Here is a 57671-nt window from a genome sequence, read left to right as displayed (position 1 = left end):
AGCCCGAGGCCGACGAAGAACCTCAGGACCAGCAGCGCGGCGATCCCGCCGACCAGCGCACTGGCACCGGTCGCGATGCCGTACACGAGGAGAGTGAGCGCGAACACCTGACGGCGTCCGAGACGGTCGGCGAGGAGGCCTCCGAGCGTCGCCCCGACCGCCATGCCGAGGAACCCGATGGACGCGATCCAGCCGGCATCCGTCTTGGTCAGACCCCACTGCTGAGTGAGGGCCGCGAGGATGAAGGAGACGAGGCCGACATCCATCGCGTCGAGCGCCCAGCCGACGCCCGAACCGGTCAGGACACGGAGATGGCGTCGCGTGAACGGAAGGTCGTCGAGGCGCTCGGCGAGCGAGGCACGGCTCGGCAGGGCGGTGTTGGCCATGCCCTCATCGTAGGGGCGCGCGCACAGTCACGGCCCCTACGACGACATCAGTCGCGCTCGGCGAGGATCTTGCGCACGCGCGGGATGACCTCGGTGCCGTAGAGCTCGATGCTGCGCATCATGGACTCGTGCGAGAGGGTTCCCGTGGCGTACTTGAGGTCGAAGCGACCGAGCCCGAGGGTCGTGACGGTGTCGGCGATCTTGGCTGCGACACGATCCGGCGAGCCCGCGTAGATGGCGCCCTCGGGGCCGACGTCGTTCTGGAATCGTGCGCGGCTGTACGCGGGCCAGCCGCGTTCGCGCCCGATGGTGTTGTTCATCGCCTCGAAGCCGGAGTATGCCTCGTCCCAGGCCGCGGCATCCGTCTCGGCGATGTGTCCGGGTGAGTGCACGGACACCGGGTGCGACGTGGTGCCGAAGGAGGCGACCGAGCGGTGGTAGAGCTCGACGAACGGCTTGAATCGCACGGCGGGACCGCCGATGATCGCGAGCATCAGTCCGAGACCATGCCGTGCGACGCGCACGACGGACTCGGGGCTGCCGCCCACGCCGACCCAGGTGCGAAGCCCGTTCTCGGTCTTGGGGAACACGTTCGCGTTCTCCAGGGAGGCGCGCATCGTGCCGGACCAGGTGACGGGCTCCTCCTTGAGCAGCTCCGTGAACAGCTCCAGCTTCTGCTCGAACAGCGCCTCATAGTCGCGGAGGTCGTATCCGAAGAGCGGGAAGGACTCGATGAAGGATCCACGGCCGAGAACGACTTCTGCGCGACCGCCGGACAACGCGTCGAGCGTCGAGAAGCGCTCGAAGACGCGCACCGGGTCGTCGGATGACAGCACGGTGACGGCCGTGCCCAGGCGGATGCGTTCGGTCCGGGCGGCGATCGCCGCCAACACCATCTCGGGCGCGGACACCGCGAATTCCGGGCGATGGTGCTCCCCCACCCCGAAGAAGTCCACGCCAACGCTGTCTGCCAGCTCGGCCTGGGCCACCACGTTGCGGATCGTCTGCGCCCCGGTGAGGAGCTCGCCGTTCGCATCGCGCGTGATGTCGCCGAAGGTGTCCAGTCCGAATTCGATGCTCATGTCATCCCTTTCCATTCAGATGAATGAACACACCGCGGACGCGCCGCATTCCCGTCAGCGCGGAAGGAGCGAGCTGCGCAGGGTGTCGAGACCGACGCCGCCCATGTCGAGCGCCCGCTTGTGGAACTCCTTGAACGAGAAGGACTCCCCCTCGGCGGCGCGGACGGCATCGCGGACCTGTTCCCAGATGCGCTGTCCGACCTTGTACGACGGCGCCTGTCCCGGCCAGCCGAGGTAGCGGTTCACCTCGAACTGCACGAACTGGTCCGACATGTTCACGTTCCCGCGCAGGAACTCGAGGGCATAGGCCGCGTCCCAGGTCCCCGTTCCGTCGAGGCGGGGCTTGCCCAGGTGCACGCCGATGTCGAGCACGACGCGTGCGGCGCGCAGGCGCTGACCATCGAGCATGCCCAGCCGGTCGGCCGGGTCGTCGAGGTAGCCCAGCTGCTCCATCAGGCGCTCGGCGTACAGCGCCCAGCCCTCGGCGTGCCCGGACGTGCCGGCGAGGAGCCGCCGCCAGGAGTTCAGTTCTGCGCGGTTGTACACGGCCTGCGCGATCTGCAGGTGGTGTCCGGGCACGCCCTCGTGGAAGACCGTCGTCAATTCGCGCCAGGTGTCGAACTCCGTGACGCCCTCGGGAACCGACCACCACATGCGTCCGGGGCGGGAGAAGTCGTCGGTCGGGCCGGTGTAGTAGATGCCGCCCTCCTGAGTGGGGGCGATCATGCACTCGAGCGTCCGGATCGCCTCGGGGATGTCGAAGTGCGAGGCGCCGAGCTCCGCGACCGCGCGGTCGCTCGTCTCCTGCATCCATTTCTGGAGCGCGTCGGTGCCGATGAGCTTGCGAGCGGGATCGGCCTCCAGATGGGCGACGGCCTCCTCGACGGAGGCGCCGGGAAGGATCTCGTTCGCGATGGCGGTCTGCTCGGCCACCATGCGGGCGAGTTCTTCGCGTCCCCACTCGTAGGTCTCGTCCAGATCGATCGTCGCACCGAGGAAACGGCGCGAGTTGAGAGCGTAGAGCTCACGGCCGACCGCATCGACGTCGCCGGCCGCCGGCGCGAGTTCCTCGGCGAGGAACCGGCGGAGCTCGTGGTAAGCGACCCGTGCTGCCGCCGAGTTGTCGGCAAGAGTGCGGGCGAGAGACGCGGGAAGCTGCCCCTCCTCCGGGCCGCCTTCGGCCACGAGCGTGGCGAAGAAGCCGTCGTCCGCGGTGTAACGATCGATCTGCGTTGCGACCTCGACGACCTGCCGCCGTGCCGGGGTGACGCCCTCGGCGATCCCCTGACGAAGCGTCTCGGTGTAGCCGCGCAGCGCATCGGGCACCGCGGCCAGTCGTGTCGCGATCACACCCCAGTCGTCGGCTGTGGCGGTGGGCATCAGGTCGAACGCCGACCGCACGTCCTGCGCCGCCGAGGCGATCACATTGAGGTCGCGCAGGTGCCACTTGGCGTCATGCAGTTCGAGGTCGAGACGAAGCTCGGCGCTCAGATCGGTCTTGGTGACCTCGTCGATCGCATCGACGGGCTCGAGCGCCGACAGCTTGTCGAGCGTGGAGCGGGTCGCCGCGGCGATCGCCTCGTGTCCCGCGGGGCTCAGATCGCCGAAGCGGTCGTTCACCTCGTCGCGGCCGATGTAGGTTCCGAGAGTCGGCGCGAGCACAACGATCGTGTCGACCCACTCATCGGCGACCTTGTCGATGGAAGACGGAGTGCGGGGAGCTGAAGTCATCCCTTCAGCCTAATCCCCGGCATCCGCTCGATATATCGGTTCTGTCGGTCGATCTCAGTGCGCGGCTTCGTTCCAGTCCGCACCACGGCCGACCTGTACGTCGAGCGGCACTGTCAGGTCGGCGGCATCGCCCATGCGCGCACGCACGATGCGCTCGACCGCATCCCATTCCCCAGGAGCCACCTCGACCACGAGTTCGTCGTGGATCTGCAGCAGGGCGCGGGATGACAGTTCCTCGGACCGCAGGTCGTCGTGGATGTTCAGGAGCGCGATCTTCATGATGTCGGCGGCGCTGCCCTGGATCGGGGCGTTGAGCGCCGCGCGCTCCGCGTTCTCCCGCAGCACCCGGTTGGGGCTCGCGAGGTCGGGGAACGGGCGACGGCGCCCGAAGATCGTCTCGGTGTAGCCGACCTCCTTCGCCTTCATCACGGACGCACGCAGGTAGTCGCGGACCGCGCCGAATCGCGCGAAGTACTCGACCATCAACTGCTTCGCCTCGGACTGCTCGATGCGCAGCTGCTTGGACAGGCCGAAGGCGGAGAGACCGTAGACGAGGCCGTACGACATCGCCTTCACCTTGGTGCGCATCGCCGCGGTCACCTCGCTCGGCTCGACACCGAACACACGCGCACCGACGAACCGGTGCAGGTCCTCGCCGCTGTTGAAAGCCTCGATCAGCCCTTCATCTCCGGAGAGGTGCGCCATGATGCGCATCTCGATCTGGGAGTAGTCCGCCGTCAGCAGCGCCTCATAGCCCTCGCCGACCTGGAAGGCGCTGCGGATGCGACGCGACTCCTCGGTGCGCACCGGGATGTTCTGCAGGTTGGGGTCGGTGCTGGAGAGACGCCCCGTCTGGCTGCCGGTCTGCACATACGTGGTGTGGACGCGGTGGTCCTCGCCGATGGCAGTGTCGAGCGATTCGATGATCTGACGGAGCTTCGTCGCCTCCCGGTGCTGCAGCAGCAGACTCAGGAACGGGTGCGGGTGCGTCTCCTGCAGGTCGGCGAGAGCGGCGGCATCCGTCGAGTACCCGGACTTCGTCTTGCGGGTCTTCGGGAGCTGGAGATCTTCGAACAGGACCTCCTGCAGCTGCTTGGGCGAACCGAGATTGAACTCGCGCCCGATGCTCGAGAAGGCCTCTTGGGCGACGCCCTCGGCGCGGGTGGCCAGCTCGCCCGAGAACGTCGAGAGTACGTCGTGCGAGACCGCGACTCCGGCGACCTCCATGTCAGCGAGCGTCATCAGGGTCGGGAGCTCGATGTCGACGAGCACCTTCGCGACCGATTCCGGGATGTCCTCGCGCAGCGCGTCGGCGACCCGGAGCGCGAACCATGCCTCCTGGGAGGGCGTGGCCCCCTCGGTCTCGGGGACCAACTGCGAGGGATCGGCCTCGGGCAGCTTCTCGCCGAGGTAGCGCTCGACGAGGTCGGCGAGCGTCTTGTCGGGGAAACTCGGGCGCAGCAGCCAGCCGGCGAGGCTCGTGTCGTAGGCGAGGCCGCCGAGACGGATGCCCTGGCGCAGGAGCGCCTTGATCTGCGGCTTCGCGTCGTGCAGGACCTTCGGGCTCGACGACTCGATCCAGCCGCGAAGGGCGTCGGCCGCAGCATCCGTCCAGTCGGCCTCACGGAGCTCGCTGGTGGTCGCCGCGCCGATGCGGACGGGCTTGCCGCCCTGAGTGGTGATGCGGAGAGCGACATCGCCGTCCTGTGCCGCGGCCCAGGTCGCGAGTTCGGCAGGGGCGACCTCGCCGGGCACGGGCAGCACGACAGCGGAAGCCGGATCGTCGGCGACCTCGCCGGCGCCGACCGCTTCGAAGACGCGCGGGAGGAGCGTGCGGAACTCGAGCCTCGCGAAGATGTCGCGGACGGCCTGGGCATCGATCGGCGTCACCGCGAGATCGCCTGGTGCGACCGGAAGCTCGACGTCGGTGAGCAGGCGGTTCAGCTTGCGGTTGCGCCGCACATCGTCGATGTGGTCGCGCAGGTTGCCGCCGACGACGCCTTTGATCTCGTCCGCGCGATCGAGCAGCTCGTCGAGCGTGCCGAACTGCGTGAGCCACTTCACGGCGGTCTTCTCCCCCACCTTGGGCACGCCCGGCAGGTTGTCGCTGGTCTCTCCGACCAGGGCCGCGATGTCGGGATACTGCTCCGGCCGCACGCCGTAGCGCTCCTGGACCGTGGTCGGGTCGTAGCGCTTGAGCTGCGAGACGCCCTGAACATTCGGGTACAGCAGCGTGACCTCGTCATTGACGAGCTGGATGCTGTCACGGTCCCCCGAGACGATCAGCACGTCGTAGCCCTGCTCGACACCCTGCGTCGACAGCGTGGCGAGGATGTCGTCGGCCTCGATCCCTTCCTTCGTGAGGACGGGAATGGACATCGCGGCCAGGCAGTCCTGGAGCAGTGGGATCTGGCCGCGGAACTCCTGCGGAGTCTCGGACCTCGTCGCCTTGTACTCGGGATACTCGTCGGTGCGGAACGAGTGCCGCGAGGTGTCGAAGGCGATCGCCAGGTGGGTCGGCTGCTCGGCCTTGATCAGATTCACCAGCATCGACAGGAAGCCGTAGATGGCGTTCGTGTGCTGGTTGTCCTTGGTCGTGAAGTTCTCGACCGGAAGGGCGAAGAAGGCACGGTAGGCGAGCGAATGGCCGTCGATGACCATGAGGGTAGGCTTTGCGGAGTCCGTCACCCTGTCAGCCTAACGAGGACGACAGACACCCGCTGAGGAGGATTCATGAGCGACGTCGCGACGAGCGAGGGACTCGACTGGGCGACAGCCCGCGGTATGGGGGCACTGGCTCAGAAGATGGGCATGGAGTTCCTCGAGTTCACCCTCGAGCGGTGCGTCGCCACCATGCCCGTCGAGGGCAACACGCAACCCGTCGGCCTCATGCACGGCGGTGCGTACGTCGTCCTCGGCGAGTCGCTCGGGTCGATGGCGGCGAACCTGCACGCCGGACCGGGACGCCTCGCGGTCGGCGTGGACATCAACGCCACCCACACGCGCTCGGCCACCTCCGGCGTCGTCACGGGCGTCTGCACGCCGGTGCACCTCGGCCGCAGCATCACCGTCCACGAGATCGTGGTGACCGACGATCAGGGCCGACGATGCTCGACGATCCGGATCACCAACATGATCAAGGCTGTTCCTGCCGCGGACTGACCGGCTTCAATACCGGCCGCAGAGGAGTTCAAGCAGCCGCGCGAGTTTCGCGTCGATCTCTTCCACCTGCTGTTCGATCCTATCGAGCCGCCGACTCACTCCCCCGAATCGCGAATCGATGGCGCTGATGCTGTCGATCTGCCGGTTCGTCATCTGCTCAAAGCGTGAGCGTTGCTGAAGAAGCGTGCCGTGGATGGATCGGATCTCCGAATATGCCTCGGCAGGGCTGTAACCGAGAACGGGCAGGATGAGGTCGATCTCTTCGTCGGTGTTCATCAGCGGTGCTTGAGGATGCCGAGAATCTCGCCCGACTGAGCTTTGAGCTCGCCCTGCTGAGCCTTGAGCTCGCCCACCTGCTCGGCAAGACCGTCGAGACGGCGAGTGTGCTCGGTGAGCGTGCCATTCATCGTCTTGAGCAGGTCATAGATCTCCACCGTGTCGTTCGCATTCTGCTCGACCCGGCGCTGTAATTCCACTTGGCTCATCCCCATGAGCACGAGATTACGCCCCACGAGGGGCGAGCAGAACGGTGTCAACAGGAACTGTGTGTAACTTCGACTCACTACAAAATGTGTAGAAAACATCGAACGATCTGAACCAGAGGGAGCCCTGGTCCCGGTCCACCGCCGACACGATCAAGGCCGTTCCTGCCGCGGACTGAGCGGCTCCTCCAGCAGCAGCTGGAACAGCAGGTGGTCCTGCCACTCCCCCGCGATCCGCAGATACCGCGGTGCGAGGCCGATCCTCTCGAACCCGCTCTCGGCGAGCACGCGCTGCGAACCGACGTTGTGCAGCAACGTCGCGGCCTGCAGGCGGTGGAGCCGCAGTTCTTCCCCGGCGTAGGCGGCCACGCGTTCGACCGCACGGGACGCGAGGCCTCGACGCAGACGCGAGACGTCGATCCAATAGCCGAGGTCGGCGCTCCAGAACGCACCGCGAACGATGTTGTTGAGGTTCATCCGGCCGCGGATCTCGCCGTCGTCGGACTCGATGACGAATCGGATGCTGCGGCCCGAGGCGGCATCCGCCTCGCACTCTTGCGCGTGCCGCTCCTGGAACTCCGCCGTGAAGAACGACGCAGCGCGCGTGGGCTCCCAGGGCGCGAGATGCTCGCGGTTCGCGAGGTACGCGCGAGCCAGTGCTGCGCCGTCACCGCGACCAACCGGACGCAGAATGTGCTCGGCGTCGAGCCGAAGCTGAGATTCCGACAGGCTCAATCCGAGCCCTCCGGGCTCACTTCTTCGGCGCGAGCTGCTCGATGATCGCCTTCGCGACGTCCTGCATCGTCAGACGGCGGTCCATCGACGCCTTCTGGATCCAGCGGAACGCCTCGGGCTCGCTCAGGCCCATCTTCTCGTTGAGCAGGCCCTTGGCCCGGTCGACGAGCTTGCGGGTCTCGAAGCGCTCGACCATGTCGGCGACCTCGGCCTCGAGGGTGATGATCTGCTCGTGACGGGCCAGCGCGATCTCGATCGCGGGAAGCAGGTCGTTCGGGGTGAACGGCTTGACGACGTACGCCAGAGCACCGGCCTCGCTCGCCCGCTCGACGAGCTCCTTCTGGCTGAACGCCGTGAGGAGCACGACCGGGGCGATGTTCCCCTTGTGCAGCTTCTCGGCGGCACTGATGCCGTCGAGCTGAGGCATCTTGACGTCCATGATGACGAGGTCGGGGCGCAACTCGGTCGCGAGAGCGACGGCGGTCTCGCCGTCGCCGGCCTCGCCGACGACATCGAAGCCGTTGTCGCGGAGGATCTCGACGATGTCGAGACGGATCAGCGATTCGTCTTCGGCGACGACGACGCGTCGGGGTGCGGATGCCGTGGGCTCAACAGCCTGCTCTTCTTGCTCGGTCACAGATACATCCTAGTGGAGAGGCCCTGTGCACCGGCGGTGGCCCGGCGCTCCGCCCCGTGCGCCTGCGCTAAAGTCGAAGGCGCGACACACGAGCCGGCGTGGCGGAATGGCAGACGCGGAGCACTCAAAATGCTTTGTCCGAAAGGGCGTGTGGGTTCGAGTCCCACCGCCGGCACCCTGATTGCGCTATACAGTCCCTATGGACAGTGGCGCGCCCGCGGCGCACGCACGTCGACCGAGACGACGACGGGTCCTCCTCCTCATCGGGGCCGTCCTCATCGTCGTGCTCGGGCTCGCCGCCGCGGAGTTCGCCCGCCGCTACATCGAGGGTGAAGCCGACCTCAAGACCGACCCGGCGTTCTACTCGTTGCCCTCCCCTGCTCCGACGGGCGAACCCGGGGAGATCATCCGCATCGAGCCGATCGCGAGTGCGCCCGCGGGGTCGTCGGCCTGGCGGGTGATCTATCACTCCCGAGATCTCGCCGGCGATGACGTCCCGGTCTCGGGCGTCGTGATCGTCCCGGATGGTCCGGCACCAGACGGCGGTCGGACCGTGATCTCCTGGGCCCATCCGACCACGGGCGCCGCAGCGCAATGCGCGCCGTCACTCGGCCTCGATCCCTTCCAGTACATCGAGGGGCTGCACGAGCTGCTCGCCGAGGGGTACGCGATCGCCGCGACCGACTATCCCGGACTCGGCGTCGACGGACAGTCGTCGTATCTTCTCGGGGTGCCAGAGTCGAACAGCGTGCTGGACATCGTGCGCGCGGCGCGCAGGATCGACGGTGCCGGCATAGGTGATCGCCTCGTCCTGTGGGGGCATTCGCAGGGCGGGCAGGCGGTGCTCTTCGCGGCGGAGCGTGCATCGTCGTACGCCCCGGAGCTGAAGCTGGAGGGTGTCGCGGTGGCAGCGCCGGCGGCGAATCTGAACGCGCTGATGACCGATGACATCATCGACCTCTCCGGAGTGACGATCGCCTCGCTCGCCATCCCCGCATACACGGTCGCCTACGCGGACCGGTACACCGCGGATGAGATCACCGCGATACTCACTCCTGCCGGTGCGAAAGCCACCCCCGCGATGGCCGAGCTCTGCCTCCTCACCCAGACGAAGGAACTCCATGCGATCGCCGACCCGCTCGTCGGCGGCTATGTGACGAGCGACCCGGCCACCACCGAGCCGTGGAAGACGCTGCTCGAGGAGAACAGCGCCGGTGGCCAGCCGGTGACCGTGCCCGTCTTCGTCGGACAGGGCGAGGCGGACCAGCTGGTGCGCCCGAGTGCGACCGAGGGCTATGTGAAGCTGCTCTGCTCTCAGCAGGCGGATGTCACGTTCCACACGTATCCGGACATCGATCACGGACTGGCCGCCTACGCCGCGCTCCCGGATCTGCTGCTCTGGCTGCCCACTCTGGGAGATGGACGCACACCTGCGGGGAGCTGCGGTTGACATCTCCCCGCGGCAGTTGGGCACAATGAGATGCATGCTCCGTCCTCGACCACGCTCGACCTTCTTCTCCGCTGTTGCACTGTCCTCGATCTCGGTGCTGTTCTTGAGCGGATGCACCGGCCCGTCGGACCCGTCTGAGACGACTGCCATGACGCCGGTCGAGTCCTCTCCCGCGCACTACGATGCCGCTCAGGATGCATACTCCCCGGTGGTTGTGACCGTCACGAATCCGCCGATCGCCGCTCCCGCCACCGACGGACGCATACATCTGGCTTATGAGCTCCTGCTCGTCAATGCCTCGGCATCGCCGGTAACGATCGAATCGGTCGAATCCAGCGCCGACGGCGGCACACTGCAGTCGCTCACCGGCGAGGAGTTGACCGCCGTCTACCGCGGTGTCGGCACGGGGGACGCCAGCGGTACCCTCCCGGGCGGCGGAAGCGCCATGATCTGGATGGACGCGATCGTCGTATCTGCCGCCGAGGTGCCGACCACGATCGAGCACACCGTGACCGTGCGGATGCCCGAAGCCAACCCGCCCATCTACGACTCTGTCATCGTCGAACACGTTCCCGCCGTCATGGTGAGCGTTTCGATTCCCGTCACCATCGGTCCACCGCTGCAGGGCGCGGGCTGGCTGAACGGCAACGGATGCTGCACTCTCACACCGCACCGCGGAGCGGTCAGCCCCATCAACGCCGGCTTCAAGGTGCCGGAACGCTGGGCCATCGATTACGTGCAGCTCACCGAGGACGACCGGCTGTTCACCGGAGACAAGACCGTGGCCCAGAACTACCCGGCCTTCGGCAACGCCATCATCGCAGTCGCCGACGGCCCGGTGGTCGCGATGACCACCGACCGGCCTGAGCAGACACCAGGGGCGAACCCCACTGGCCTCACCCTCGACGAATACGGCGGCAACTACATCGTGCAAGACATCGGCGACGGCCGCTTCGCCTTCTACGCGCATCTGCAGCCCGGCAACCCGGAGCACGTCGAGGTGGGCCAGCAGCTGAAGAAGGGCGAACCGATCGCGCTGCTCGGCAACTCGGGCAATTCCGACGCCCCACACCTGCACTTCCACATCATGGACTCACCGAGCCCGCTCGCCTCGAACGGCTTGCCGTTCCTGATCGACTCGTTCACCCTCGACGGAGTGGTGCCGAGTGCTGAGGCGATCGAGGCAGGCTTCGCCGGCACGCCCTACAACCTCGATACTGCGCTCTCGGGCAATCGCACCTCCGAGGCGCCTCTCGTCGGGGATGTCATGACCTACGCCCCCTGACCGCTGGCCGAAAAGCATCGACGGCGACGTGAACCGGGTAGGAGACACGACCTGGGCCGGAGGAATGCCTACTCGGCCAGGACCGCGAGCTCGGCGAGCACGCGCGGATGGGCGAGGATGCGGAAGTGCCCTCCGGTGTCGAGCCGGACGTTCTTCGCTCCCGCCAGCTCGCTCCCCTCGGGGATGTGCGGGTCGAATTCGGCGTAGATCGAGACGATCCTCGCGTTGACCTCGAGCTGCCGGGTGAGACCCACGATCGACGGGTCATCCGGAGAGAAGGCGCGCAGCGTGCGCATCGGGATCCTCCGTGCGTACCGGGAACCACCGAAGGGCGTCGCGATCGCGAGCATCGCGCGCACCCGGCTCGCCGCACGACCCGTCATGACGAGCTTGCCGGCGAGGCCGCCCTTGCTGTGCGCGACGAGGATGACATCCGTCAGGTCGTTCACCTCGAGGAAGTCGGCGACCTGCTCAGCCATCTCGGCCACCGGCCGCTGGTTCCGCCGAAGCACATCGACCACGTGCACGGGATGGCCGCGCGCATGCAGCGCCGTGATGAGCGGCTGCATGAACCGCCACGTCTCGTACACCCCGGGAAGCGTGACGATGTGCGCCGCGTCGCCCGAGGAGAACTCCGCTGCGTCGGAGCGCGCGAAGGAAGCCCTGAGCTGCCAGTACCCGGCATACGCGTAGTCGGCGAGCCACCAGCCGAGCGCTTTCAGCGGGTTGATGTCGTCACCATGGGCGTCACGGGATCGGGTCGGCGGCTCGGTAATCCCATGGCGGCAAAGCTACCCGATACCGACAGAGGGGCGGGACCGAAGTCCCGCCCCTCTGCTGTGTGTCACCGGATCAGACGGTGGCTTCCTTGTAGATCGGTGCGGCGCCGTTCACGGCATCGCCCACCTTGTGGACGCGGATGTCGTTCGTCGAGCCGACGATTCCGGGAGGGGAACCGGAGATCACGACGACCTTGTCCCCTTCCTGAGCCAGGCCGCTCTTGAGCAGATAGTCGTCGACCTGCAGATACATCAGGTCGGTGTGCTGCACCATGTCGACGAGGGTCGAGCGGATGCCCCACGTGAGCGCCATACGGCGGCGGATGTCGGGCTCGGGCGTGAAGGCCAGCATCGGGATGCGCGAGCGCAGACGCGAGAGACGACGAGCGGAGTCGCCCGACTGCGTGAAGACGCAGAGGAACTTCGCGTCGACGAACTCGGCGACCTCGAGGGCGGCGAGGGTGATCGCACCGCCCTGGGTGCGCGGCTTGGTGGTGAGCGGCGCGATGCGCTCCAGGCCGTGCTCCTCGGTCGACTCGATGATGCGGGCCATGGTCTCGACGACCACGACCGGGTAGTCACCGACGCTGGTCTCGCCGGAGAGCATGACCGCATCGGCGCCATCGAGCACGGCGTTGGCGACATCGGAGGTCTCGGCACGCGTCGGCACCGGGCTGTTGATCATCGACTCGAGCATCTGCGTCGCGACGATGACGGGCTTCGCCATGCGACGGGCGAGCTCGACAGCGCGCTTCTGCACGATCGGGACGGCTTCGAGCGGCAGTTCGACACCCAGATCGCCACGGGCGACCATGATCGAGTCGAACGCGTCGACGATCTCTTCGAGGGCATCGACGGCCTGCGGCTTCTCGACCTTCGCGATGACCGGAACCCGGACACCCTCTTCGGCCATGATCTCGTGCACGCGGGTGACGTCGGACGCGTTGCGGACGAACGACAGCGCGATCAGGTCGGCGCCGATGCGCAGGCCCCAGCGGAGGTCGTCTTCGTCCTTCTCGCTCAGCGCGGGGACGTTCACGGCGACACCGGGAAGGTTGATGCCCTTGTTGTTCGACACGGCTCCGGCGACGATGACCTTCGTGGTGACGACGACGCCATCGGTCTCGACGACCTCGACGCGCACCTTGCCATCGTCGATCAGGAGGAAGTCACCGGGCTTGACGTCCTGCGGCAGACCCTTGAAGGTCGTGCCGCAGATCTCCTTGTTGCCGATGATGTCTTCGGTGGTGATCTTGAAGATGTCGCCCTTGGCGAGCTCGTAGGGGCCGTTCTCGAACTTGCCGAGACGGATCTTCGGCCCCTGGAGGTCGACGAGGATGGCGACAGCGCGGCCGGCGTCGTCCGCGGCACGGCGCACGTTGGCGTAGTTGTTCTCATGCACGGAGTAGTCGCCGTGGCTGAGGTTCAGGCGTGCGACATCCACCCCCGCATCGATCAGTGCGCGCACCGTCTCATAGGTGGAGGTGGCGGGGCCCAGGGTGGCGACGATTTTCGCGCGTCTCAACAGAATTCTCCAGGGTAGAAAAGTGGGGGAAGGTGAATCAGGCGACGGTGCCGCGGCTCAGCCTACGCGGGCTGGAGTCCGATCGCGACATCATGCGGTCGCACCGGCTCGGGAAGCACCGTGGTGCCCATCAGGAACCGATCGACGTTGGCTGCAGCCGCGCGGCCCTCGGCGATGGCCCAGACGATGAGGGACTGCCCGCGTCCGGCATCTCCGGCGACGAAGACACCGGAGACCGTGGACTCGTAGGTGGTGTCGCGACGGAACGCACCGCGGTCGGTCACCTGCGGGAGGGTCTCCTCGGTGTAGCCGTCCTGCTCCGGACCGGTGAAGCCCATCGCGATCAGCACGAGGTCCGCGGGGATCTCGCGCTCGGTGCCGCTCTTGGGAACGCGACGGCCGTCGATGTACTCGGTCTCGGCGACGCGGAGTGCCCGCACCTCGCCGACCTCGTTCGCGAGGAACTCGACGGTGGAGGCGAGGAACATCCGCTCGCCGCCCTCCTCGTGCGCGGACGCGATCTCGAACACGGTCGGCATCATCGGCCACGGCTGGTGGTCGGGACGCTCGGTGCCGGGCTGCTTGCCGATCGCGAGGTTGGTCACGCTCAGCGCGCCCTGTCGGTGTGCGGTGCCGATGCAGTCGGCGCCGGTGTCGCCGCCGCCGATCACGATGACGTGCTTGCCCTCGGCGGTGATCTGATTGGTGACCTTGTCACCGGCGACCGCGTGGTTCGACTCGACCAGGTACTCCATGGCGAAGTGCACGCCGTCGAGGTCGCGCCCGGGGATCGGAAGGTCGCGCGGCACCGTCGCGCCGGTCGCGATGACGACCGCGTCGTAGCGTGCGCGCAGGTCGGCCCAGGAGATGTCCTTGCCGATCTCGACACCCGCACGGAAGCGGGTGCCCTCTTCCTGCATCTGGCGAAGACGCGTCTCCAGCTGTCCCTTCTCCATCTTGAAGTCGGGGATGCCGTAGCGGAGCAGTCCGCCGATCCGGTCATCGCGCTCGAACACCGCGACCGTGTGTCCGGCGCGTGTCAGCTGCTGCGCGGCGGCGAGGCCGGCGGGGCCGGATCCGACGACGGCGACCGTCTTGCCGGTGAGGCGCTCGGGCGGCTCGGGCTCGACCCAGCCCTTCGCGAAGGCCTCGTCGATGATCGAGACCTCGATCTGCTTGATCGTGACCGCGGGCTGGTTGATGCCGAGCACGCACGAGCTCTCGCACGGTGCCGGGCACAGCCGTCCGGTGAACTCCGGGAAGTTGTTGGTGGCGTGCAGGCGCTCGATGGCCGCACGGCCCTCGCCGCGCCACGTGAGGTCGTTCCACTCAGGGATGAGGTTGCCGAGGGGGCAGCCGGAGTGGCAGAACGGCACACCGCAGTCCATGCAGCGGCCGGCCTGGCGCTGCAGCACGGCCTTGTCGCCGCGCTCATAGACCTCTTTCCAGTCCATGATGCGCACGGGCACGGGACGTCGTGCGGGGAGTTCCCGCTCGGTCACCTTCATGAAGCCTTTGGGATCAGCCACCGGTCACCTCCAGGATGCGGTTCCACACGATGTCGCCGTCGGGGTCGATCCCCTCGGCCAATGCTTCTTCGCGCATGCTCCGCACGGCGGCGAAGTCACGGGGAAGAACCTTGACGAACTCGGCCGCCGTCTCCTCGAAGCGCTCCAGGAGAGCGGATGCCCGCGGCGACGCGGTGCGTTCCACGTGCTCCGTCAGCAGGCTGCGCAGCACCTCGAGGTCGGCGCGGTCCAGCTGCTCGAGCAGGAGCTCTCCGCTGCCGAGGGACTGCGCGTTCACCTTGCCGGTGTCGAGCGCGTGCACGTAGGCGACGCCGCCGGACATTCCGGCGCCGAAGTTGCGGCCGGTGCTGCCGAGGATCACGGCGAGTCCGCCGGTCATGTACTCGAGCGCGTGGTCTCCCACGCCCTCCACGACGGCGGTGGCGCCCGAGTTGCGGACGAGGAACCGCTCACCCACGACACCCGAGATGAACATCGTGCCGGAGGTCGCACCGTAGCCGATGACGTTGCCGGCGATCACGTTCTCGTGCGGCGCGATCGAGGAGCCGCGCGGCGGACGGATCGTGATGTCGCCGCCGGACAGGCCCTTGCCCACGTAATCGTTGGCGTCGCCCTCCAGCCGCAGCACGATCCCCGGCGGCAGGAACGCGCCGAGCGACTGCCCTGCGGTTCCGTGCAGGGTGACGTCGATGGTCTCCTTCGGGAGCCCCGCGGCGCCGTGCCGCGACGTGACCTGGTGGCCGAGCATCGTGCCGACCGCCCGCTCGGTGTTCGCGATCGGGAGCTCGACGACGACGGGCTCGCCGTTGAGGAGCGCGCCCTTCGCGATGTCGATCAGCTGCACGTCGAAGTGCTTCTCGAGCTCGTGGTCCTGCGCGCGACCGCTGCGACGCGGCTCGCCGGCCGGAAACACGGGGCCGTCGAGCACCGGGCTGAGATCCAGGCCCTCGGCCTTCCAGTGGTCGACCGCGGCATTCATCTCGATGAGGTCGGCACGGCCGACGATCTCGTCGATCGAGCGGTATCCGAGCTCGGACAGGAGCTCGCGCACCTCCTCGGCGATGAACTCCATGAAGTTGACGACGAACTCCGGCTTGCCCGTGAACCGCTCGCGCAGAGCGGGGTTCTGCGTCGCGACGCCGACCGGGCACGTGTCGAGGTGGCAGACGCGCATCATGATGCAGCCGCTCACCACGAGCGGGGCCGTGGCGAAGCCGAACTCCTCCGCGCCGAGCAGGGCGCCGATGATCACGTCACGGCCGGTCTTGAGCTGACCGTCGACCTGCACGACCACACGGTCGCGCATGCCGTTGAGCATGAGGGTCTGCTGCGTCTCGGCCAGGCCGAGCTCCCACGGCGTTCCCGCGTGCTTGAGCGAGTTCAGCGGACTCGCGCCCGTGCCACCGTCATGCCCGGAGACCAGGATCACATCGCTGAGCGCCTTCGCCACACCGGCAGAGACCGCGCCGATGCCCGACTGGCTCACGAGCTTGGTGTGGATGCGCGCCTCGGGGTTCGCCCTCTTCAGGTCGAAGATGAGCTGCTTGAGGTCCTCGATCGAGTAGATGTCGTGGTGCGGCGGCGGCGAGATGAGCCCCACGCCGGCGGTCGCGTGACGCGTGCGCGCCACCCACGGGTACACCTTGGTCGGCGGCAGCTGGCCGCCCTCGCCGGGCTTGGCACCCTGCGCGAGCTTGATCTGGATGTCGTCCGACTCGGTGAGGTAGAGGCTCGTGACGCCGAAGCGGCCGGACGCGACCTGCTTGATCGCGCTGCGACGCTCGGGGTCGACCAGGCGGTCGGGGTCTTCGCCGCCCTCACCGGTGTTCGACTTGCCGCCGATCCGGTTCATGGCGATCGCGAGGGTCTCGTGCGCCTCGCGGGAGATCGAGCCGTAGCTCATCGCTCCCGTCGAGAAGCGCTTGACGATCGCGGACACCGGCTCGACCTCGTCCAGCGGGACGGGCTTGCGGGTGCCGGTGCGCAGGCTGAAGAGTCCACGCAGCGTCTTGAGCTCCGCAGCCTGGTCGTCGACGAGCTTCGTGTACTCGCGGAAGATGTCGTAGCGACGCGTCCGCGTGGAGTGCTGCAGCTTGAAGACCGTCTCCGGGTTGAACAGGTGCGGAGAGCCGTCGCGACGCCACTGGTACTCGCCGCCGGTCCACAGGCGCTCGTGCGCACGGGCCGCGGCATCCTCCGGGTAGGCGTAGTCGTGACGCGCCTGGTTCTCGGCGAAGATCTCCTCGATGCCGATCCCGCCGAGCTTGGACTCGGTCCGAGTGAAGTAGGCGTCGATGAACTCCTGGCTGAGGCCCACGGCCTCGAAGACCTGGGCGCCGGCGTAGGAGGACACCGTGGAGATGCCCATCTTCGACATGATCTTCAGCACGCCCTTGCCGAGCGCGTAGATCAGGTTCTTGACGGCCTTCTCCGGCGTGATACCGGTGATGTAGCCGGTGCGCACCAGGTGCTCGACCGTCTCCATCGCCAGGTACGGGTTGATCGCCGAGGCGCCGTAGCCGATGAGCGTCGCGACGTGGTGCACCTCGCGCACGTCGCCCGCTTCGACGATGAGACCGACCTTCATGCGGTTCTCGCGGCGGATCAGGTGGTGATGGATCGCCGAGACCATGAGCAGCGAGGGGATCGGCGTCAGATCCTTGTTCGAGTCGCGGTCGGACAGGATGATGAACTCGGCGCCGTTCTCGATCGCCTCGTCCACCTCCGCGCACATCTCGGTGAGACGCTCGGCGAGCGAGTCGGGCCCCGAGTCGAAGTGGTACAGACCGCGCACGGTCACGCTCGACCGGTCCGGCAGGGCCTTGTCGATGTGGCGGATCTTCGCGAGCTCGTCGTTGTCGATCACGGGGAAGTCGAGCGACACGGTGCGGGTGTGCTCCGGACCCCACGAGAGCAGGTTGCTCTCCGGACCGAGACCGAGCTTGAGGCTCGTGACGACCTCTTCGCGGATCGAGTCCAGCGGCGGGTTGGTCACCTGCGCGAATTGCTGCGTGAAGTAGTCGAAGAGCAGGCGCGGACGCTTGCTGAGCACGGCGATCGGGGTGTCCGATCCCATCGCGCCGAGGGGCTCGACACCGGTCTGGCCCATCGGGGTCAGCAGGATGCGCACCTCCTCCTCGGTGTACCCGAACGTGCGCTGACGGCGGGTGATCGAGGCCGGCGGGTGCACGATGTGCTCGCGCTCCGGGAGATCCGCGAGTCGCACCGCTCCGGCGTCCAGCCAGTCCTGCCACGGGTGCATCGTGGAGAGCTCGCGCTTGATCTCCTGGTCCTCGACGATGCGCCGCTGGGCGGTGTCGACGAGGAACATCTTGCCGGGCTGCAGGCGGCCGCGCCGCTTGATGCGCTCCGGCTCAAATGTCAGGACACCGGTCTCCGAGCCGATCACGACGAGGCCGTCGGTGGTCTCGGTCCAGCGACCGGGGCGCAGGCCGTTGCGGTCGAGGGTGGCGCCGACGAGCGTCCCGTCGGTGAAGATGAGCGCGGCGGGTCCGTCCCACGGCTCCATCTGGTTCGAGTGGTACTCGTAGAAGGAGCGGAGCTCGGGCGTGATGTCCGACTGCTTCTCATACGCCTCAGGGACCATCATCATGATGGCGTGCGGAAGGCTGCGGCCCGTGAGCGTCAGCAGCTCGAGCACTTCGTCGAAGGAGGCCGAGTCACTGGCGCCGTCGGTGCAGATGGGCAGCAGCGGCGCGACGTCGCCGAGCAGTTCGGACTCGAGCTGCGACTGACGCGCGCGCATCCAGTTGCGGTTTCCGCCGACCGTGTTGATCTCGCCGTTGTGGGCGAGCATCCGCAGGGGCTGTGCGAGAGGCCACGACGGGAAGGTGTTCGTCGAGTACCGCGAGTGCACGACGGCCAGCTCGGAGGCGAAGCGCTCGTCCTGGAGATCGGGGTAGAACGGCTCGAGCTGGAGCGTCGTGACCATGCCCTTGTAGCCGAGCGTGCGGCTCGAGAGCGAGACGAAGTAGGCGCCGAGCTCGTGGCCGGCGCGCTTGCGCAGACGGTAGGCGACGCGGTCGAGCGCGATTCCGGTGAGCGGGGCCTGTGCATGGGTGGCGCCGCCGGCGCTCACGAACAGCTGCTCGAAAGCCGGACGGGCCTCGTCGGCGAGCTTGCCGAGGTTGTCGTTGGCCGTCGGCACCTCGCGCCAGCCGAGCACGCGCAGTCCCTCGGCGCGGGCGATCTTCTCGATCCCGGCCTTCTGCTGGCGACGCTCGCTCGAATCGCGCGGCAGGAAGGCGAGCCCTGCGGCGTACTCCCCCACCGGGGGCAGCTCGAAGCCCGCCACCTCGCGCAGGAAAGCATCGGGCATCTGCGTGAGGATGCCCGCTCCGTCGCCGGTGCCGGCATCCGACCCGATCGCACCGCGGTGCTCCAGGTTGCGCAGCGCCTGGAGCGCGAGCGCGATGATGTCGTGTCCTGGCGTGCCACGCAGCGTCGCCACCATGGCGAGGCCGCAGGCGTCCTTCTCGAACGCCGGGTTGTACATGCCCTGCTTGGCCGGGTAGTGCAGCCCGACGGGTGCGCGGAGGTCGCTCGATGCCATGCGGTACCGTCCTCAGATCTTCAGGTGACCCGGGGACGTCATTGGCCGGGTGGATGCGTGGGGTTCCTCACGGAAGAGGAGGCTATCGAGAGCCGTCCGTGTCCGTGGGAGCGACGCTTGTGGCGCTGGCTCCTGCGGTGACTTCTTCGGCCGGAGGCTCGCTCAGGTCCACGAAGTCAGAGGGATTGTCCTGCGATTCTACATCAGCGCCTTCGTCACTCCGTCCGCGGCCCGGCTGGTAGGGCGACGGCTCGAGGCCGGGGTGACGGCGCGTCTGCACGATCAGGATCGCGAGGCCCACGACGACACCGATGATCGCCGCCCAGACGTTGCTGCGCAGGCCGAGGATGATCTCGCTCGGGTCGATGCGGATCGACTCCCAGACGACGCGTCCTGCGCTGTACCAGATGAGGTAGATCGCGAACAGGCGACCCCACTGGAAGAAGAGCTTGCGGCCGAGCCACAGCAGCACGAGAACGCCCAGACCGTTCCAGAGCACCTCGTACAGGAACGTGGGGTGGAACAGCGTGCCCTCGGGAAGGCCGGGAGGGAAGGCGGAGTTCGTCGACTCGATCTCGAGTCCCCAGGGCAGGTCGGTCGGCAGGCCGAAGAGCTCGTGGTTGAACCAGTTGCCGAAGCGGCCCATGGCCTGCGCGAGCAGGAGGCCGGGCGCGAGGGCGTCGGCGAAGGTCCAGAAGCGGATGCCGGTCCACCGGCATCCGAGGTAGGCGCCGATCGCGCCGCCGATAAGCGCTCCGAAGATGGCGATGCCACCCTCCCAGATCGCCCAGACCGAACCCGGCTCGAAGGGGTTCCAGGTGTTCTTGCCCTCGCCGAAGTAGAAGTTCGGGTGGGTCAGCACGTGGAAGATGCGCGCGCCGATGATCGCGATCGGGACCGCGAGGATCGAGATGTCGATCACGACCCACGGCTCCGCACCGCGCTTGGTCAGGCGGTGGTTGGTGATCAGCGCGGCCGCGATGATGCCGGCGATGATGCACAGGGCGTAGAAGTGGATCCGAACCGGCCCCAGGTCGAAGTACGACACAGGAGGGCTCGGGATGCTGGCGAGCACGCCGTTGAAGGTGCTGTGGAGCGCGAGGGACATGAGTGCGATTCTAGTTCTCGTGATCGGGGCGTGCCGACGACGTGCCGGATGCCAGGTTTCGGGTGACCTCGGCGAGAGCCGGGATGCCGCCGTCGCGCAGCGCGCGGACGAGCGCGGTGCCGACGATCGCGCCGTCGGCGTACTCCGAGACGCCGGCGATCTGCTCGGCGGTGGAGATGCCGATGCCGACGCAGGCGCGGGCGACTCCGTGATCGCGCAGGCGCGCGACGAGCGTGCGAGCGGCCCGGTCGAGCTCGGTGCGCTCTCCGGTGATGCCCATGGTCGAGACGGTGTACACGAAGCCGGTGGACGACTTCACGACGAGATCGAGGCGCTCGTCCGTGGAGGTGGGTGCAGCCAGGAAGACGCGGTCGAGTCCGGTGCGCTGGCTCGCGGCGATCCACTCCCCTGCGACGTCCGGCGTGATGTCGGGCGTGATGAGCCCGGCGCCGCCGGCCGCGAGCAGGTCGTCCGCGTAACGGTCGATGCCGTACTGCAGTACCGGGTTCCAGTAGGTCATCACGAGCACCGGCGCGTCGGTGGCGGCCGTGATGGCGCGCACGGCCGTGAACAGATCGGCCGTCGTGAACCCGGCGGCCAGCGCCTGGGTCGTCGCCTCCTGGATGACCGCGCCGTCCATCACCGGATCGCTGTACGGCGGGCCGAGCTCGATGATGTCGACACCGTTCTCCGCGAGCGCGATGGCTGCCTGGATGCTGGTCTCGAGGTCGGGGAAGCCGACGGGGAGGTAGCCGATGAAGGCGCTGCGTCCGTCGGCGTGTGCGGCGGCGATCGCCTGTTCCACGCGGCTCACAGTTCCGGTTCCCCCTTCGAGGCCGCCTTCTCGGCGGCGCTCTCCTCTGCGACGTCGTGCGCCAGGGCCGCTTCGTCGTACAGCTCGAAGTAGCGCGCCGCCGTGTCCATGTCCTTGTCGCCGCGCCCGGACAGGCAGATGGCGATGATCGCATCCGGCCCGAGCTCGCGGCCGACACGCAGCGCACCGGCGAGGGCGTGCGCCGACTCGATCGCCGGGATGATGCCCTCGGTGCGGCTGAGCAGGCGCAGCGCCTGCATCGCCTCGTCGTCGGTGGCCGGGATGTACTCCGCACGGCCGATGTCGGCCAACCAGGAGTGCTCGGGACCGACGCCGGGGTAGTCGAGGCCCGCGGAGATCGAGTGCGACTCGATCGTCTGGCCGTCGCCGTTCTGCAGCACGTAGGTCTTCGCTCCGTGGAGCACGCCGGGGCGTCCGCGTTCGATGGAGGCGGCGTGGCGGTCGGTGTCGACACCGTCTCCGGCGGCCTCCACACCGTAGAGCTTCACGCTCTCGTCGTCCAGGAACGCGTCGAACATGCCGATCGCGTTCGACCCGCCGCCGACGCAGGCGAAGACCGCGTCGGGGAGCCGACCGACCTCGTCGAGGAGCTGCGCCCTGGCCTCCTCGCCGATGATCTTCTGGAAGTCGCGGACCATCGCCGGGAACGGGTGCGGGCCTGCGGCGGTGCCGAAGATGTAGTTGGTCGTCTCGACGGATGCCACCCAGTCGCGGTACGCGTCGTTGATCGCGTCCTTGAGGGTGCGGGAGCCGGAGGTGACCGCGACGACCTCGGCGCCGAGCAGGCGCATCCGCGCCACGTTGAGGGCCTGGCGCTCGGTGTCGACCTCGCCCATGTAGATCGTGCAGTCGAGCCCGAACAGTGCGGCAGCGGTCGCCGTGGCGACGCCGTGCTGACCGGCACCGGTCTCGGCGATCACGCGGGTCTTGCCGAGCCGCTTGGTGAGCAGGGCCTGACCGAGGACGTTGTTGATCTTGTGGGACCCGGTGTGGTTCAGGTCCTCGCGCTTCAGGAAGATCCGCGCACCACCGGCGTGCTCAGCGAACCGCGGCACCTCGGTGATCGCCGAGGGGCGACCGGCGTACGAGCTCAGGAGCTGGGCGAGCTCGGCGCGGAACTCCGGATCGGCCACCGCAGCCTCGTAGGCCACCGTGAGTTCGTCGATCGCGGCGATCAGCGACTCGGGCATGTACCGCCCGCCGAACTCTCCGAAGTAGGGTCCGTGCTGGTCGCGCAGACTCATGATGCCTCCAGGAAGCTCTTGAGGGTGGCGACGGGGTCGCCCGTGACGAGCGCCTCGCCGATGAGGACGACATCCGCGCCGGCGGAGCGGTAATGCACCACGTCGGCGGGAGTCAGGACGGCGGATTCGGCGATCTTCACCGCGGTGTCCGGGATGCGATCGACCAGGCGGCCGAACAGATCGCGGTCGAGTTCGAGGGTCTTCAGATCGCGCGCGTTCACGCCGATCAGCGGTGAGCCGAGATCGATCGCCGCCTCGAGCTCATCGGCCGAGTGCGTCTCGACGAGCGGTGTCATGCCGAGCTCGGTGATGAATCCGAACAGATCCTGCAGCACGGCGGGCTCGAGTCCGGCGACGATCAGGAGCACGAGGTCGGCTCCCGCCGCCCTGGCCTCGAGAACCTGGTAGCGGTTCGCGATGAAGTCCTTGCGGAGCACCGGCAGGGACACGCGGGATGTGACGGCTTCGAGGTCGGCGAGGCTGCCGCCGAAACGGCGCTCCTCGGTGAGCACGCTGATCGCGGAGGCTCCCCCGGTCTCATAGAGCGATGCCTGGAGGGCGGGGTCGGGGATGTCGGCGAGGGCGCCGCGCGACGGGCTGGCCCTCTTGACCTCGGCGATGATCTTCACCTGATCGGCGGGAGCCAGGAACGACAGGGCATCCTTCGCCGCGGGTCGGGCGAGCGCCTCCCGTTCGACGACGTCGAGGGGACGCGTGAGCGAGCGACGCTCGGCGTCTGCGACAGCGCCGGCCGTCAGGTCGGCGAGGACCACTAGTGCGCCTTCGGCGAGTACTTGGGGCCCTTCACGCCGTAACCGGCCTTGGCCAGCGCCCAGCCCACGATCGCACCGATCGGGATGAGAGCCGAGGAGATCCAGACGAGGGTCGGCTGCTCGAAACAGAACGCGACGGTGCCGGCGGTGAAGCCGACGAGCATGATCACGACGGCGGTCCAGGCCGCAGGCGAGTGTCCGTGGCCGGGGTCGGCGATCGGGTTGGTCATGTTCTCCTCCGGGGGACGACGTGCGGGGCGTGTTCAGTCTATCGGGGTCACCGCGTCGGGTCGGTTCCGCGGGACAGCTCGTCCCAGGAATCGACCGCGTCAACGGGACCGTCGTGCGGGGCCGCGTCGGCGGCATCCGTGCGGTAGCGGCGGCCACCGGCCTTCCATCCACGCCACGTCACGAGGACGACGACGGATGCCGCGAGAAGGAGGACCCAGCCGACCAGCGCGATGATCGGCCAGGCGGTCGGCGCGACCGCCTGCACGACGTCGCCCAGGGCGCCGCCGCCGGCCAGACCGGTGGCATCGGTCACGGAGGGGCCCACCGCGTCGACGGGGGCGGCGAGCAGCTGCAGCGTGGACCAGATGAGGAAGACGGATGCCGCCCCGGCCAGCACGGCGAAGATGACCCGCAGCACACGGGCCGCGATGGAGAGTGCGGCGCCGAGGGCCAGCACCGCCAGACTCAGCGGTGCGAGCAGGACGAGGGCCGATGCGCCGGGTACCAGGATCGCCTCCCCCGCATCCGCGCGCTCGACCGTCAGCCACGTCTGCGTCGACGAGATGATGCCGATCGCGCCGGCGAGGAGGAAGCCGGAGACCGAGATCGAACGACCCCGCTGGGCGAAGGTCACGACTCCCCCGCTCCCACGGTCGCCTCGAGATCGGTGGTGTCGAAGCAGGTGCGGGTGCCGGTGTGGCACGCGGGGCCGGTCTGCGCGACCTCGAGGAGGATCGCGTCGCCGTCGCAGTCGAGGCGGGCCTCGCGCACGACCTGGATGTTGCCCGAGGTGTCGCCCTTGCGCCAGTACTCCTGCCGGGAGCGCGACCAGTACGTCGCGCGTCCCGACGTGAGGGTGCGGCGCAGCGCCTCGGCATCGACCCAGGCGAGCATCAGCACTTCGTGGGTGTCCCACTGCTGCACGATCACCGGCGCCAGGCCGTCGGCGTTGAAGACGACCTGGGCGATGCGCTCCTCGATCGAACTCATCGGACCAGCACTCCTTCCGCGCGCAGCGCGTCCTTGACGTCGCCGACCGTCAGCGCGCCGGTGTGGAACACGCTCGCGGCGAGCACGGCATCCGCTCCGGCCTTGATGGCGGGCGCGAAGTCCGCGGCCTTGCCGGCGCCGCCGGAGGCGATCACCGGCACGTCCGCCACCTCGCGCATGAGGCGCACGAGCTCGAGGTCGAAGCCGTCCTTGGTGCCGTCGGCGTCGATCGAATTGACGAGGAGCTCTCCGGCGCCGCGCTCCGTGGCCTCGCGGGCCCACGCGAGCGCATCGAGCGTCGTCTGCGTGCGGCCGCCGTGCGTGGTCACGACGAATCCCGACGGGGTCGTGTCGGCGCGCTTCACGTCGAGCGAGAGGACCAGCACCTGGGCGCCGAAGCGGTCGGCGATCTCGCCGATGAGCTCCGGACGCGCGATGGCCGCCGAGTTCACGCCGACCTTGTCCGCACCGACCGCGAGCAGTCGTGCCACGTCGTCGACGCTGCGCACTCCCCCGCCGACGGTGAGCGGGACGAAGACCTGCTCGGCCGTGCGCTGCACCACGTCATAGGTCGTCGCACGGGCATCGACCGTGGCGGTGACGTCGAGGAAGGTGATCTCGTCTGCACCCTGCGCGGCGTAGTGCCGGGCGAGCTCGACCGGGTCGCCCATGTCGCGCAGGTTCTCGAAGTTGACGCCCTTGACGACGCGGCCGTCGGCGACGTCCAGACACGGGATGACGCGGCTGGCGAGAGCCATCAGAGCCTCGCGTTGTGGATGGCGGTGACGAGGATGGCGCGCGCACCGAGCGCGTACAGCTCGTCCATCACGTGGTTGACGCGCGTCCGCGCGACCATGACCCGCACGGCCACCCACTCGGGGTCGCGCAGCGGCGAGACGGTCGGGGACTCGACACCGCCGGCGATCTTGACCGCGTCGTCGAGCAGCGCGACGGGCAGGTCGTAGTCGATCATGACGAAGCGACGCGCGACCATGACGCCCCGCAGGCGCCGGAGGAGCGTCTCGGAGCCGTCGGCATCGACCGGACCGGCGATGAGGACCGCCTCGGACTCCAGGATCACGGGGCCGAACACGTCGAGCCCCGCCTGCCGGAGCGTCGTGCCGGTCTCGACCACGTCGGCGACCGCATCCGCGACACCGAGGCGCACGGCGGACTCCACCGCACCGTCCAGGGGGACGAGGTCGACGGCGATGCCCCGCTCATCGAGGAAGGCGTCGACGAGCCCGGGGTACGAGGTCGCGATGCGCAGACCGTCGAGTTCCGAGACATCGCTGTAGCGGCCGGAGGGCGCGGCGAAGCGGAACGTGGAACCGGCGAACCCGAGTGCCTCGATCTCCCGCGCGCCCGGCATCCGCGCGTCCAGCAGGAGGTCGCGTCCGGTGATGCCCACATCGATGGCTCCGGAGCCGACGTACGTGGCGATGTCCTTCGGGCGGAGGAAGAAGAACTCGACGTCGTTCTCGGCGTCGATGACGTGCAGGGTCTTCGGGTCGCGTCTACCGGCGTAGCCGGCCTCCGCGAGCATGTCGGCGGCGGTCTCGGAGAGCGAGCCCTTGTTCGGAACAGCGATGCGCAGCATGGATGGCCTTCAGTTCGAGAGGAGAGGAACGGAGCGCATCACAGATGTCGGTAGACGTCCTGCAGGCTGAGCCCCTTCGCGATCATCATGACCTGCAGGTGGTAGAGCAGCTGGGAGATCTCCTCGGCGGCGTCCTCGTCGGACTCGTACTCCGCCGCCATCCAGACCTCGGCGGCCTCTTCGACGATCTTCTTGCCGATCGTGTGCACGCCGGCATCCAGCTCGGCGACGGTGCCGGATCCCTCTGGGCGGGTCTCGGCCTTGACGCTGAGCTCGGCGAACAGCTCGTCGAAAGTCTTCACCCCTCCAGGCTACCGGCTCGCGCGCGGTCCCTGAGCCGAGTGACGGCCGCCTCGATGTCGTCGGCCCCGAAGACCGCCGAGCCCGCGACGAAGGTGTTCGCACCGGCGGCGGCGGCGATCTCGATCGTGCTGTCCGAGATGCCCCCGTCGACCTGCAGCCACACCTGCGATCCGCGCCGGTGCGCCTCGTCGGCGAGTGCCCGCAGCTTCGGCATCGTCTCGGGCATGAAACCCTGCCCGCCGAATCCCGGCTCCACGGTCATGACGAGGATCTGATCGAACTCCTCGAGGACCGAGTAGAGGGGCTCCGCGGGGGTGTCCGGCTTGATGGCGATGCCGGCCCGTGCGCCGATGTCCCGCAGCCGGCGGGCGAGAGCGATCGGATCCGCGGCCGCCTCGAGGTGGAACGTCACGCTGGCCGCGCCGAGTTCCGCATAGCCCGGAGCCCAGCGGTCCGGGTCGGTGATCATGAGGTGCACGTCGAGCGGGATGGGGCTGGTCGCCTGGATGCGCTCCACCATCTGCGGTCCGAACGTGAGGTTCGGGACGAAGTGGTTGTCCATCACGTCGACGTGCGCGAAGTCAGCCGTCGCGATCTTGGCGAGATCGGCCTGCATGTTCACGAAATCGGCGGCCAGGATGCTGGGGTTGATGCGAGGTGCGCTGGGGAGTTCCACGGTCCTAGTCTTCCTTCGCTGCGGTGTTCGGGGCGTCCGTGCGCTGGAGCAGCGCGAGGAACATGGCGTCGGTGCCATGACGATGCGGCCAGAGCTGTGCGCTGCCGGAACCCGCGCGTCCGTCCTCGGCGAGGTCGATCGGCGAGCGGGCGAGATCGGCGATCACGGACCGCGCATCGAGCTCGGTGATGTCGGCACGGTCGCGCAGCACCTCCTGCACGACGCCGACCGTCTCGGCGAGGTGCGGCGAGCACGTGACGTACGCCACGATGCCGCCGGGTGCGAGAGCCTCCAGTGCAGCGGTCAGCAGATCGACCTGCAGCGGCACGAGTTCCGCGACGTCGGCCGGCGACTTGCGCCACCGCGCTTCGGGGCGGCGACGCAGCGCACCGAGGCCGGTGCAGGGAGCATCGACGAGGATCCGGTCGAAGGCCCCGGCCCTGGACGCGGCGAGCTCGCGGCCATCTTGTTCGTGGACCACGACTTCGCCCGGCACGGCCCGGAGTGCGTTGCGCACCAGACGGGCGCGCGTGGGGACGATCTCGTTCGCTTCGAGGATCGCTCCGTGCTCGCGGGCGATCGCGGCGAGGAGGGCCGTCTTGCCGCCGGGGCCCGCGCACAGGTCGAGCCACCGCTCCCCCGCCCGGATCGGCGCGGCCTCAGCCAGAGCCAGCGCGACGAGCTGAGAACCTTCGTCCTGGACGCGCACGGTGCCGCCCGAGGCTTCGACGGAGCGTCGCGGGTCGCCGCCGGGCGACGCGAAAGCGGTGGCGGCATAGGGTCGACGAGGGTCGACGGGCTCGGCAAGTCCGGGCAGCGCCACGAGAGTCACTTCCGGCGAGACGTTGTCGGCCTCGAGCAGCGCCTCGAGCTCGTCGACACGCCCCTCGGCCGAGAGCGCACGTCGCAGCGCCCGGATGATCCAGACCGGATGCGCCGATCGCAACGCGAGGCGCTCGTCGTCGGAGCGCGCGTCCTGCTCGATCCGCTCCTGCCACTGCTCGGGCGTCTCCCGCGCGATCCGCCGGAGCACGGCGTTCGTGAAGCTCGAAGCTCCGCGTCCGACGGTCGTCGCCACCAGGTTCACCGACTCGTTGACGGCGGCGTGGGAGGCGACGCGGGTCGCCAGCAGCTGGTGCACGGCGAGGCGGAGGGCATCCAGGACGGCGGGATCGATGCTGTCGGTCGCACGATCGGCTGCCGCCGCGATGATCGCGTCATAGAGCCCGCGGCGCCGCAGGGTGCCGTAGGTCAGCTCGGTGGCGAGGGCGGCGTCCTGCGGCGTGAGCCCAGCCTCGGCGATGGCCGTGGGAAGGATGAGATTGGCGTACGCGTCGGAATCCGAGACGGCGCGCAGCACGTCATAGGCGACCTGTCGAGCCGGCTGCACGGCGCGGCTCGGGCCACGACCGCCGGATCGCTCACCGCGATTCGTCGGGCGGGCCTCGCCACCCGATCGCCCCTGGGGACGACGTGCCGACCTTCCCTGCTCTGACGGGCTCATGATCCGGCACGCAGCCCTTCCGTGTCGCGCTGTCCGCGCCACCAGTCGACGGCGCTCATCGCGCCCTTGCCCGCCGGCTGCACGCGCGTGACAGCGAGAGGGGCGGATGCCGTGCCGATCAGCAAGGCGGATCTCGTGCTGCTGATCCGGCCGGGCTCCAGAGGCTCTGCGTCACCGGCGGGTGCCGCCTCGAGGATCTTCAGCCGCTGGCCGTCGATCGTCGTGTGCGCTCCGGGCTCGGGGGTCACACCGCGGAAGCGCGCGAACAGCGCATCGACGGACTGCGACCAGTCGAGCAGGCCGTCGTCGAGCGTCAGCTTCGGGGCGAGGGTCGGTTCTCCCTGCTGCGGCACGGCACGGGCGGTGCCATCGGCGATCGCGGCCACGACCTCTACGGTCAGCTCGGCGCCGTCGTGCGCGAGGGTCTCCAGCGCCTGATCGGCGGTGGCGGTCGGCGCGACGTCGATCGTGCGCATGGCGAACACATCGCCGGCGTCGAGCTCCGGGACGAGCTGGAAGACGCTCGCGCCGAGCTCGCGATCACCGGCGATCAGCGCGCGCTGCACCGGAGCGGCTCCCCGCCATGCGGGCAGCAGCGAGAAGTGGAGGTTGATCCATCCGGCATCCGGAGCGGAGAGCAGCGGCTCGCGCACCAGGCCGCCGTACGCGACGATCACACCGAGCTCGGGCGCGAGCGCCGTGATCTGCGCCGTGGCATCGGCGTCGAGACGCGCCGCGCGGATCACGGGGAGACCGAGCTCATCGGCCGCCTGGGCGACCGGCGATGGCGTCAGCACCCGCTTGCGGCCGAGCGGTGCATCGGGGCGCGTGACGACCGCGACGATGTCGTGCAGCGTCGCGAGACGTCGCAGGGTGGGCACGGCAGCAGCGGGTGTGCCGGCGAAGACGAGGCGCATGAAGGTTCTCCGGATGGGTCAGAGCTCTGGATCGAGGATATCGAGACGGACCGAGAGAGTGTTCTTCGCGTTGCGCGCCCGGCCTCGACGTCCGGCGACCGCCTCGGCCACGACCGCCGCCCGCAGGACCGTCGCGACGCGGCTGCCGGCGCCGTAGTCGAATCGGACGAGTGCGCGCACGCGCGGCGGCACGTCCTCGGAGTCGACGGGCACGGGCCCGAGGACGGCATCGGCGGGAAGCGCGAGTTCTCCCAGAGCCACCAGGGCGCGTGAGACGGCCGCGGCCGACCCCTCGACCAGGGCGACACGCGCCGTCGGGGGCATGTGCAGCGGTGCACGGCTCTCGAGCTCGGAACGCGCGTAGCCCGCCTGATTCCAGGTCGCGAGAGCCATGCCGACCGCACCGCTCACGCCGACCAGATGGATCGGGGCTCCGGGAGCGGCGAGGGCAGCCGCGTTCGACCACCAGCGCAGGCAGGCCTCGCCGATGCGCAGATCCGGCGCCTGCAGCATCCGCGGCCCGTCGAGGAGGACGACGGCACGGTACCCGCCGGCGGCGAGCGGTTCGGCCCCGCGCGTCGCCACCACGAGTGCGGGCTTCGCATCGACGCGCTCGACGGGGTGCGCGCTGTCGGCGACGATCACTCGGATCCCCGGGAACGCCCGCCCGAGCTCGTCGGCGGTGCGTTCGCTGCCGGAGGACGCGAGCCGGAGCTTCGTCGACGAGCACGCCGGGCAGGCCCAGGCGCGCGCGCTGCGGCCGCACCAGCCGCACACGGGGACGGCGCCGCGGTGGCGCGCGCCGAGCGGACCTCCGCAGTGCGGGCAGCGGGCGGGCGCGCGGCACTCAGCGCAGACCAGCGAGGGTGAGAAGCCGGGCCGTGAAACCTGCACCAGCACAGGGCCCTCCGCCGCCGCGGTGCGTGCAGCGAGGAACGCCGAGGACGGCATCCGCTGGGCGGCCGGCTGCTCCATCTCCTGCGGCGTGCTGAGCACGACCTTCGGAAGCACACGGCGCGCCGCGCGCACATCCTGCAGCCAGCCGTGCGCGACGAGGCGCTCCACGTCGGTCGTGCGGGTGTGTCCGGCGAACAGCAGAGCCGACTGCTCGAGCTCCTGCCGGAGGAGCGCCGCGTCCCGCGCGTTCACGTACGGTGCGAGCTGCTCGCCGAGCAGCGGGTCGCCGTCGTCCCAGACGGCGACGAGACCCGCCTCGACCGGGGCGTATACGGCCGACCGGTTCCCCACGACGATGCAGGGCGACTCCTCGAGCGTGCGGAGGAAGCCGCGGTAGCGGTCCGGGTTGGTCTGACGGGAGTCGTATCGGACGACGGATTCGCCGGGGACGAGCGACTCGAGGGCCGTGAGCAGCCGATCGAGGTCGCGGTGGTCGGGCACGATCAGGATCGAGGAGCGGCCCGCCGCCAGCATCCGCGTCGCCGATGCTGCCAGGAGCTGAGCCCAGGCCTCTCCCCCGTCGCGCAGCTGCGGGACGGCTTCGACGGCGGCACGTCCGCCGTCGTCCAGCACGGCGACGAGGCCCTCGTAGACATCGAGGATCTCCTGGCTCCGCTCCGCGGCAGCCTCTTCCACCACCGGTGCCGGGCTTTCACCGGTCCAGGCCTTCTCGACCCGCACCTGCCGCTTCGGGATCACCAGTCGCAGTACATCGGAGGCGGAACCTGCCGCGCGATCGGCGACGCGCCGCGCGTGCCGGTGCAGCCGCTCCGGCAGCACCGGCACCGTGGACACGACGCTGTCGACCTCGGAGAGGGGGCGGTCGGCGTCATCCTCGGTGTCGATGTCGACGATGTAGCCGTCGATCACACGACCTGCGGTGCGCAGCGGCACGCGCACGCGCACCCCGAGCGGCACCTCGCCGAACTCCGCAGGGAGGGCGTAGTCGAACAGGCGGTCGAGCTGCGGCAGCGGCGAGTCGAGGAGCACGCGCGCGATGCGCCGGCTCTCGGGCGTCATGAGGACCGAGGCCCCATCAGAGACCGGCAGCGCGGCGCAGCTCTTCGACGCGGTCGGTCCGCTCCCACGTGAAGTCGGGAAGCTCGCGGCCGAAGTGGCCGTACGCGGCGGTCTGCGCGTAGATGGGCCGCAGCAGGTCGAGCTGCTCGATGATGGCCTGTGGGCGCAGGTCGAAGACCTGCTCGATCGCACGGATGATCGCCTCATCGGTCACCTTGCCGGTGCCGAACGTCTCGACGTAGAGCCCCACCGGACGCGCGACGCCGATCGCGTACGCGACCTGCACCTCGAGCCGATCGGCGAGCCCGGCGGCGACGGCGTTCTTCGCGACCCAGCGCGTGGCGTACGCTCCGGAGCGGTCGACCTTCGACGGGTCCTTGCCGCTGAAGGCGCCACCGCCATGACGGGCTGCTCCCCCGTACGTGTCGATGATGATCTTGCGGCCGGTGAGGCCGGCATCGCCCTTGGGTCCACCTGTGACGAAGGGACCTGCCGGGTTGATGTAGTGCGTGACATCGCTCAGATCGAGGCCCGTGGTCGCGAGGATCGGGTCGATGACGTGCTCGCGCACCTGCGCCTTCAGCTCGTCCTGCGAGATGTCGGGGTGGTGCTGCGTGGAGAGCACGACCGCGTCGACGGTCTTGGGCGTGAATCCGTCGTAGCCGAGGGTGACCTGCGTCTTGCCGTCGGGGCGGAGGAACGGCAGCAGACCGCTGCGACGCACCTCGGTGAGGCGCTCGGCGATGCGGTGCGCCGTCCAGGCGGCCATCGGCATGAGCTGCGGCGTCTCGTTGGTCGCGAAGCCGAACATGATGCCCTGATCGCCGGCGCCGAGCGCGTCGAGCGGATCGACGGACGAGCCGTCGCGGTGTTCCTGCGCATTGTCGACGCCGTGCGCGATGTCGGTGGACTGCTCGCCGACCGAGATGCTGACACCGCAGGAATCGCCGTCGAAGCCGGTCTCGCTCGACGTGTAGCCGATGCGGTTCACGACCTGGCGGACGATCGTCGGGATGTCGACGTATGCCTCGGTGCGGATCTCCCCCGCCACATGCACGAGGCCGGTGGTGACGAGCGTCTCCACCGCGACGCGCGAGCCCGGGTCCTTCGCGAGCAGACCGTCGAGGATGCTGTCCGAGATCTGGTCGCAGATCTTGTCCGGGTGCCCTTCGGTGACGGACTCGGACGTGAACAGACGCAGCGCGCTCATCGGTGCTCCAGAACGGGGACGGACGGTGGGAGGGGTGTTGCACCCATTCTGGACCGCGGCGCCGACAGAGCGGCGCGCGCGGCCTCGAATATCACTCCGCGTGACGCAGGCGCAGCTTGTCCTCGTTGATCTCGTGCAGTGCGATGGTGAGCGGCTTGTCCTCGACCGAGGAGTCGACGAGCGGGCCGACGTTGTCGAAGAGGTTGCCCTCGTGCAGGTCGGAGTAGTAGTCGTTGATCTGACGGGCGCGCTTGGCGGCGTAGATCACGAGCTCGTACTTGGAGTCGACGCGGTCGAGCAGGTTGTCGATGGGGGGATCGATGATGCCCTTGGTGTGGTGTCCGGCCATGATGGGACCTCCAGATCAGGCGACGGGAGCGTCGCGAAGACGGTGCAATAGGCGCGACAGAGAACTCAGCGCGCAGAGCCTGAGGACAATTCTACGACCTCGTGGGCGGCAGCGGCGACGTCCTCGTTCACGATGAGGTGATCGAACTCGTTCTGGGCGGCCAGTTCGACCTTCGCGGTGCGCAGTCGTCTGGCCCGTTCCTCGGCCTCCTCGGTGCCCCGGCCGACCAGTCGGTGGACCAGTTCGTCCCAGCTCGGCGGGAGCAGGAAGATGAGCGTCGCCGCGGGTTCGGCGCGCCGCACCTGACGTGCGCCCTGCAGGTCGATCTCGAGCAGAACGGTCTTGCCCGCAGCCAGCGCGGCGTCGATCGGCGCCCGTGGAGTGCCGTAGCGGGAGCGATTGTGCACCACGGCGTATTCGAGCAGTTCGTCGTCGGCGATCAGGCGATCGAACTCGGCGTCGTCCACGAAGAAGTAGTGCACGCCCTCGATCTCGCCGGGACGCGGAGGGCGCGTCGTCGCCGACACCGAGAGGTGGATCTCCGGGTTGTGCTCGCGGATGTGGGCCGCGACGGTGCCCTTGCCGACGGCGGTCGGCCCCGCGAGCACGAGCAGTCGGCTGCGTGCACCGCGCGGCTCCAGCACAGGGAACCGGGAGTCGAGCCAGGTCTCGAGGACGACGCGCTGACGAGCGCCGAGCCCGCCGAGACGCTTGACCGGCGAGATGTGCAGCTCCCCCAGCACGCGATCGCGCTTGCCCGCGCCGATCGCGGGGAGGGCGAGGAGGAAGTCGGTGATCCGCATGGACCCTTCGACCGAGTCCGCATCCGCGGTGGCGCGGTGCAGCACGGTCTGCGGCGACACGACGCGCATCGTGAGATCGCGCTTCAGCGACGCCCTGGCCCGTCGACGTTCCACGGCCCTGCGGGCGGCCGCCGCGCGGTCCACCTCGGGGACGGTCCGACGCACCTCAGACACTGACGACCTCCCGGTATTCGGCTGCGCGGGCGTCGATCGCTGCGGCGAGTCCGTCCGGACCCGCGGAGAGGATGCTGCGGCTCTCGCTCGCGATCACGGCATCCGACATCCGTCTGAATCGTGGACGCAGGTCGGCCGGCGTCGCTCCCTGCGTGCCGAAGCCCGGGGCGAGGATCGGAGCCGTGGGCGCGAACGGTGCGATGCCGGCCTGCGCCCAGTCCACCGTCGCGCCGATGACGAAGCCGAAGCTGCCCCAGGCGCCATCGGCCGACGCGGCGGCGTTGCGCGCCGAGACATCCGCGATGATCTCGGCCGAGACGGTCACTCCGGTGGATCCGATCGAGCGCTGCACGCCCTCGGCCTCGGGGTTGCTGGTGGCGGCGAGCACGAACAGGCCCTTGCCGTACTTCTCGGCCAGTGAGAACGCGCCGTCGAGGGCGCCGACGCCGAGGAAGGGGTTCACCGTGAGGGCGTCGGCCTCCAGCGGCGATCCGGGCGTGAGCCACGCTGTCGCGTAGTCGTCCATGGTCGAGCCGATGTCACCGCGTTTGGCGTCCGCGATCACGAGCAGCCCGGCCGCGCGTGCGGCCGCGAGCACATCCTCCAGGGCTGCGAACCCCTTCGAACCGAACCGCTCGAAGAACGACACCTGCGGCTTGACGACGCCGACGCGGCCCGCGGCCGCCTCGACCGTGCGCAGCCCGAAGGTGCGCACGCCGCTCGCATCGTCGCTCAGACCCCAGGCGGCGAGAAGCGCCGCGTGCGGATCGATGCCGACACAGAGCCGGCCATGCGCTCCGAGTGCAGCGCGGGCCCGCTCGCCGAAGGTCTGCGTCATAGTGCAGCCGCCCGATCGATCGCGTACTCCTGCAGACTCCGCACCTGGAAGCCCTCGTGCGCGGCATCCATACCGCTCACGGCGGCACCGAGCACGGCCATCGTCGTGAAGAGCGCCTTGTCGGCCGCGACGGCCGCCGCGCGGATCTCGTAGCCGTCGGCACGTGCCGCGCCGCCGGACGGGGTGTTCACGACGATGTCGATCGCTCCCTCGTTGATCAGGTCGACGATGTTCTTCGCGCCGGACTCCTGCGTCTCGCTGTACTTCTCCACCACGGTCACCGCGATGCCGTTGCGGGAGAGGATCTCCGCGGTGCCCTCGGTCGCGACGATCGTGAACCCGAGCTGCTGCAGGCGGTGCGCCGGCAGGATCACCGCGCGCTTGTCGGAGTCGGCGACCGAGATGAACACGGTGCCCGAGGTGGGCATGCCGCCGTACGCCGCCGCCTGGCTCTTCGCGAAGGCGGTCGGGAAGTCGCGGTCGATGCCCATGACCTCACCCGTGGAGCGCATCTCCGGGCCGAGCACGGAGTCGACGGTCTTGCCGTCGGCGGTGCGGAAGCGCTTGAACGGCAGCACGGCCTCCTTGACGGCCACCGGGGCGCCCAGGGGCACGCGCGAGCCGTCCTGCTGCGGCAGCATGCCCTCGGCACGCAGCTCCGCGATCGTCGACCCGGTCATGACGCGGCTCGCCGCTTTTGCCATCGGGATGCCGAGCGCCTTGGACACGAATGGCACCGTGCGACTGGCGCGAGGGTTCGCCTCGATGACGTAGAGCACGCCGGCGCTGATCGCGAACTGCACGTTCAGCAGGCCGCGCACGCCGACGCCCTCGGCGATGGCCAGGGTCGCCTCGCGCACGCGATCGACATCGGTGCGTCCGAGCGAGACGGGCGGGAGCGTGCAGCTGGAGTCGCCGGAGTGGATGCCGGCCTCCTCCAGGTGCTCCATGACGCCGCCGATGTAGAGGTCGGTCCCGTCGTACAGCGCGTCGACGTCGAGCTCGATCGCATCGTCCAGGAAGCGGTCGACGAGCAGGGGCTTGCCCTCCTCGATGATGACCTCTCCGGCCGTGCGCACGAAGTAGTCGCGCAGCGACGCCGTGTCGTACACGATCTCCATACCGCGACCGCCGAGCACGAAGCTCGGGCGTACCAGCACCGGGTAGCCGATCTCCTCGGCGATGCGTACGGCGCCGTCAGCGTCGATCGCGGTGCCGTTGCGCGGGGCGAGGAGTCCGGCGTCGTCGAGCAGACGCGAGAACAGCTCGCGCTCCTCGGCGAGGTCGATGGCGGCGGGGCTGGTGCCGAGCACCGTGTAGCCGGCCGCCTCGATGCCCTTGGCGAGTCCCAGCGGGGTCTGTCCGCCGAGCTGGCAGACGACGCCGAGGATCGTGCCGCTCGCGGCTTCCGCATCCAGGACCTCGAGCACGTCCTCGAGCGTGAGCGGCTCGAAGTACAGCCGGTCGGACGTGTCGTAGTCGGTCGAGACCGTCTCCGGGTTGCAGTTGACCATCACTGTCTCGAATCCGGCATCCGACAACGCGAACGAGGCGTGCACGCACGAGTAGTCGAACTCGACGCCCTGCCCGATGCGGTTCGGGCCCGAGCCGATGATGACGACCTTGGTGCGCTCGGAGGGAGCGACCTCGGTCTCGAAGTCGTAGCTGGAGTAGTGGTACGGCGTCAGCGCCGGGAACTCCCCCGCGCACGTGTCGACCGTCTTGTAGACCGGGCGGATGCTCAGACCGTGACGGATGCCGCGCACCTCGGGCTCGTTCGTGCCACGGAGCTCACCGAGCTGCGCGTCGGAGAAGCCGTGCTCCTTCGCATAGCGGAGCGTGGCCGCATCGAGCTCGGGAGCCGTGCGCACGATCTCGGCGACCTCGTTGATCAGCACGATCTGGTCGAGGAACCAGGGGTCGATCGCCGTCGCGTCGAACGCCTGCTCGACCGTCGCACCCTTGCGGAGCGCCTGCTGCAGCGTGACGATGCGGCCGTCGGTCGGGATCTTCGCGATCTCCAGGAGCTCCTCGAGCGAGCGCTCCTCCGTGCCCCAGTGGAAGCTCGAGCCGCGCTTCTCGAGCGAGCGGAGCGCCTTCTGCAGAGCCGTCGCGTAGTTGCGGCCGATGGCCATCGCCTCGCCGACCGACTTCATGGTGGTGGTGAGCGTGGCGTCGGCGGCGGGGAACTTCTCGAACGCGAACCGCGGGACCTTGACCACGACGTAGTCGAGCGTCGGCTCGAAGCTCGCCGGGGTCACGCCCGTGATGTCGTTCGGGATCTCGTCCAGGCGGTAGCCGAGCGCGAGCTTGGCCGCGAGCTTCGCGATCGGGAAGCCCGTCGCCTTGGAGGCGAGGGCGCTCGACCGGGAGACACGCGGGTTCATCTCGATGACGATGATGCGCCCGTTCTCGGGGTTCACCGCGAACTGGATGTTGCAGCCGCCGGTGTCGACTCCCACCGCGCGGATGATGTCGATGCCGATGTCGCGGAGCTTCTGGTACTCGCGGTCCGTCAGCGTCAGCGCCGGTGCGACCGTGATCGAGTCGCCGGTGTGTACGCCGACCGGGTCGACGTTCTCGATCGAGCAGACGACGACCGTGTTGTCGGCGGTGTCGCGCATGAGCTCGAGCTCGTACTCCTTCCAGCCGAGGATCGACTCCTCCAGGAGGACCTCGGTGGTCGGCGAGTCGCGCAGACCCGCGCCCGCGATACGGCGGAGGTCGTTCTCGTCGTAGGCGAACCCGGAGCCGAGTCCACCCATCGTGAAGCTGGGGCGGACGACGAGCGGATATCCGAGCTCGTCGGCTGCGGCGAGCACCTCGTCCATCGTGTGGGCGATGCGCGAGTCGGCGACGTCGGCGCCGGCGTCGAGGACCAGCTGCTTGAAGATCTGACGATCCTCGCCCTTGTTGATCGCCTCGAAGCTCGCGCCGATGAGTTCGACGTCGTACTTCTCGAGGATCCCGTGGTTGTGCAGCTCGATCGCGGCGTTGAGCGCGGTCTGTCCGCCGAGGGTCGGCAGGATCGCGTCCGGACGCTCCTTGGCGATGATCGTCTCGATGACCTGCCAGGTGATCGGCTCGATGTAGGTCGCGTCGGCGAAGTCGGGGTCGGTCATGATCGTCGCCGGGTTGGAGTTGACCAGGATGACCCGGACGCCCTCCTCGCGCAGCACGCGGCACGCCTGGGTGCCGGAGTAGTCGAACTCGCAGGCCTGACCGATGACGATCGGACCGGATCCGATGACGAGGACGGAGTTGATGTCGTCGCGCTTGGGCATTACTTGCTGTCCTTCTGAGTCGCGATGACCAGGTCACGGAACCGGTCGAAGAGGTAGTTGGCGTCGTGCGGGCCTGCGGCGGCCTCGGGGTGGTACTGCACCGAGAAGGCGGGGATGTCGAGCGCTCGCAGGCCCTCGACGACGTTGTCGTTCAGCCCGACGTGGCTGACCTCGACCTTGCCGTAGCCGTTCGGGCTGTCGAACGTCCCCTCCAGCGGGGCGTCCACCGCGAAGCCGTGGTTGTGCGCCGTGATCTCGACGCGGCCGGTGGTCTTGTCGAGGACCGGCTGGTTGATGCCGCGGTGGCCGAACGGCAGCTTGTAGGTGCCGAGTCCGAGAGCGCGGCCGAGCAGCTGGTTGCCGAAGCAGATCCCGAAGAACGGGAGACCGTCGTCGAGGACCGCGCGCAGCAGCTCGACGTGGTCATCGGATGCCGCGGGGTCGCCGGGGCCGTTCGAGTAGAACACCGCGATCGGATCGATCGCGCGGATCTCGTCGATCGTCACGTTCTGCGGCAGCACGTGCACCTCGAAGCCGCGGGCGGCCAGGTTGTCGATCGTGGCCTGCTTCACCCCGAGGTCGAGGACCGCGAGGTTGCCGACCCGCTGTCCCATCGCGGTCGTCACGGTCGCGACGTCCACCGACACCTCGGCGGACAGGTTCCGACCCGCCATCTCGGGCGCCTCGCGGACGATGCGCACCTGCTCCTCCGCGTCGAGCGCGGCATCCGCACCGGAGAAGATCCCGCCGCGCATCGAGCCCGCGGAACGGATGTGCCGCGTGATCGAGCGGGTGTCGATGCCGCTGATGCCGACGATGCCGTCGTTCACCAGCACCTCGTCGAGCGAGGCGTTCGCGCGCCAGTTCGAGACGACGCGCGAGGGATCGCGGACGATGTAGCCGGCGACCCAGATGCGACGGGACTCGGCGTCCTCGTCGTTCATGCCGGTGTTGCCGATGTGCGGTGCGGTCTGCAGGACGATCTGTCCGGCGTACGACGGGTCGGTGATCGTCTCCTGATAGCCGGACATGCCGGTCGCGAAGACGACCTCGCCGAGGGTGCGGCCGCGCGCACCGTACGCGCGACCGGTGTGGCGGGTGCCGTCTTCCAGGACGAGGACGGCGGTTTCGGGCAGGGAGGTCATCGTGTGGCTCCTGTGTCGGGGGCAACGGGTACGAGCCGCTGCAGTTCAGAGATGAGGTTCTTCGGGTCGCCGGAGGCGAGGCGCAGGTACGAGTCCACGACGGTGTCGTCCGCGGCGTTCCAGGCGATGCGGACGAGCCCGCCTGGCTCGACGACGCGGTCGATCGTCACGGTCGCCCTGTCGACCTGCACCAGGCGCGACGAGGCGAGGAACACGGTCGGCGCGCCGTCGAGGCAGAGCGCGACGCCCCGGTCCGTGACCGCGAGCTCACCGCGGGCGCGATACGTCAGCGGCGAGATCGCCAGTCGTTCCAGCGGCTGGTCGTGGCGGGTCGTCGAGACGTAGAGCACCTCTTCGCGGTGGACGACCTCGGCGTGCTCCGGGACTCCGAGTGGTGCGGTGAGACCGGAGTCCCGGCGCAGTCGTCGTCGCCACGCGAAGAGCATCGCGAGCAGGATGAGCACGGCCACGGCGATCATGACCGTGATGGCCAGTTCCCGCGTCACGCGTTCAGCTCCTCGACCACGGCTCCGCCGTCGACCGTGAGCGTGCCGCCGTGCACCGTGAACTCGACCCGACCGGGAAGTGCCCTGCCGAGGTACGGCGAGTTGACGCTGCGCCCGTGCAGATCGGCTTCGGTGAACACGCCGTCGACGGAGGCGTCGTAGAGCGTGATCTGCGCGCGGGCGCCGACCTCGAGGGGCGTGCCGTGCCCGGCGAGCCGTCCGATGCGCGCGGGGGCGACGCTCATGACCCTGGCCACGTCCGCCCAGCCGATGAGCCCGGTCTGCACCATCGACTGGTGCACGACGCGCAGTGCGCTCTCGAGCCCGACCATGCCGTTCGCGGCAGCCTGCCACTCGCAGGCCTTGTGCTCGCTCGGGTGCGGGGCGTGATCCGTCGCGACGATGTCGATCGTGCCGTCCGCGAGTCCTTCACGCACAGCCAGGACGTCCTCCTCGCGCCGAAGCGGCGGGTTGACCTTGTACCGGGCGTCGTAACCGCGCACGAGCTCGTCCGTCAGCAACAGGTGATGCGGGGTCACTTCGGCGGTGACCGCGATGCCGCGCTTCTTGGCCCAGCGGATGATGTCGACCGATCCGGCCGTCGAGAGGTGGCACACGTGCAGCCGGGAACCCACATGCTCGGCGAGCAGCACGTCGCGGGCGATGATCGACTCCTCGGCGACCGCGGGCCAGCCGGCGAGACCGAGCTCGGCCGAAACCGTCCCCTCGTTCATCTGCGCACCCTCGGTGAGGCGCGGATCCTGCGCATGCTGGGCGATGACGCCGTCGAACGACTTCACGTACTCGAGCGCGCGACGCATGATCAGCGGGTCGAACACGCAGAAGCCGTCGTCGCTGAAGACGCGCACCTGTGCTCGGGAGGTCGCCATCGCGCCCAGCTCGGCGAGACGCTCGCCCTTCTGGCCGACCGTGACGGCGCCGATCGGCTGCACAGTGGCATACCCGGCGGCCTCGCCGAGGGCGAGCTCCTGTTCGACCACTCCGGCGGTGTCCGCGACCGGTGACGTGTTGGGCATGGCGAAGACGGCCGTGAAGCCGCCGGCCGCGGCCGCTCTCGTGCCGGTGAGGATCGTCTCGGATGCTTCGTAGCCGGGTTCGCGCAGATGCGTGTGCAGGTCGACGAGACCCGGCAGCGCGACGAGTCCGTCGGCGTCGATCACGCGCGCACCCGCGCGGCTCAGGCCGGCGCCGATCTCGGTGATGACACCGTCCTCGACGATGATGTCGGCGCTCTCCGCGCCGAGCAGCTGTGCACCGGTGATGACGAGGGTCTCGCTCACAGGTCTCCCCCTCGTTCGTCGTCTCGTTCTCCTGCCAGCAGCAGGTACAGCACCGCCATGCGGACGGATACTCCGTTGGTGACCTGCTCCAGCACCGTCGAGCGGGCGGAATCGGCTGCTTCGGAGGAGATCTCCAGTCCACGGTTCATGGGTCCGGGGTGCATGACAATGCTACCGTCCGGAAGCCCGGCCACACGCCGTGCGTCGAGTCCCCAGCGGCGCGAATACTCCCGCTCAGTAGGGAAATACGCGGCGCTCATCCGTTCGAGCTGGATCCGCAGCATCATGACGGCATCCGGCCCCTCGGCAAGGGCCTCGTCGAGGTCGTAGACCACGCGCACCGGCCAGAGCGAGACGTTCTGCGGAACCAGTGTCGGCGGCGCCACCAGCGTGACAGCGGCGCCGAGCGTCGTGAGCAGCCAGACGTTGGAGCGTGCGACCCGCGAGTGCAGCACATCGCCCACGATGACGATCCGGAGCCCGGCGAGGTCGCGCCCGCGGCTGTCGGCGCCGAAGCGGCGCTTGCGGATCGTGAACGCGTCGAGCAGCGCCTGCGTCGGGTGCTCGTGCGTGCCGTCGCCGGCGTTCACCACGCCGGCCGAGATCCAGCCGCTCGTCGCCAGCGTCTGCGGCGCGCCGGATCCGGGGTGGCGCACCACGACGGCGTCGGCGCCGATCGCCTCGAGGGTCTGGGCGGTGTCCTTCAGGCTCTCGCCCTTCGAGACGCTCGAGCCCTTGGCGGCGAAGTTGATGACGTCGGCGGAGAGGCGCTTCGCGGCGGCCTCGAAGGAGATGCGGGTGCGGGTCGAATCCTCGAAGAAGAGGTTCACCACGGTCTTGCCGCGGAGCGTCGGGAGCTTCTTCACCTCGCGCGACTGAGTGTCGGACATGTCCTCCGCGATGTCGAGGATCCGGAGAGCGTCGGCCTTCGCGAGGGTGCGGGTGTCGAGGAGGTGTCTCATTCGCCGATCGTCACCTCCTCGGCCCCGTCGTTCTCGAAGAGGCGCACGTTGACCCGCTCGGTGCGGGCGGAAGGGATGTTCTTGCCGATGAAGTCCGGTCGGATGGGCAGCTCGCGGTGACCGCGGTCCACGAGGATGGCCAGGCGCACGACGGCGGGTCGGCCGATCGACTGGATCGCGTCGAGCGCGGCGCGGATGCTGCGACCGGAGAAGAGGACGTCATCGACGAGGACGACCGTCCTGCCGTCGATCCCGCCGTCCGGGATCTCGGTCGGATGCGGTGACCGCGTCGGATGCTTGGCCAGGTCGTCGCGGAAGAGCGTGACATCCAGCGCGCCCACGGCGACGGAGGTCTGCGCGATCTCGCCGATCAGCCGGGCCAGGCGGTGGGCGAGAGTGACGCCGCGGGTCGGAATGCCCAGCAGGACGAGGTTCTCAGCCCCTCGATTCGACTCGAGGATCTCATGCGCGATACGGGTCAGAGCCCGCGATACGTCGGCTTCGTGCAGCACAGTGCGTGCGCTCATCGGCCGCTCCCTTCTCCGCCTCACAGGACGGTGTTAAAGGTTGCTTGTCGGCTCAGTCTACCGGAGGGGCTCAGGCGCCGACGACCTCGACACCGCGCGAACGAGCGATGTCCGCCAGGCGCCGGTCGAAGGTGGCGAGGGTGGCGCCGAACGATTCGGCCGTCGCGAGGACGGCGCAGTCCGGAAGCGTCATCGACGAAGCGGCCCGCAGACGCGCGATCTGCACGGGCTCGTCGACATTCTCGTCTCGCCGAAGCAGTCCGAGGGAGTCGATCCTCGCAAGATCATCCAGCTCGGTGCCCCGCCGCGCTGGGTGCACGAGCGCCTCGGCAAGGGTCAGCGGGTGGATGAGCAGATCCTCCTCGGTGTCGAGGATCTCGAACGCCGCGTCCTGATGAACGTCATCCGTCGCCAGGTGAGCGATGAGCACCCCGGCATCCAGGACGATCACTCCGGCCAGTCCTTCCGCAGGTCTTCGAGATACCCGGGTGGATAGTCGATCGTCCCTCGTGTCGCCTCGAGCGCCGCCCGTCGCGTTGCTCGCTTGGCAGAGCGTTCCGTGGCGAGCACCTCAGCACCGAGCACGGCCAGTCGCCCGACCAGCTCGGACTTCGGCAGCCCTGGCCACTTCTGCTCCGCGAGTTCGATCGCGTCACGGAGCTGCCCGGTCTGAGTGACCTGAATTCGAGTCAAGGTGGTCGGCATGCCCACGAGAGTACCACCTCAGCACCCCGGTGGTACAGGTCAGCTCGCCTGAGGCAGGGCCTCCCCCGGCACACCCGTCTCCACGATCCGCGATGACCGGATCGGATGACCGCTCGTGGTCAGGCAGCGTCCGGTCTTCAGGTCCCACTTCCAGTCGTGCATGCTGCAGGTGAGGATGCCGTCCGCGTCGACCTTGCCGGTCTTCGTGAGGTCCGCGCGCAGGTGCGGGCAGCGTCGCTGCACGACCCAGTCGCCGATCTCGGCATCCTCGGTCTGGTCGGTCTGCTCCTGGTACCAGTTCTCGACGTACTCGATGCGGTCGACCGACAGGCACTTGAGGAACGTGGTCAGGAACTCGTTGAACTTGCCGCTGCGACCGACCTGGAACTGCATCGACAAGAAGATCGAATTCGACCAGTCGATCTCGCGATCGCGGATGTTCGTCGAGACGAGGTCGGCGGGGATCGTGTACCAGTAGATGCACTCCTCCCCCGCGTACTCGCGGACCTTCGCCCGAGGGAAGTCGACGACCATGTCGAGCTCGCCGATCTTGAATCGCACGCATCCGCCGACCCCGAGGCGAATCGTGCGGGACTTCTTCAGCAGCGGCTCCCACCACGTCTTCAGCGTCTCGAGCATCTCCGCCGGCGGGATGACCTCGGCGCGCGAGGCCTCCTCGTCGCGGATCTCCTGCTGGCGGCTCGCCCGCTGCGACTCGAGGTAGTCCCACTTCTCGTCGAAGATGTGCGCGAGCTCGGCATCCGTGTAGAGGGACTGCTCGGTGGTCACCGACGCGCCCTCGACCGTCACGACGGTGCCGGGGACGAAGAGGTGCCCGTCATACTGCGGCGCGAGTTCCTTCATGTGCGCGAGGAACTGCTTCTGGTCGGTGAAGATCGACTCGCCGTTCTTGCCGATGCCGTTGAAGTCGAACAGGTCGTCGCGCAGGAACATCGGCGGTCCGGCCATCGGGAAGACGTGCGTCGCGTCGACCTTCTCGATGTAGTACATCGCCCGCTTGTTCTGCGCTTCGCGCTTGAGCTTCGCGAAGTTCTGCTTGGCGTCGAGCGGCAGGTCGTAGACCATGGGCCACCAGATCGCGCCCGAGACCTGGGTGAAGTAGGCGTCGGGCTTGCCGAAGCTCAGCAGCTTCTCGAGGTCGAGGGGGTGCGAGTCGTTCTGATTCAGCACGGATGCGGTGCCGTCGTCGACGCTCAGCGACGAGTCGCCGATCGGGCCGTCGCTCGGGGCGCGGAGCGGTGTGATCATGATCTTCAGATCGCCGCGCTCGATGATCTGTCCCGCCGGCGCGTAGGTGATGTTCGTGTAGCCGAGGGCGCGGATGTCCTGCTCGAGATCGTCGATCGGGTACTCCGGCAGCAGTACCTCGATGTCCTTGCGGATGTACCGCTCGAGCAGCTTCGGGTCGAAGTGGTCGCGGTGCCGGTGCGAGATGTAGAGGAAGTCGGCCTCGCGGCCGAAACGCTCCCAGTCGAGGCCGCGGTTGTCGGGGAACGGGAACCAGGATCCGTAGAAGGAGGGTCCGAGGACGGGGTCGCAGATGATGTTCCCGCCCACCGTCTCGATGAACATCCCGGCGTGGCCGAGTCCCGTGATCCGCATTGCATTCCTCTCGAAAGTGAACCGTACGAGTCTACCGACGGCCTCCTGGGCGCCCGCGGAGACGAGCCGTGAATACTCCCGCCGACGGGGCGAGGTCGGCCGGCGACACGTCTCAGTCGTCGAAGAGCCCGCGGATGTCGTCGGCGGTGAGCGACTGGGCGAACAGTTCCTGGTCGTCCATCACCGCCGTGAACAGCCGCGCCTTGCGCTGCTGCAGCTCGCGCACCTTCTCCTCGATCGTCCCGGCCGAGATCATGCGATAGACGAAGACCTGGCTGGTCTGGCCGATGCGATGCGTGCGGTCGATCGCCTGCGCCTCGGCCGCCGGGTTCCACCAGGGGTCGAGCAGGAAGACGTAGTCGGCCTCGGTCAGGGTGAGTCCGAATCCACCGGCCTTCAAGCTGATCAGGAACACGACCTGCTCCCCCGCCCGGAATCCGTCGATCACGTCCTGTCGGCGCCGGGTCGATCCGTCGAGGTGGGCGTACGGGATGCCGGCGGCCTCGAGGCGCGCGGCGGCGAGGTCGAGGAACGAGGTGAACTGGCTGAACACCAGCGCGCGGTGCCCCTCGGCCTGCAGCTCGACCACCCTCTCGAGCAGGGTGTCGAGCTTGCTCGATCCGATGTCGGCGTCGGCCTCATCGACGAGACCGGGAGCGAGGCTCAACATCCGCAGCAGGGTGAGAGAGCGGAAGACGATGAAGCGGTTGCGGTCGAGGTCGTCGATCAGCCCGAGCACCTTCTGCCGCTCGCGCTGCAGCACCACGTCGTAGAGCGCGCGATGGGCGGGGCTCAGCTCGACCTCGAGCACCTGCTCCTGCTTCGGCGGCAGATCGGCGGCGACGATCTCCTTCGTGCGGCGCAGCATGAGCGGACGGATACGACGGCGCAGCTGGTCGAGCCGACGACGACGGTATTCACCGCCCTCCTCGTTCTCGGGGACCTTGCCCTTCTCGATCGGTTGGATGTACCGATCGCGGAACTTCCGGGCGGAGGGGAAGAGGCCGGGAGCGGCGAGCTTGAGCAGCGACCACAGGTCGGACAGGCTGTTCTCCATCGGGGTGCCTGTGACCGCGTAGGTCACATCGGCACGGAATGTGGCGATCGCCCGATGCAGCTTCGTCTTCGGGTTCTTCACGAACTGGGCCTCGTCGAGGATGAGCCCCGCCCACTCGACCGCCGCGAACTCCTTCTCATCGAGTCGCGCCACCGTGTAGGAGCTCACGACGACATCGACCCCGGCGGCGGCATCCGCGAGCGTTCCGCGGCGTGTTCCGCTCGTGGTGTCGACGAGCACCACGCGCAGTTCGGGCGTGAACCGCGCAGCCTCGGTCTTCCAGGTGCTGAGCACCGAGGTGGGCGCGAGCACGAGGAACGGCCGTCGCTCTCCCGTGTCGCGCGTGTGCTGCACGAAGGTGAGCAGCTGGAGCGTCTTGCCGAGTCCCATGTCGTCGGCCAGGATCCCGCCGAGCCGGTGCTTCCAGAGGAACGCCAGCCAGTCGAATCCGGACTTCTGGTAGGGACGCAGCTCGGCGCGGAGCGACGGCGGCACGGGGGTGGCCGGAACGCCGGTCGCCTGCCGCAGACCCTCGGCGGTCGAGCGCCAGCTCACGGCCGGCTGCGCCTCGTCGGCGAGATCCTCGAACTCCTCCCAGAGATCGGTCTGATAGCGGCTGATGCGCGGCCCGGTCTCCCACTCGTCGAGCTCCCCCGCCTCATCGATGAGTTCGCGCAGGCGATCGAGTGCCGGGTGGTTGAGCGTGAAGTAGCCGCCGTCGGAGAGCAGCAGCTTCTTCTTCCCCCTGCTGAGCGCCGTGAACAACGGGCCGAACGGGATGCTCCTCCCGTCGATCGTCACGATGATGCCCAGATCGAACCAGTCGGAATCCGTCGTCTCGACCGTCGACACCGTGACCTCGGGGACACCGGTCAGTTCGCGGTATTCCTTGCGCGTGCCGCTCGTGACGATCGCGACGCCCGCGGCCTCGAACGCGGGTACGACCTGGGCGACGAAGGCTGCCGCGTCGATGTCGTGGAACGAACCGGACGGCGCGAACCGGTTCGTCGTGTGCTCGTGCCAGACCGTCTCGAGCTGCGCGCGGCGCGCCGCCTCTGCCTCGGGGTCGCGAACCGCCGCTCGACCGGCCGCGAACGGCACGGTCCCGAATCCGCGGTACGACCAGGCGAAGGAGTAGCTGACGACGTCGCCGCGTTCGAAGGCGACGGTCAGGACGGGCTCCGGCGCGGGGATCTCCGGCAGCGCGACGTCACCGACGGTCTGCACGGCGGTGCGCCGCGCGAGGAGCGGGTACGCCTCGGCGACGAACGCCTCCTCCTCGGCTGCGGGGACCACGATGGGTCGCTGCGCCTCGAGGAGGGCGCGCACCTGCTCGCTGAGCGGGACCTCGGCGAGCGTGATCTGCATCCGGCTGCCCGACAGGACGGCGGAGTACACCCCGGAACGGCCGATCGGGTGCACAGCGGCTGCCGAGACGTCATGGCCGTCGATGGTGGCAGCGGCGGCCACGGTCAGTGCCCCGTCATCGTCGCGGGCGATCGTGGCCGTGATCTCGGCCGTGTCGGCGAAGTGCACGGTGGCGTTCTTCTGGCTGGCCACCAGAGGGATGCCGAGGGCCACCCCGGCGCGGAGATGTCCCCACAGGAGTCCGGACTCGATCTGGTCGACCACGAGCCAGTCGCCGGAATTGCCGGAGAGCAGCGAGTCGCGCGAGATGCTGAGCAGGTCGCCGAACCAGCGCGTCTGCGTCCGACCGAACTGCGAGGCATCCCGCCGCACGACATCCCATCCGGCGTGACCCTGGATCCACGCGCCGGTCTGATGGCTGCGCATCAGCGGGCGGATGGCGAGAAGCAGCTCGCCCGTCGACCGAGCGAGGTCCCTGGGCGTCGCCGGACGCACCGCGCGCGGAGCCCAGTGGTTGTCGCCCCGCGGCTCGCGATGCCGCAGCTCGACCCCGAGCGCCAGCGGACGGGTCTGCGCAGAGCTCGCGGGGTCGACCAGCGCACGCCAGGAGGGCGCTGCGGGGGTCGTCGGGGCCGGGGCGGGCAGGACGGGCTCGACGACCCGCGCGCCGCTCTGCTGCGAGTACTCGTGGACGTTCGAGGCGAGCAGCGCGGCGACGACGTGCTTGCAGGCGGAGCGCACCGGGCAGGAGCACCGGGTCGACCGGACGTGCCGCTTGCCGTTCGACGACACGAAGCCGACCTCGACGAGGTACTGCGCGCCCTGACTGCCCTTCACATGGCCTTCGAGCTCCTGCAGGTCCTCGTCCCAGACGAGATCGAGGACGTTCCCTTCCCGGAAGTAGGCGAGCCCGCGCGCGTACCCACCGGCGTCCGTGATCTGCATGAGGTCACGGAGGTCGACGTGCGGTGCGGGCATGCCCGTATCCTTCCCGCGGCATCCGACATGGGTGCCGCGACTCGGACGAACCGATCAGGAGGCGCGGGCCACCCTGGCGAGGACGCCGTGCACGAACGCACCGGAATCGTCGGTCGAGAACTCCTTGGCGAGTTCGACGGCCTCATCGATGGCGACGGCCGTCGGCACCGCGTCGTTGTGCAGGATCTCCCAGACGCCGATGCGCAGCAGGGCGCGGTCGACGGCGGGCATCCGCTCGAGCTTCCAGTCGCGGCTGTGCGTGGTGATCTGCTCGTCGATCTCATCGCGCTGGTCGATGATGCCGTCGACGATCTCGCGGGCGTACAGCCAGGAGGCTTCGCGCGAGGGCTCGCTGGCCGCACGCTTCGCCTCGGCCGCGAGGGTGACCGAGAGGTCGTCGCCGCGGACGTCGGAAGAGAACAGGATGTCGAGAGCGCGCTTACGCGCCTTCGTGCGGGCGCTCACGCCTTACTTCTCGCGACCCAGGTAGTCACCCGTGCGGGTGTCGACCTTGATCCGGGTGCCGGTCTCGACGAACAGCGGGACCTGCATCTCGTAGCCGGTCTCGACGGTCGCGGGCTTCGTGCCGGCCGAGGAGCGGTCGCCCTGCAGGCCGGGCTCGCTGTACGTCACCTCGAGGATGACGGAGGCGGGCAGATCGATGTACAGCGGGTTGCCGTTGTTCAACGCGATCGTGACCTGCTGGTTCTCGAGCAGGAAGTTCTTCGCGTCGCCCACGGTCGCCGCACCGACGGTGATCTGGTCGTAGTCGGAGGTGTCCATGAAGACGAAGCTGTCGCCGTCGGCGTACAGGTAGGTGAAGTCGCGACGATCGACGTTCTCGATCTCGATCTTGGCGCCGGCGTTGTAGGTGCGGTCGACGACCTTGCCCGACACGACGTTCTTCAGCTTGGTCCGCACGAACGCGCCACCCTTGCCGGGCTTGACGTGCTGGAACTCGATGACGTTCCAGAGCTGTCCGTCGATGCTGAGAACGACGCCGTTCTTGATGTCTGCGGTAGATGCCATGCGCTGAGAGTTCCGTTCCTGAGTCTGTGGGGCCGGCCTCTCCCGCGCGATACAGGCAGGGCCGACAGTCGATTCTACGGGATGCGCGAGGGCGGCCCGGAAACGGTCGTCTCAGAGCGAGCCGATGAGCTCCCGCACGGCGTCCGCGTAGCCGTCGATTCCTCGCCCGATCACGCGCACCGCGGCGACATCGTGCAGGTACGAGTGATGACGGAACTCCTCGCGGGCGTACACATCGGAGATGTGGACCTCGGCGAACGGCAGCGACACCCCGGTGAGCGCGTCACGCAGCGCGACCGAGGTGTGCGTGAGCCCGCCGGGGTTGATGACGATGCCGACGCAGTCGGCGCGAGCCTCATGGATCGCATCGATCAGCACACCCTCGTGATTGCTCTGGATCGCCCGCACCTCGTAGCCGAGCGACCCCGCGACCTCGGCGGTCAGACGTTCGACGTCGGCGAGGGTCGCCGTGCCGTAGACGTCGGGCTCGCGCGTGCCGAGCAGATTGAGGTTCGGCCCGTTCACGAGGAGCAGGCGCGGGTTCGCGGTCACGAGGACACACTATCCGCGGGTGCGAGTGCACGGCTCATCTCGAGCTCCGGCCCGATCGATCCGGTGAAGCGCAGCCCGGTCTCGACGAATCCCGCCCGGCGATACGCGGCCTGCGCCCGATGGTTGTCCACGTGCACGTCGAGGGCGAGCGCACCGTCTCCGAGGGAGCGCGCCCACTCGGCCGCTGCACCGAGCAGCGCGTCGACCGTGCCGCCCGCACGATTCTCGGGACGCACGAAGACGCCGACGACATCGCCGCGCGCCGCGGAGACCTCGCGTCCGTGATGGTCCGTGTCGCCCGCCTTCCAGCGGATCACCGTGACCGTGCCGACCCACTCGCCGTCCGCTTCGGCGACGAACTGCGCCACGCCGTCGCCCTCGGCGGCGTTCGCCGCACGATCGTGCCAGAACCCGTCCGGGTGCGCCGCCTCCGTCTCGTAGGAGTGCAGGAAGGCGATGGAGGCGTCCGGGTCGCGGACCGCGTCGAGACGCAGATCGCGGACCCGCTCCCCCTCGTCTGCGCGCACGCGCCGGATGACGACGCTCACGCACCGACCTCCTGGTAGGCGGCGAAGAGGAGGGACTCGTCGGGGGCCTGCAGCACGGTGGGCTTCGCGATGTCGTCGAGCAGGATGAAGCGGAGCATCCCGCCACGGCTCTTCTTGTCGCGCTGCATCGTCGCCAGCAGCTGCGGCCAGGCACCTGCGCGATACGAGGTCGGCAGGCCCAGAGACTCCAGGATCGTGCGGTGGCGCTCGGCCGCGGCATCCGACAGACGGCCGGCGAGCCGGGAGAGCTCGGCGGCGTACAGCATGCCGATCGAGACCGCGGCACCGTGCCGCCATTTGTAGCGCTCGGCGTGCTCGATCGCGTGGCCGAGCGTGTGGCCGTAGTTGAGGATCTCGCGGAGGCCGGCCTCCCGGAAGTCGTCCGACACGACCTTCGCCTTCATGTCGATGGCGAGTTCGACGGCCCGACGGAACTCCTCCGTGGTGGTGTCGACGGCCCGTGCGGGATCCGCCTCGATGATGTCCAGGATCTCCGGAGCCCAGATGAAGCCCGCCTTGACGACCTCCGCGAAGCCGGCCGTCGCCTCGTTCGGGCTCAGGCTGCCGAGTTCGTCCAGATCACCGATGACCGCGGTCGGCGCCCAGAACGCGCCGACGAGGTTCTTCCCCTCGGCGGTGTTGATGCCTGTCTTGCCGCCCACCGCGGCATCGACGAGGCCGAGGACGGTCGTCGGCACCTGCACCAGCTGCACACCGCGCAGCCAGGTCGCCGCGACGAAACCCGCGAGGTCGGTCACGGCTCCCCCGCCGTAGCCGATCACCGCATCGCTGCGGGTGAAGTCCGCCTGTCCCATGACCTGCCAGCAGAAGGCCGCGACCTCGATGCGCTTGCCCTGCTCCGCATCCGGGACCTCAGCCAGGAGCACCTCGCGCGGCCCGTTCTCCGTGTCGGCCAGCAGGCGCTCCCGCAGCTCGGCGGCGCGCGCGGCCAGCGTCGGCGGGTGCACGACGAGGATCTTGCGCACGGTCGGCGAAAGTGCGGCCGAGACCTGATCGAGCACACCCCGTCCGATCGTGATGTCGTACTCGTCGTTCCCGGTGACACTGATGGTCGTCGTGCTCATCGCTGCTCTCTCCTCCATGCCACGATCTCGTCGGCAATCCTCTGCATCGGCCGCCGCGACGTGTCGAACGTCGTCGATGCCACTTCGTCGTACCAGTCGCGCCGCTCGTCGAAGATCCGGATCCAGTTCTCGACAGGATCCTCCCCTGCCAGCAGCGGACGGTTCCCTCCGCGGATCCGGTCGGCGACCGCATCGACGCTCACCGTCAGGAAGACGACAGGATGCTTTCGCAGAAGCTCTCGCGTGCCGGCATCCGTCACCGCCCCGCCGCCGAGCGAGATCACTCCGCCGTCCGCGAGCGCCGCAGCCACGGCGGCGCGCTCGAGCTCTCGGAAATGCGGCTCCCCGTGCTCGGCGAAGATCGCCGGGATCGGGCCGTGCGCGGCGACGATCCGCTTGTCGGTGTCGATGAAGGGCACGCTCAACCGCCGCGCCACACGTCTGCCGACGCTGGTCTTGCCGGCGGCCATCGGGCCGACCAGCACCAGCGTGAGCGGGTCAGCCGCGCTCGTCATGCGCGATGAGCGCCGCCTCGGACGCCGGGGTCGTGCGCAGCTCGGCGGGGATGCCCGCGAGGTACCCCTCGAGATTGCGGCGCGTCTCGCGGATGCTGTCGCCGCCGAACTTCTCCAGCACGGCGTTCGCGACCTCGACGGCGACCATGGCCTCCGCCACGACGCCGGCAGCCGGGACGGCGCAGACGTCGGAACGCTGGTGGTGCGCTGTCGCGTCCTCACCCGTCGCCACATCGATCGTGCGCAGCGAGTGCGGCACGGTCGCGATGGGCTTCATACCCGCGCGGACGCGCAGCACGGTGCCAGTGGACATGCCGCCCTCGGTGCCTCCGGCGCGGTCGGAGCCGCGGGAGATCCCGTCGGCTGTCGCGAACAGCTCGTCGTGCGCGGCCGAGCCGCGGCGACGCGTCGTCTCGAAGCCGTCGCCGACCTCGACGCCCTTGATGGCCTGGATGCTCATGAGCGCCTGGGCGAGACGAGCGTCGAGGCGACGATCCCAGTGCACGTGCGAGCCGAGCCCCGGCGGAAGGCCGTAGGCGAGCACCTCGACGATGCCGCCGAGCGTGTCGCCGTCCTTCTTCGCATCGTCGACCTCGGCGACCATCAGCGCGGACGTCGCGGGGTCGAAGCAGCGCAGCGGATCGGCGTCGAGAGCCTCGACGTCATCCGGCGTCGGGAGGGGCGAGCCCTCCGGCACCTGCACGGGGCCGATCGACAGCGTGTGGCTGACCAGGCGGATGCCGAGCTCAGCGAGGAACGAGCGCGCGATCGCACCGAGGGCGACACGGGCGGCGGTCTCCCTGGCGCTCGCGCGCTCGAGGATCGGACGCGCCTCGTCGAAGTCGTACTTCTGCATGCCGACGAGGTCGGCGTGTCCGGGACGCGGACGCGTCAGCGGGGCGCTGCGACCACGGGACTTGTCGGTCAGCTCGACCGGCTCGGGGTTCATGACCTCGATCCACTTCGGCCACTCGGTGTTGCCGATGCGCAGCGCGATCGGGCTGCCCAGGGTCTTGCCGTGGCGGACACCGCCGGAGATCGACAGCTCGTCCTGCTCGAACTTCATCCGCGAGCCGCGGCCGTAGCCGAGCTTGCGGCGGGCGAGGTCGGCCTGGATGGCCTCGGACGACACCGGAACGCCGGAGGGCAGACCCTCCATGACGGCGATGAGTTCTGGGCCGTGCGATTCGCCGGCCGTGAGCACGCGGAGCATTGCTCCAGTCTCCCATGCGATTCACCCTGCGCTGCGCCGCGTTTCGCCGAACGCCCTCCCGATCAGAGCACGGCGCGCATGGCAGAGACCACGGCGGCCTCGTCGGGCAGCGCCGTCGACGGGTCGCCATGACGGAAGATCCGGATCTGACGCACCGCCTGATGCAGCAGCATCCCGAGTCCGGAGACCACAGCGGCATCGCCCCATCCGGCTGCGAGAGCCGACGGCCAGGGAGCGTACGCGGCGTCGAAGAGGACGCCCCCTCGCTCGGCCAGCGCCGCGGCGACCTCTTCGGGCAGGACGGTTCCGCTCGGAAGCGTCGCGATGGTCAGATCGGCATCGGCCACAGCATCGTCGAGCGACCGCGCATCGACGGAGACGCCGATGTGCTCCCCCAGCGCCACGAGGTCTGCCGCGCGCTCCGGCCGACGTGCCGAGACCTCCACGCTCTCCGCACCCAGATCGGCGGCGGCGACGAGAGCGGATGCCGCGGTCGCCCCCGCCCCCAGGATGCGCACGGACCGCGCCTCGGTGATCCCCGCCTCGGACAGCGCATCGATGATGCCGCCGACATCCGTGTTGTAGCCGGCGATGTCGTCGCCGAGCAGCAGCGTGTTCACGGCGCCCGTCAGCTCCGCATGCGCATCGCGCGTGGCGGCGGCGCGGAACGCCTCCTCCTTCAACGGCATGGTGAGCGACAGACCGCGCCAGTCGGCGCCGAGCCCCTCGAGCGCGTCGCGGAACGACGCCGCATCGACCTGCCGTCGGCCGTACTCCCAGTCGAGGCCGAGAACGCGGTAGGCGGCGGCGTGCAGGGCCGGCGACTTCGAGTGCGCGATCGGGTCTCCCCAGACGGCGAGCTGGAAGGCGCTCACCGGCTCAGCAGCCGCCGTCGGGATTGGCCTCGCACCAGTCGCGCCACTTCTCGACACCCTGCTCGTGCTCGGCGAGGGTCTCGGAGAACTGCGTCTCGCCCGTCTCCAGGTTGATCGTGACGAAGTACAGCCACGGACCGTCTGCCGGGTTCATCGCCGCTTCGATCGCCGCGTCGCTGGGGCTCGCGATCGGAGTGACCGGAAGGCCGGTGTGCACGTAGGTGTTCCACGGGTTGTCGTCTTCGAGCGCTTCGGCCGAGCTCGACACGACCCCCTCGTGCAGCGAGCCGTAGCCATACTGCGCCGTCGAGTCCATCTGCAGGAGCATGTCGATGTCGAGGCGGTTCTGGATCACGCGCGACACCTTGGCGAAGTCGTCCAGCCGGCCCTCGCGCTCGATGATCGAGGCGATGGTCAGAATCCGTTCCGCATCCTCGTCCGCCACCCCTGCCGTCGCGAGGGACTCGCGCGTGCGGTCGACCATCCGCTGGATGACCTGCGTCGCTGTCGCCTCCGGGTCGAAGGTGTAGACCGCGGGGAACAGCCATCCCTCGAGGCTCGGCGCCGTCACGCCGTAGGCCGCGGGATCGGCGACGGCGGCCTCGAAGTCCGCGAGCGGGATGCCGAGCGTGTCGGCGATGTTCTCCAGCGAGGAGGCGATCGTCCCGCCTTCCGTGATCGACACCGTGTTCTCGAGCTTGTTCTTCTCATCCTTGAGAGCAGCGAGGGCGGCCTCGGCCGTCATCTTCTCCTGCAGCCGGTAGATACCGGGGTAGAACGTCACGGCGAGGTTCTCGTTGATGAGGTAGTCGTAGAAGACATCCTCGGTCCTGGTCACGCCGGCATCGTAGAGTGCGGTCGACACCGGCCCTCCCGTGTCGCCCTCGCGGATCGTGACCATCACCTCACCGGTCGCGATGCCGGGCTCCCAGTCAGCCGCACCGCCCCAGCCGAGCGCTTCGCTGATCTTGTCACCGTAGGTGTTCCAGGCCCAGATCCCTCCGGCCGCCAAGCCGCCGACGATCGCGAGCACGATGGCCAGCGCGATCAGGCAGCCGGTTCGCCGCTTCTTCTTCGGGCCCTTGGCGGCGGCATGCTCCTCAGGCGGCGTGAAGAGGTCGTCCAGCCCTCCGCCGAGCGGCGGGGCGGGATCGGTCTGCCTCGGAGATGCGGTCGTCGAGGAGGCGGAAGAGTCCGGCTGCGACGACGCAGCCGAGGCGAACAGGGCTTCGGCGCCCGAGGGTTCGCGACGGGCCGGCTCCGTGTCGGGGGCGTCCTCGCTCAGCGGATCCGTCCCGTGGGCGTCGTGCGGCCCCGAGGGACGCCCTGCGGCCTCGCGGGCCGCGCGGCGCGATCCCGGAGTCGGTGCACTGTTGTCGACGGTCGGGATCTGACGTGTCGGGGCGGGCAGGTTCTCGAACAGGTCGCCCAGGCGGGCGCCCGGATCGTGCTGGGGGGAAGCACTCTCGCGTTCGGACATGTTCAGACGGGCTCCTCGTCAGCCGGGATCGTGGCACCGGCCGGGTTTCCGGTGCTCTTCTCCGTGTCGATCGCCTGCTGCAGCAGCACCACGGCGGCGACCTGATCAACAATGCTACGAGACTTCTTCTGTGATCGCCCGGAGGAACGCAGTGCTGCGTGGGCGGTGACGGTGCTGAGGCGCTCGTCCACCAGCCGCACGGGCACACCGCTGCGCTGCTGGAGAGCGGCGGCGAACTCGCGGGCATCCGTCGTCGACGGAGTGTCCGCGCCCTGCATGTTCACCGGAAGACCGACGACGAACTCCAGGAGGTCGTAGTCTTCCGCGATCTGCAGGATCCGGTCGATGGAGAGGTCGTTCCGGGGCACGGTCTCGACGGGAACAGCGAGCATTCCATCGGGGTCCGAGCGCGCCACGCCGACGCGGGCACGGCCCACGTCGATGCCGAGGCGCACCCCGCGGCGGAACCCGCTCACGCGGCGTGCAGCTCCTGGGAGACGGACTCCAGAGCAGCCGGGAGCGCCGAAGCATCCGCCCCGCCGCCCTGCGCGACGTCGTCGCGACCGCCGCCTCCGCCACCGAGCACACCCGCTGCGCGCTTGGCGAGCACACCGGCCTTGGCACCCGCGGTGCGGGCGGCGTCGTTCGTCGCGACGACGACGACCGGCCGACCGCCGACCACGGCGCCGAGGGCGACCACGGCAGCCTCGGAACCGAGGCGGTCGCGCACACCGAGTACGAGCTCTCGCACATCGTCTGCCGAAGCGACCTCCCCGAGCGACTGCGCGGCGACGAGGAAGGCGCCGACCCGCTGCGCGGCGTCCGCGATGGCCGGGACCTGCCCCGCGCGCTCCTTGGCCTCGAACTGCGCGATGCGCTTCTCGGCGGCCTTGAGGCTCGACGCGAGATCGGCGATCCGCTCCGGCAGCTGTTCGCGAGGCGTCTTCAACGACGCGGTGAGCTGCGACACGAGCGCCCGCTCCGCCGCCAGCTCGCGGAACGCGTCCGCACCGACCAAGGCTTCGATACGACGGTTGGATGCGCCGACGGAGGATTCGCCGACGACACTGACCAGACCGATCTCGGCGCTGGAGCTGACGTGCGTGCCGGCGCAGAGCTCGCGGGACCACGGGCCGCCGATGTCGACCATGCGCACCACGTCGCCGTACTTCTCGCCGAAGAGGGCCATCGCTCCGGCCTCCTTCGCCTCGTCGAGAGACACGATGCGCGTGGTGACCTCGAGGGCATCCTGCACGGCGCGGTTCGTGATCTCCTCGATCTCCGAGCGCGTCTCGGTCGACAGCGCCTGCGACCACGAGAAGTCGAAGCGCATGTAGCCGGCGCGGTTCAGCGATCCCGCCTGCGTCGCCGTGTTGCCGAGCGTGTCGCGCAGCGCGGCGTGCACGAGGTGCGTGGCCGAGTGCGCCTGGCGCGCAGCGCGGCGGTTCGCGGCATCCACGACGGTCGTCGCGGCGTCATCCACCGCCACGGTGCCGCGCGTGACCTCGACCGTGTGGCTGATCAGACCCGGAACCGGACGCTGCACGTCGAGCACCTCGAGCTCGAAGCCGGGTCCGACGATCGTGCCCTTGTCGGCGACCTGGCCGCCGGACTCCGCGTAGAGAGTCGTCTCGGCCAGGACCACCTCGGCGATCTGCCCCTCGGATGCGCTGCGCACGACGGCCCCGTCGACCAGGAGGCCGAGGATGCGCGACTCGACCTCGAGGGCGGTGTAGCCGTCGAAGCCGGTCTCGCCGAGCGCGCGGAGGTCGCGGTAGACCGAGACGTCGGCGAGCTGGCGCTTGCGGTTGCGGGCGTCGGCCTTCGCGCGCTGACGCTGCTCCTGCATGAGCGAGTCGAAGGCCGCGCGGTCGACGTCGAGACCTGCCTCCTCGGCGACCTCGAGCGTGAGGTCGATCGGGAAGCCGTACGTGTCGTGCAGCAGGAAAGCCTCGGGGCCGCTGAGCGTCGTGCCGCCGCCCTTCTTCGTCTGGTCGAGTGCCAGGTCGAGGATGGTCGATCCCGAGACG

General features: G+C 69.0%; 55 protein-coding genes and 1 tRNA gene (2 of these 56 cut by a window edge). 5 read left to right on the top strand and 51 right to left on the bottom strand.

The window, feature by feature from the left end:
- The 4 genes in view from ABD648_RS02515 to polA are tightly spaced (at most 54 nt apart) and all read right to left on the bottom strand, a layout consistent with a single transcriptional unit that may run on beyond the window.
- Positions 1 to 386, bottom strand: the 5' portion of a protein-coding gene (locus ABD648_RS02515) for an MFS transporter (RefSeq protein WP_282217152.1). It extends 967 nt beyond the left edge of the window; only the first 386 of its 1353 coding nucleotides appear in the window; it begins with the start codon at positions 384 to 386; its stop codon lies beyond the left edge, outside the window.
- A gap of 47 nt (positions 387 to 433) precedes the next feature.
- Complete coding sequence (locus tag ABD648_RS02510; RefSeq protein WP_282217151.1) at positions 434 to 1468, bottom strand: LLM class flavin-dependent oxidoreductase; 1035 nt, start codon at positions 1466 to 1468, stop codon at positions 434 to 436.
- A gap of 54 nt (positions 1469 to 1522) precedes the next feature.
- Positions 1523 to 3199, bottom strand: a complete 1677-nt coding sequence (locus tag ABD648_RS02505; RefSeq protein WP_282217150.1) for a DUF885 domain-containing protein — start codon at positions 3197 to 3199, stop codon at positions 1523 to 1525.
- A gap of 54 nt (positions 3200 to 3253) precedes the next feature.
- Positions 3254 to 5887 carry a DNA polymerase I gene (polA, locus tag ABD648_RS02500; RefSeq protein ID WP_282217149.1) on the bottom strand — a complete coding sequence of 878 codons (2634 nt, stop codon included), beginning with the start codon at positions 5885 to 5887 and terminating at the stop codon, positions 3254 to 3256.
- 45 nt (positions 5888 to 5932) lie between these two features.
- Here polA and ABD648_RS02495 point away from each other — a divergent pair, with 45 nt between their 5' ends.
- A complete protein-coding gene (locus ABD648_RS02495; RefSeq protein WP_282217148.1) occupies positions 5933 to 6361 on the top strand; it encodes a hotdog fold thioesterase in 429 nt (142 codons plus the stop codon).
- Positions 6362 to 6367: 6 nt separating this feature from the next.
- Here the strand turns inward: ABD648_RS02495 and ABD648_RS02490 are convergent, their stop codons facing one another.
- The 4 genes from ABD648_RS02490 to ABD648_RS02475 form a co-directional block, all read right to left on the bottom strand.
- Positions 6368 to 6637: a hypothetical protein gene (locus ABD648_RS02490; RefSeq protein ID WP_282217147.1), complete on the bottom strand. Its 270-nt coding sequence runs from the start codon at positions 6635 to 6637 to the stop codon at positions 6368 to 6370.
- Positions 6637 to 6846, bottom strand: a complete 210-nt coding sequence (locus tag ABD648_RS02485) for a hypothetical protein (RefSeq protein ID WP_282217146.1) — start codon at positions 6844 to 6846, stop codon at positions 6637 to 6639. The genes ABD648_RS02490 and ABD648_RS02485 overlap by 1 nt, the downstream gene beginning before the upstream one ends.
- A 150-nt stretch (positions 6847 to 6996) precedes the next feature.
- Positions 6997 to 7572, bottom strand: coding sequence for a GNAT family N-acetyltransferase (locus ABD648_RS02480; protein WP_282217481.1), 576 nt, complete (start codon positions 7570 to 7572; stop codon positions 6997 to 6999).
- Positions 7573 to 7594: 22 nt separating this feature from the next.
- Complete coding sequence (locus tag ABD648_RS02475) at positions 7595 to 8215, bottom strand: ANTAR domain-containing response regulator (protein ID WP_282217145.1); 621 nt, start codon at positions 8213 to 8215, stop codon at positions 7595 to 7597.
- 92 nt (positions 8216 to 8307) lie between these two features.
- Here ABD648_RS02475 and ABD648_RS02470 point away from each other — a divergent pair.
- The 3 genes from ABD648_RS02470 to ABD648_RS02460 all read left to right on the top strand — a co-directional run bounded on the left by ABD648_RS02470 (position 8308) and on the right by ABD648_RS02460 (position 10950).
- A tRNA-Leu gene (locus tag ABD648_RS02470) sits at positions 8308 to 8390 on the top strand.
- Positions 8391 to 8414: 24 nt separating this feature from the next.
- A complete protein-coding gene (locus tag ABD648_RS02465; protein ID WP_282217144.1) occupies positions 8415 to 9665 on the top strand; it encodes an alpha/beta fold hydrolase in 1251 nt (416 codons plus the stop codon).
- A 148-nt stretch (positions 9666 to 9813) separates the two neighbouring features.
- Entirely contained in the window at positions 9814 to 10950 is a 1137-nt protein-coding gene (locus tag ABD648_RS02460; RefSeq protein WP_282217143.1) for a M23 family metallopeptidase, read from the top strand.
- A gap of 68 nt (positions 10951 to 11018) precedes the next feature.
- Here the strand turns inward: ABD648_RS02460 and ABD648_RS02455 are convergent, their stop codons facing one another.
- Complete coding sequence (locus ABD648_RS02455; RefSeq protein WP_344708200.1) at positions 11019 to 11519, bottom strand: esterase/lipase family protein; 501 nt, start codon at positions 11517 to 11519, stop codon at positions 11019 to 11021.
- On the opposite strand from ABD648_RS02455, the gene ABD648_RS02450 reads away from it, so the two are divergent.
- Positions 11518 to 11643, top strand: coding sequence for a hypothetical protein (locus ABD648_RS02450; protein ID WP_344708198.1), 126 nt, complete (start codon positions 11518 to 11520; stop codon positions 11641 to 11643). The genes ABD648_RS02455 and ABD648_RS02450 overlap by 2 nt on opposite strands.
- A 159-nt stretch (positions 11644 to 11802) precedes the next feature.
- Here the strand turns inward: ABD648_RS02450 and pyk are convergent, their stop codons facing one another.
- The 42 genes from pyk to alaS form a co-directional block, all read right to left on the bottom strand.
- Positions 11803 to 13254 carry a pyruvate kinase gene (gene pyk, locus ABD648_RS02445; protein ID WP_282217142.1) on the bottom strand — a complete coding sequence of 484 codons (1452 nt, stop codon included), beginning with the start codon at positions 13252 to 13254 and terminating at the stop codon, positions 11803 to 11805.
- A gap of 62 nt (positions 13255 to 13316) precedes the next feature.
- Positions 13317 to 14783 carry a glutamate synthase subunit beta gene (locus tag ABD648_RS02440; RefSeq protein ID WP_282217141.1) on the bottom strand — a complete coding sequence of 489 codons (1467 nt, stop codon included), beginning with the start codon at positions 14781 to 14783 and terminating at the stop codon, positions 13317 to 13319.
- The gene (gltB, locus tag ABD648_RS02435) at positions 14776 to 19356 is read right to left on the bottom strand and encodes a glutamate synthase large subunit (protein ID WP_282217140.1); all 4581 of its coding nucleotides are present in this window, start codon (positions 19354 to 19356) and stop codon (positions 14776 to 14778) included. Before gltB ends, ABD648_RS02440 begins: the two co-directional genes overlap by 8 nt.
- An 82-nt stretch (positions 19357 to 19438) precedes the next feature.
- Positions 19439 to 20464, bottom strand: coding sequence for a prolipoprotein diacylglyceryl transferase (gene lgt, locus ABD648_RS02430; RefSeq protein ID WP_282217139.1), 1026 nt, complete (start codon positions 20462 to 20464; stop codon positions 19439 to 19441).
- A gap of 10 nt (positions 20465 to 20474) precedes the next feature.
- Positions 20475 to 21278: a tryptophan synthase subunit alpha gene (trpA, locus tag ABD648_RS02425; protein ID WP_282217138.1), complete on the bottom strand. Its 804-nt coding sequence runs from the start codon at positions 21276 to 21278 to the stop codon at positions 20475 to 20477.
- A complete protein-coding gene (trpB, locus tag ABD648_RS02420; protein ID WP_282217137.1) occupies positions 21275 to 22543 on the bottom strand; it encodes a tryptophan synthase subunit beta in 1269 nt (422 codons plus the stop codon). Before trpB ends, trpA begins: the two co-directional genes overlap by 4 nt.
- A complete protein-coding gene (gene trpC, locus ABD648_RS02415; RefSeq protein ID WP_282217136.1) occupies positions 22540 to 23316 on the bottom strand; it encodes an indole-3-glycerol phosphate synthase TrpC in 777 nt (258 codons plus the stop codon). Before trpC ends, trpB begins: the two co-directional genes overlap by 4 nt.
- On the bottom strand, positions 23316 to 23546 hold the full coding sequence (locus ABD648_RS02410) for an HGxxPAAW family protein (protein ID WP_282217135.1): 231 nt from the start codon (positions 23544 to 23546) through the stop codon (positions 23316 to 23318). Before ABD648_RS02410 ends, trpC begins: the two co-directional genes overlap by 1 nt.
- 47 nt (positions 23547 to 23593) lie before the next feature.
- Positions 23594 to 24181 carry a Trp biosynthesis-associated membrane protein gene (locus tag ABD648_RS02405; protein ID WP_282217134.1) on the bottom strand — a complete coding sequence of 196 codons (588 nt, stop codon included), beginning with the start codon at positions 24179 to 24181 and terminating at the stop codon, positions 23594 to 23596.
- Positions 24178 to 24537, bottom strand: coding sequence for a phosphoribosyl-AMP cyclohydrolase (gene hisI, locus ABD648_RS02400; protein WP_282217133.1), 360 nt, complete (start codon positions 24535 to 24537; stop codon positions 24178 to 24180). Before hisI ends, ABD648_RS02405 begins: the two co-directional genes overlap by 4 nt.
- On the bottom strand, positions 24534 to 25295 hold the full coding sequence (gene hisF / locus ABD648_RS02395) for an imidazole glycerol phosphate synthase subunit HisF (protein ID WP_282217132.1): 762 nt from the start codon (positions 25293 to 25295) through the stop codon (positions 24534 to 24536). The genes hisI and hisF overlap by 4 nt, the downstream gene beginning before the upstream one ends.
- Positions 25295 to 26137: an ATP phosphoribosyltransferase gene (gene hisG, locus ABD648_RS02390; RefSeq protein ID WP_282217131.1), complete on the bottom strand. Its 843-nt coding sequence runs from the start codon at positions 26135 to 26137 to the stop codon at positions 25295 to 25297. Before hisG ends, hisF begins: the two co-directional genes overlap by 1 nt.
- Positions 26138 to 26175: 38 nt before the next feature.
- Complete coding sequence (locus tag ABD648_RS02385; protein ID WP_282217130.1) at positions 26176 to 26439, bottom strand: phosphoribosyl-ATP diphosphatase; 264 nt, start codon at positions 26437 to 26439, stop codon at positions 26176 to 26178.
- Positions 26436 to 27116, bottom strand: coding sequence for a ribulose-phosphate 3-epimerase (gene rpe / locus ABD648_RS02380; protein ID WP_282217129.1), 681 nt, complete (start codon positions 27114 to 27116; stop codon positions 26436 to 26438). Before rpe ends, ABD648_RS02385 begins: the two co-directional genes overlap by 4 nt.
- A 4-nt stretch (positions 27117 to 27120) precedes the next feature.
- Positions 27121 to 28620, bottom strand: a complete 1500-nt coding sequence (locus ABD648_RS02375; RefSeq protein WP_425561691.1) for an RsmB/NOP family class I SAM-dependent RNA methyltransferase — start codon at positions 28618 to 28620, stop codon at positions 27121 to 27123.
- Positions 28617 to 29537, bottom strand: a complete 921-nt coding sequence (fmt, locus tag ABD648_RS02370) for a methionyl-tRNA formyltransferase (RefSeq protein WP_282217127.1) — start codon at positions 29535 to 29537, stop codon at positions 28617 to 28619. The genes ABD648_RS02375 and fmt overlap by 4 nt, the downstream gene beginning before the upstream one ends.
- Positions 29538 to 29555: 18 nt before the next feature.
- Entirely contained in the window at positions 29556 to 31514 is a 1959-nt protein-coding gene (locus ABD648_RS02365; protein ID WP_282217126.1) for a primosomal protein N' family DNA-binding protein, read from the bottom strand.
- Positions 31515 to 31530: 16 nt separating this feature from the next.
- A complete protein-coding gene (metK, locus tag ABD648_RS02360; RefSeq protein WP_282217125.1) occupies positions 31531 to 32724 on the bottom strand; it encodes a methionine adenosyltransferase in 1194 nt (397 codons plus the stop codon).
- 91 nt (positions 32725 to 32815) lie between these two features.
- A complete protein-coding gene (gene rpoZ / locus ABD648_RS02355; protein ID WP_116634940.1) occupies positions 32816 to 33073 on the bottom strand; it encodes a DNA-directed RNA polymerase subunit omega in 258 nt (85 codons plus the stop codon).
- Positions 33074 to 33138: 65 nt separating this feature from the next.
- Complete coding sequence (gene gmk, locus ABD648_RS02350; RefSeq protein ID WP_282217124.1) at positions 33139 to 34050, bottom strand: guanylate kinase; 912 nt, start codon at positions 34048 to 34050, stop codon at positions 33139 to 33141.
- Complete coding sequence (pyrF, locus tag ABD648_RS02345; RefSeq protein WP_282217123.1) at positions 34043 to 34888, bottom strand: orotidine-5'-phosphate decarboxylase; 846 nt, start codon at positions 34886 to 34888, stop codon at positions 34043 to 34045. Before pyrF ends, gmk begins: the two co-directional genes overlap by 8 nt.
- Positions 34885 to 38172, bottom strand: a complete 3288-nt coding sequence (gene carB / locus ABD648_RS02340) for a carbamoyl-phosphate synthase large subunit (protein ID WP_282217122.1) — start codon at positions 38170 to 38172, stop codon at positions 34885 to 34887. Before carB ends, pyrF begins: the two co-directional genes overlap by 4 nt.
- Positions 38172 to 39317 (bottom strand): glutamine-hydrolyzing carbamoyl-phosphate synthase small subunit, encoded by a 1146-nt coding sequence (carA, locus tag ABD648_RS02335; protein WP_282217121.1) that lies wholly within the window; start codon positions 39315 to 39317, stop codon positions 38172 to 38174. The genes carB and carA overlap by 1 nt, the downstream gene beginning before the upstream one ends.
- Positions 39314 to 39823, bottom strand: a complete 510-nt coding sequence (locus ABD648_RS02330) for a PH-like domain-containing protein (RefSeq protein ID WP_282217120.1) — start codon at positions 39821 to 39823, stop codon at positions 39314 to 39316. The genes carA and ABD648_RS02330 overlap by 4 nt, the downstream gene beginning before the upstream one ends.
- Complete coding sequence (locus tag ABD648_RS02325; protein WP_282217119.1) at positions 39820 to 41124, bottom strand: dihydroorotase; 1305 nt, start codon at positions 41122 to 41124, stop codon at positions 39820 to 39822. The genes ABD648_RS02330 and ABD648_RS02325 overlap by 4 nt, the downstream gene beginning before the upstream one ends.
- The gene (locus tag ABD648_RS02320) at positions 41121 to 42086 is read right to left on the bottom strand and encodes an aspartate carbamoyltransferase catalytic subunit (protein ID WP_282217118.1); all 966 of its coding nucleotides are present in this window, start codon (positions 42084 to 42086) and stop codon (positions 41121 to 41123) included. The genes ABD648_RS02325 and ABD648_RS02320 overlap by 4 nt, the downstream gene beginning before the upstream one ends.
- Entirely contained in the window at positions 42083 to 42613 is a 531-nt protein-coding gene (pyrR, locus tag ABD648_RS02315; RefSeq protein ID WP_282217117.1) for a bifunctional pyr operon transcriptional regulator/uracil phosphoribosyltransferase PyrR, read from the bottom strand. The genes ABD648_RS02320 and pyrR overlap by 4 nt, the downstream gene beginning before the upstream one ends.
- A 70-nt stretch (positions 42614 to 42683) precedes the next feature.
- Entirely contained in the window at positions 42684 to 43064 is a 381-nt protein-coding gene (locus tag ABD648_RS02310; protein ID WP_282217116.1) for a type II toxin-antitoxin system VapC family toxin, read from the bottom strand.
- Positions 43061 to 43318, bottom strand: coding sequence for a hypothetical protein (locus tag ABD648_RS02305; protein WP_282217115.1), 258 nt, complete (start codon positions 43316 to 43318; stop codon positions 43061 to 43063). The genes ABD648_RS02310 and ABD648_RS02305 overlap by 4 nt, the downstream gene beginning before the upstream one ends.
- A 39-nt stretch (positions 43319 to 43357) precedes the next feature.
- Positions 43358 to 44941: a Rieske 2Fe-2S domain-containing protein gene (locus tag ABD648_RS02300; RefSeq protein ID WP_282217114.1), complete on the bottom strand. Its 1584-nt coding sequence runs from the start codon at positions 44939 to 44941 to the stop codon at positions 43358 to 43360.
- A 112-nt stretch (positions 44942 to 45053) separates the two neighbouring features.
- On the bottom strand, positions 45054 to 48344 hold the full coding sequence (locus ABD648_RS02295) for a DEAD/DEAH box helicase (protein ID WP_282217113.1): 3291 nt from the start codon (positions 48342 to 48344) through the stop codon (positions 45054 to 45056).
- 54 nt (positions 48345 to 48398) lie between these two features.
- Positions 48399 to 48809, bottom strand: a complete 411-nt coding sequence (gene nusB / locus ABD648_RS02290) for a transcription antitermination factor NusB (RefSeq protein WP_282217112.1) — start codon at positions 48807 to 48809, stop codon at positions 48399 to 48401.
- Positions 48810 to 48812: 3 nt separating this feature from the next.
- Entirely contained in the window at positions 48813 to 49373 is a 561-nt protein-coding gene (efp, locus tag ABD648_RS02285) for an elongation factor P (protein WP_282217111.1), read from the bottom strand.
- 111 nt (positions 49374 to 49484) lie between these two features.
- Positions 49485 to 49925: a type II 3-dehydroquinate dehydratase gene (gene aroQ / locus ABD648_RS02280; protein ID WP_282217110.1), complete on the bottom strand. Its 441-nt coding sequence runs from the start codon at positions 49923 to 49925 to the stop codon at positions 49485 to 49487.
- Complete coding sequence (locus tag ABD648_RS02275) at positions 49922 to 50473, bottom strand: GNAT family N-acetyltransferase (protein WP_282217109.1); 552 nt, start codon at positions 50471 to 50473, stop codon at positions 49922 to 49924. Before ABD648_RS02275 ends, aroQ begins: the two co-directional genes overlap by 4 nt.
- Entirely contained in the window at positions 50470 to 51558 is a 1089-nt protein-coding gene (gene aroB / locus ABD648_RS02270) for a 3-dehydroquinate synthase (RefSeq protein WP_282217108.1), read from the bottom strand. Before aroB ends, ABD648_RS02275 begins: the two co-directional genes overlap by 4 nt.
- Positions 51555 to 52073, bottom strand: coding sequence for a shikimate kinase (locus ABD648_RS02265; RefSeq protein ID WP_282217107.1), 519 nt, complete (start codon positions 52071 to 52073; stop codon positions 51555 to 51557). Before ABD648_RS02265 ends, aroB begins: the two co-directional genes overlap by 4 nt.
- The gene (gene aroC / locus ABD648_RS02260) at positions 52057 to 53286 is read right to left on the bottom strand and encodes a chorismate synthase (protein ID WP_282217106.1); all 1230 of its coding nucleotides are present in this window, start codon (positions 53284 to 53286) and stop codon (positions 52057 to 52059) included. The genes ABD648_RS02265 and aroC overlap by 17 nt, the downstream gene beginning before the upstream one ends.
- A 62-nt stretch (positions 53287 to 53348) precedes the next feature.
- On the bottom strand, positions 53349 to 54161 hold the full coding sequence (locus ABD648_RS02255; RefSeq protein ID WP_282217105.1) for a shikimate dehydrogenase: 813 nt from the start codon (positions 54159 to 54161) through the stop codon (positions 53349 to 53351).
- Between the two features lie 4 nt (positions 54162 to 54165).
- On the bottom strand, positions 54166 to 55641 hold the full coding sequence (mltG, locus tag ABD648_RS02250; protein WP_282217104.1) for an endolytic transglycosylase MltG: 1476 nt from the start codon (positions 55639 to 55641) through the stop codon (positions 54166 to 54168).
- 2 nt (positions 55642 to 55643) lie between these two features.
- Positions 55644 to 56117 carry a Holliday junction resolvase RuvX gene (gene ruvX, locus ABD648_RS02245; protein WP_282217103.1) on the bottom strand — a complete coding sequence of 158 codons (474 nt, stop codon included), beginning with the start codon at positions 56115 to 56117 and terminating at the stop codon, positions 55644 to 55646.
- Positions 56114 to 57671, bottom strand: the 3' portion of a protein-coding gene (alaS, locus tag ABD648_RS02240) for an alanine--tRNA ligase (RefSeq protein WP_282217102.1). It continues 1103 nt past the right edge of the window; the window shows 1558 of its 2661 coding nt (coding positions 1104-2661); its start codon lies off the right edge, out of view — the gene reads right to left on this strand; it ends in the stop codon at positions 56114 to 56116. Before alaS ends, ruvX begins: the two co-directional genes overlap by 4 nt.

This window comes from Microbacterium luteolum (assembly GCF_039533965.1).
Taxonomy (GTDB): Bacteria; Actinomycetota; Actinomycetes; order Actinomycetales; family Microbacteriaceae; genus Microbacterium; species Microbacterium luteolum.
This window is presented reverse-complemented; position numbering and strand designations above follow the sequence as displayed.

Bases quoted from the DNA above. Each gene is read 5' to 3' on its own strand.
- trpB (WP_282217137.1), bottom strand. From the start codon at position 22,543: ATGAGTCTGCGCGACCAGCACGGACCCTACTTCGGAGAGTTCGGCGGG.
- hisI (WP_282217133.1), bottom strand. From the start codon at position 24,537: ATGAGTTCGATCGAGGAGCGCATCGCCCAGGTCGTCTTCAACGCCGAC.
- ABD648_RS02295 (WP_282217113.1), bottom strand. From the start codon at position 48,344: ATGCCCGCACCGCACGTCGACCTCCGTGACCTCATGCAGATCACGGAC.
- ABD648_RS02365 (WP_282217126.1), bottom strand. From the start codon at position 31,514: ATGACGCCCGAGAGCCGGCGCATCGCGCGCGTGCTCCTCGACTCGCCG.
- ABD648_RS02410 (WP_282217135.1), bottom strand. From the start codon at position 23,546: ATGACCAACCCGATCGCCGACCCCGGCCACGGACACTCGCCTGCGGCC.
- ABD648_RS02485 (WP_282217146.1), bottom strand. From the start codon at position 6,846: ATGAGCCAAGTGGAATTACAGCGCCGGGTCGAGCAGAATGCGAACGAC.
- rpoZ (WP_116634940.1), bottom strand. From the start codon at position 33,073: ATGGCCGGACACCACACCAAGGGCATCATCGATCCCCCCATCGACAAC.
- pyrF (WP_282217123.1), bottom strand. From the start codon at position 34,888: ATGACGCAGACCTTCGGCGAGCGGGCCCGCGCTGCACTCGGAGCGCAT.
- hisG (WP_282217131.1), bottom strand. From the start codon at position 26,137: ATGCTGCGCATCGCTGTTCCGAACAAGGGCTCGCTCTCCGAGACCGCC.
- ABD648_RS02510 (WP_282217151.1), bottom strand. From the start codon at position 1,468: ATGAGCATCGAATTCGGACTGGACACCTTCGGCGACATCACGCGCGAT.
- carB (WP_282217122.1), bottom strand. From the start codon at position 38,172: ATGCCCAAGCGCGACGACATCAACTCCGTCCTCGTCATCGGATCCGGT.
- aroB (WP_282217108.1), bottom strand. From the start codon at position 51,558: ATGAGCACGACGACCATCAGTGTCACCGGGAACGACGAGTACGACATC.
- ABD648_RS02465 (WP_282217144.1), top strand. From the start codon at position 8,415: ATGGACAGTGGCGCGCCCGCGGCGCACGCACGTCGACCGAGACGACGA.
- efp (WP_282217111.1), bottom strand. From the start codon at position 49,373: ATGGCATCTACCGCAGACATCAAGAACGGCGTCGTTCTCAGCATCGAC.
- gltB (WP_282217140.1), bottom strand. From the start codon at position 19,356: ATGGCATCGAGCGACCTCCGCGCACCCGTCGGGCTGCACTACCCGGCC.
- aroC (WP_282217106.1), bottom strand. From the start codon at position 53,286: ATGCTCCGCGTGCTCACGGCCGGCGAATCGCACGGCCCAGAACTCATC.
- ABD648_RS02490 (WP_282217147.1), bottom strand. From the start codon at position 6,637: ATGAACACCGACGAAGAGATCGACCTCATCCTGCCCGTTCTCGGTTAC.
- mltG (WP_282217104.1), bottom strand. From the start codon at position 55,641: ATGTCCGAACGCGAGAGTGCTTCCCCCCAGCACGATCCGGGCGCCCGC.
- ABD648_RS02455 (WP_344708200.1), bottom strand. From the start codon at position 11,519: ATGCAGCCGCTCATCACGGCGCTGCATGCGCGCGGCCATCCCGTGCAC.
- ABD648_RS02300 (WP_282217114.1), bottom strand. From the start codon at position 44,941: ATGCGGATCACGGGACTCGGCCACGCCGGGATGTTCATCGAGACGGTG.
- metK (WP_282217125.1), bottom strand. From the start codon at position 32,724: ATGAGCGCGCTGCGTCTGTTCACGTCCGAGTCCGTCACCGAAGGGCAC.
- ABD648_RS02375 (WP_425561691.1), bottom strand. From the start codon at position 28,620: ATGAGCCCGTCAGAGCAGGGAAGGTCGGCACGTCGTCCCCAGGGGCGA.
- hisF (WP_282217132.1), bottom strand. From the start codon at position 25,295: ATGGCTCTCGCCAGCCGCGTCATCCCGTGTCTGGACGTCGCCGACGGC.
- ABD648_RS02495 (WP_282217148.1), top strand. From the start codon at position 5,933: ATGAGCGACGTCGCGACGAGCGAGGGACTCGACTGGGCGACAGCCCGC.
- ABD648_RS02305 (WP_282217115.1), bottom strand. From the start codon at position 43,318: ATGCCGACCACCTTGACTCGAATTCAGGTCACTCAGACCGGGCAGCTC.
- ABD648_RS02450 (WP_344708198.1), top strand. From the start codon at position 11,518: ATGAACCGCCACGTCTCGTACACCCCGGGAAGCGTGACGATGTGCGCC.
- ABD648_RS02460 (WP_282217143.1), top strand. From the start codon at position 9,814: ATGACGCCGGTCGAGTCCTCTCCCGCGCACTACGATGCCGCTCAGGAT.
- fmt (WP_282217127.1), bottom strand. From the start codon at position 29,537: ATGCGCCTCGTCTTCGCCGGCACACCCGCTGCTGCCGTGCCCACCCTG.
- pyrR (WP_282217117.1), bottom strand. From the start codon at position 42,613: ATGAGCGCACGCACTGTGCTGCACGAAGCCGACGTATCGCGGGCTCTG.
- lgt (WP_282217139.1), bottom strand. From the start codon at position 20,464: ATGTCCCTCGCGCTCCACAGCACCTTCAACGGCGTGCTCGCCAGCATC.
- ABD648_RS02320 (WP_282217118.1), bottom strand. From the start codon at position 42,086: ATGAGACACCTCCTCGACACCCGCACCCTCGCGAAGGCCGACGCTCTC.
- ABD648_RS02265 (WP_282217107.1), bottom strand. From the start codon at position 52,073: ATGACGAGCGCGGCTGACCCGCTCACGCTGGTGCTGGTCGGCCCGATG.
- carA (WP_282217121.1), bottom strand. From the start codon at position 39,317: ATGACCTCCCTGCCCGAAACCGCCGTCCTCGTCCTGGAAGACGGCACC.
- ABD648_RS02505 (WP_282217150.1), bottom strand. From the start codon at position 3,199: ATGACTTCAGCTCCCCGCACTCCGTCTTCCATCGACAAGGTCGCCGAT.